Origin of the sequence: Paraburkholderia gardini, assembly GCF_907164575.1 — a bacterium.
GTDB classification, from domain to species: domain Bacteria; phylum Pseudomonadota; class Gammaproteobacteria; order Burkholderiales; family Burkholderiaceae; genus Paraburkholderia; species Paraburkholderia gardini.
Genome location: NZ_CAJQYY010000008.1, coordinates 1 through 56062, shown reverse-complemented (window position 1 = coordinate 56062; position 56062 = coordinate 1). Strand labels below are relative to the sequence as shown.

Genomic DNA, 56062 nt, shown 5'->3' with positions numbered 1-56062 from the left:
TTCATGCAGACGCTCGACGCGACGATCGTCAACACCGCGCTCCCCGCGATGGCGACGAGCCTCGGCGAACTGCCGCTGCGCATGCAGTCGGTGGTGATCGCCTATTCGCTGACGATGGCGGTCATGATTCCAGTGTCGGGCTGGCTCGCCGACAAGCTCGGCACCCGCCACGTGTTCATGAGCGCGATCTTCGTGTTCACCGTCGGCTCACTCCTTTGCGCGAACGCGCACACGCTGAACCAGCTGGTGATATTCCGTGTCGTGCAGGGCGTCGGTGGCGCGATGCTGCTGCCCGTCGGGCGGCTCGCGGTGTTGCGCACGTTTCCCGCTGAACGCTATCTGCCGGCGCTTTCTTTCGTCGCGATTCCGGGGTTGATCGGACCGCTGATTGGCCCGACGCTCGGCGGCTGGCTCGTGAAAATCGCCTCGTGGCACTGGATCTTTCTGATCAACGTGCCGGTGGGCATCGCGGGCTGTATCGCGACGGCCATCTTCATGCCGGACAGCCGCAACCCGGATACCGCGAAATTCGACCTGAAGGGTTATCTGCTGCTGATCGGCGGCATGCTCGCGATTTCGTTCGCGCTCGACGGGCGCACGGAGTTCGGCATCCAGCACGCCACCGTGCTCGTGCTGCTGATTCTGAGCCTCGCGTGTTTTGTCGCTTACGGGCTGCATGCGGTGCGTGAGCCGCAACCGATCTTCTCGCTCGATCTGTTCAGGATCCACACGTTCAGCGTCGGCCTGCTCGGCAACCTGTTCGCGCGGATCGGCAGCGGCGCGATGCCGTATCTGATTCCGCTGCTGTTGCAGGTGAGCCTCGGCTACAGCGCGTTCGAGGCCGGCTTGATGATGCTGCCGGTCGCGGCGGCGGGCATGTCGTCGAAGCAGCTCGCGACGCGGCTCATCACGAAGTACGGCTACCGCCGTGTACTGGTGACGAACACCGTGCTCGTCGGTCTTGCGATGGCGAGCTTCTCGCTGACGAGCGTCAACCAGCCGCTGTGGTTGCGGCTCGTGCAGCTCGCGTTCTTCGGCGGCGTGAACTCCATGCAGTTCACCGCGATGAACACGCTGACGCTGAAGGACCTCGGCACGGGCGGCGCAAGCAGCGGCAACAGCCTGTTTTCGCTCGTGCAGATGCTGTCGATGAGTCTTGGCGTCACCGTCGCCGGCGCGCTGCTCGCGACCTTCACCGGCCTGCTGCCGCGCGTGACGCAAGCCAGCTCGCTGCCGGCGTTTCACGCGACGTTCCTGTGCGTCGGCATTATCACGGCGGGATCGGCGTGGATCTTCGCGCAACTCGCACCGGAAATCCGCGCGTCGGCGAAGAAAGCCGATCCGTCCGAACGCACCTGACGCCGTGGTTTCGCCCCTGTGCGCAACGCTGAAAACCGCGCGGCGCGATGATGCCCGCTGGTGCCCAATGGTGCTTCCCGGCGCGACGTTAGCCGCCGCAGGGCGTCGGGCGCACCATCGCCGTGCGTGAGGCGGCTCCGAAGTGCGGATCGGGCCGTAACCGCCATGCGCCAGCGACGATTTCGCCATGCGCATGCTTCTTGCTGTCCTATCCTGTAAACTTGTACTTTCGGCAGCTACGCGCAGCGGCTGATCACAACACGACCGATATGATGAGCATGATCGACCTCGATCCTCCCGGCTTCCAGCCGCCGCGTCCGATGGCAGGCGACGAAGGTGCACGTCGAACCGTCCTGTACGGCGGCTATACCGTCTTCAGCGTGTTCCAGCCGGTGTTTTCGGTGTCGCACCGTCGCGCGATCGGTTATCACGCGTCGCTGCGCGCGCGCGACGAACAGGCGCGCCACGTGCCCTCGCACGAAGTCTTCACGCAGGCGGCGCGGCGCGGCGATCTGCTGGAGCTTGGCCGGCTCGCGGAATCGCTGCATCTCGGCAACTTCAACGCATTCGACAGCCACGACGAGTGGCTCTTCCTGAGCCTGCATCCCGCGGCGCTGATGGACACGAGCTACGGCGACGCCCTGCTCGCAGGGCTGAAGGCGCTCGGCCTGCCGCCGCAGCGCGTGGTGCTCGAAGTGTCGGAACAGGCTGGCGGCGAGACGACGCGCTTCGCCGAAATCATCGACGCGCTGCGCAAGTCCGGTTTCCTGATCGCGCTCGACGGCTTCGGCGCGAAGCATTCGAACATCGATCGCGTGTGGCAGCTGCGCCCCGACATCGTCACGCTCGACCGCTGCATTCTTGCGCAGGCGAGCGAGCATTCGCATATCGAACGCGTGTTGCCGGGCCTCGTTTCGATGCTGCACGAGTCCGGGCAGCTGGTGCTGATGGGCGGCCTTTCCACTGAACGCGATGCGCTGATCGCGCTCGAGTGCAACGTCGATTTCGTGCAGGGCGCGTATTTCGCGGGCCCGAGCGTCGATCCGGTGAAGCCGCAAACCGCGGCCGGTCTGATGGATGCGCTCTCGGCCGCGTTGCGTGAGCGTGTTTCGGCGCGCAAGCATGCTCAGGTCGCGCGCCTCGCGCCGTACGTCGAGGCGCTCGAAACGGCCAGCGCCCAGCTTTGCGCGGGCGAAACGGTCACCCACGCGACGGCGTCGCTGCTCGCGCTCGGCGAAACCGCGCGCTGCTTCCTGCTCGATGCGTCGGGCCGCCAGATCGGCGATAACGTCCTGCCGCCGGGACGCGCCTCACAGCGCGCAAAGCGCTTCCGTCCGCTGCTGCACTCAGAGGGCGCGAGCTGGGAGCGCCGGCCCTATTTCATCGCGGCCGTCCGCGAGCCGGGTCAGGTCCAGCTAACGCCGCCGTATCTGTCGATCAACGAGGCGCACCTGTGCGTCACGGCTTCGATTGCCGCGGAAACAGCACGCGGGTTGCAGGTGCTGTGCGTCGACATCAACTGGGAAGTCGCCGCGCACCGCAATTAAGCGATGCGGCGCAGCACGGCGGCGACATACGGTCCGTCGATCGATCAGCACATCACCGGTTCAGCGCGGCCGATGCGCTTTAGCAGACGCATCACCGCGCGCGCGCCCCACGTCGCATTCACCTCACGAAGATTCCCCGCCGACGACACGACGCAGAGCCACACGATGCGTCCGTCGCTCACACCCGCGACGTCCACAAGCCCGGTAATCGCCCCATTCGCGGACAGCAGCGCGACGCCTGACATGCCGTTGATCGTCACCGCCCCGGCTGCATGCACGGACGACGACACCTGATCCACCCAGCGCGCCGACGCGATTGCCGCGCCCGCATCGACCTCTTCCGCGTCGCCCAGCACGACTGCGTCTTCCGTGAAGAGGCGCAGCAACTGCGCGCGATCCTGTGCCTCGATCGCCGCACGCAACCGCTCGACCACCTGCGCATGCGCGGACGGATCGACGACTGGTTCTGGCTTGCGGTCTGCACGACGCCCGTCGCCTTCGCGCTGCAACCGCAGTTTCGCGCGATGGACGATCTGCCGGCAGTTCGCCACCGACTTGCCGATCATCCGCGCGATATCCGCGTAGTCGCAATCGAACGCTTCGTGCAGCACGAAGGCCGCGCGCTCGTCGGGCGTGAGCCGTTCGAGCAGCAACAGCAACCCGTACGACATCGCCGACGATCGCAGCGCCTCGTCTTCCGCCGAAGGCGCGATGCCGTCGAGCCACGGCTCCGGCAGCCAGCCCGTCGCCCGCGACTGGCGCTCCATGCGCAGATGCCGCAGGCGATCGATCGCAAGACGCACGGTGATCGTCGTAAGCCAGGCTGCGGGCGTGCGAACGGTGCCGGCGTCGGCGAGATGCCATTTGAGCCACGCGTCCTGCACGACGTCCTCGGCTTCGGCACGACTGCCGAGCATCCGGTACGCGAGCGACATCAATTTTCCACGAGATGCCGCGAACGTCGCGACCTTGTCCATTTCGTCTTTCGTCATGCGTGATGCTCCGTCATCGTGGAGAAAACACTTCGGCACCTGAAATGCGCCCCGTCCTGCTGGACGAACCAGCAGGCGAGGGTGTGACAGCGCCTCGCAAAAATAAATTCTGTCACGCGCCACGCGGCGCCTGCGTCATCGAGACAGTCTTCGGCGCAACGCCAGTCTTGCGCCGTTTTCGTCCACCACCGCAAGAGGAACGCATGTCATACCTGCCTCCCCCATCGTTTTCCGGTCTGGGCCTCGTGCCGACCGTCATCGAACAGTCCGGCCGCGGCGAACGCGCCTACGACATCTATTCCCGGCTTCTGCGCGAGCGGATCGTATTTCTGGTCGGGCCGGTGAACGACCAGTCGGCGAGCCTGATCGTCGCGCAGTTGCTGTTTCTCGAATCCGAGAACCCTGACAAGGATATTTCGTTTTACATCAACTCGCCGGGCGGCTCGGTGTACGACGGTCTGGCGATCTACGACACGATGCAGTTCATCAAGCCCGACGTGTCGACGTTGTGTACCGGTTTCGCGGCCAGCATGGGGACGTTTCTGCTCGCCGCGGGGGCGCGCGGCAAGCGCTACGCGCTGCCGAACGCGCGCATCATGATTCACCAGCCGTCGGGCGGCAGCCAGGGCACGGCGGCCGACGTCGAGATTCAGGCAAGGGAAGTGGTGTATCTGCGCGAACGTCTTAACGCGCTACTGGCGGAGCGCACCGGCCAGAGCATCGAGCAGATCGAAAAGGACACCGACCGCGACAACTTCATGTCCACCGAAGACGCGCAACGCTACGGCCTGATCGACGACGTACTGACAACGCGAACCGCGCTGCCCATCGAGGCGAAGCGCAACGACATGTGACGGGTGAAGCGATCGGGCGCGGATGGTTTGACGACCTTGAAGGTCTGCGCCAGCCGCGCGCCGGGGATGCTCACGCGCGCGATGAAAACACCTTGTCGACGAACGTCAGTACTGCGTCGTTGAACAGGTCCGGTCTTTGCAGCGGCGCGAAATGGCTTACGCCTGGCAGCATCACGAGTGCCGCGCCGGGGATGCTGCGCGCGAGATATTCGGCATGTTCCTGCTTGATGAACTCATCGTTTTCGCTTTGCACGATCGTGACCGGAACACGGATTTTTGCGAGATCGTCCGCGGAGTAGTCCGGTTGCGTGCGCATCATTTCGCTCACCGCGCCGACAAACGCGTCGAACGCATCGGGCGTCGGCGAAAGGTGTTCATAGTCCTGGCGATGCCGGCTGAAACATCGGTCGATCACAGGCGTGGGCACGAATTCCTTCGTGCCGCCGGGGTCCATGTTGCAGCCGAAGAAAAACACACCCGCCACCCGTTCGGGCGCCTGCATGCCGAGAATCAACGCCGTGCACGCGCCGTCGCTCCATCCGGTCAGAGCGGCTTTGTCGAGTTGCAATGCGTCCATGACGGCGAGCACGTCGGTGGCCATCCGTTCGTACAGGTAGGGCTTCGCATCGCGCGTGCTGCGTCCGTGGCCACGGCTGTCGATCAGCACCACACGGTGACCGGCACTCACCAGCGCCGGCACCTGATAGCCCCAGTTGCCGCTATGACCGAGGCCGCCGTGCAGCAGGATCACCGGTGCGCCGGCGCCATATGTCGCGTACCAGATGCGGGCGCCGTCATTGTCCACGCTGCCTTGATCGCCCGCGACGGATAGCGGCGCCGCGCCGTGCGCTTCGAAGTGCTTGAGGTCGTCGTCAGCTTCCATGTTGGTCGGGCTCGATGTACGGTGGACGTTTCAGGAGGATGCCACCGGTTCGGCGAACATGCTCGCCGCTCAAAAAACAGAAAGCCCTCGCATTGGAGGGCTTTCATGTTCAATACCGTCTGGCATCTGGCCGTGACGCCAGGACCTGGGCGCCACGCGCTGGACGATATCGTCGGCTACATCGTGCGCTTACGCGAAATTCTTCGAGGCGAATTCCCAGTTCACGATGTTCCAGTACGCTTCGACAAACTTCGGACGCGCATTGCGATAGTCGATGTAGTACGCGTGTTCCCACACGTCGATCGTCAGGAGCGGCTTTGCGTCCGTGGTGAGCGGCGTTGCGGCGTTGCTGGTCGACACCAGATCGAGCGAGCCGTCGGCTTTCTTCACGAGCCATGCCCAGCCCGAACCGAACGTGCCGACTGCCACCTTCGTGAATTCTTCCTTGAACTTGTCGTAGGAACCCCACTTCGCGTTGATCGCGTCAGCGAGCTTGCCGGTCGGCGCGCCGCCACCTTGCGGCGACAGGCTGTTCCAGAAGAACGTGTGATTCCAGATTTGCGCTGCGTTGTTGAACACGCCACCCGACGACTTCTTGACGATCTCTTCAAGCGGCAGATTCTCGAACTCGGTGCCAGGGATCAGCTTGTTCAGGTTGGTCACATAGGTCTGATGATGCTTGCCGTAGTGAAATTCGAGCGTCTCTTCCGACATGTTCGGAGCGAGCGCGTTCTTTGCGAACGGCAGCGGCGGGAGCGTATGTTCCATGATTGCGTTCCTTGTATCGTGTTATGGGGAGTCTGCGGATAACGCTGTAGAGCACTCGATTGTAGGCGACCAGGAATAACCGTGCAAACCGCCGGTCTTTATGGCGGGAATCGCGCGAACACGCAGCAGATGTAGCGTAAAACATGCTCGTGCAACGCGTGTGACGAGGTCAAAAGTACGGATATCAAAAGCCTTCAGTAAGGCGCGGCTGCACGTCGGAAAGCGCGATGTCGGCGGAGCCTTCGGCGAGATGCACGGTGAGCCGCCGCCCCGGTTTCAGCGCCGACGGCGCGCGCAGCGCACGACCGTTCTGCGCATCGAGCAATGCCGCATAGCCCCGCTCGAGTGTGCGTTGCGGGCTCAACACCTCGAGCCGCGCACCGAGCGTCGCGACGCGCGCCGACTGCCGTTCGTACAGACGCTGCTGCGCGCGTTCGAGGCGTTCAGCGAGCCCGGTCACTTTCGCATGATGTGCGGCGAGATCGGGACGCCAGCGCTGCCAGCGCATCTGCAGGAGCGAGAAGCGCCCGCGTGCGTCACGCACCGGCCGCGCGCCCGCCGAGGCCAGTCTGACCGAAAGCTGATGCAGATGCATGCGTTGCCGCGCGAGCCTTTCGGCTGGCGAGACGAGACGGCGCGCCAGCCAGTCGAGTTGCTGCGCGCGGCGCTCCATCATGCGGCCGAAGCCGCGTGCGAGCGTGGCGTGACGGTGATCGAGATCGCGCAGCAGCAACGCGCGCTGCGGGCTGACGAGTTCGGCCGCGCCCGTCGGCGTGGGCGCACGGACGTCGGCCGCGAAATCGGCGATCGTGAAGTCGGTTTCATGGCCCACGCCGCTCACCACCGGCATCGCGCTTTCAGCAATCGCGCGCGCGAGCACTTCTTCGTTGAACGCCCACAGGTCTTCGATCGAACCGCCGCCGCGACACACGATCAGCACATCGACTTCGCGCCGTGCGTTCGCGGCCTCGACCATCGCCGCAAGTTTCGCGCTCACGCCCGCGCCCTGCACGGGCGCCGGATAGACGATCACCGGAATATGCGGCGCGCGGCGCTGAAGCGTCGTCAGCACGTCGCGCAACGCGGCAGCCTGCAATGATGTGACGATGCCGATCGCGCGCGGATGCGGCGGCAGCGCGCGCTTGCGTTCGGGCGCGAAAAGACCTTCGGCTTCGAGTTGCGCCTTCAGCTTCAGGAACGCTTCGTACAGACGGCCCTGACCGGTACGCCGCACCGCTTCGACGTTCAGTTGCAGCTCGCCGCGCGGCTCGTACATCGTCACCAGCGCGCGCACTTCAATGCGGTCGCCCTCGCGCGGCGTGAATTCGGCATGCTGCGCGCGGCCGCGGAACATCACGCAGCGCATCTGCGCCTGCGCATCCTTGATCGAAAAGTACCAGTGCCCGCTGGCGGCGCGCGTGAAATTGGACACTTCGCCAGCCACCCAGACGAGCGGAAACGAACGTTCGAGCATCGTGCCGATCGCGCGGTTCAGCGCCGATACCGGCACGACGACCTCGCCGCCAGGCGGCGACGATGATGCAAATGGGCTTTCGGGATTCATACCAGGAATGAGTGTTGGCAGGCCGGACAGACGATAGACCGACTGGCTATTCGCGTCCAGCGCACTGTGCAGATTGTGGGAAGTGTCCACATTGGCGCACTCTCGTGCGTCCGCGTTGGCCAGCCTCGCCGGGAAGGCCGTGAATTCGTAGCATGCGTTTGATTATTATGGGTTTTATATCTCCAAAAGAGTAAGCCTTGCCGATGCGTGGCGAGCCTGGCGGCCCTTTGCAGGAGATGGCAGGCGGGTTCTCCACAAAGTTATCCACAGGTGTGCATGCGCCGTTTTGACGATTGCCGTGGACACGTTCCGCGCTGGCTGACTTGCGGCGTACGCCGCTCGCACGCTAGAGTGCCGGCTTCCCGAAGCATCTCGTTGCCGGCCGGCGTCGAACGGTTCCTGCTCCTCCCGTTCCTCTCGCTGCATGTCGCCGCCGCGCGCGGTGCCTGGCTCGACCGGCTGGTCGCCGTCTATCCCGTTCACCGCCCGGAGAACCTGCGTTGCTGCCTGTCCCGTCCTTCCCGCGTACCTCGCCCGCCATGCGTTCCGTTACGGCGGTCCGTTCATGAGCGGACTGAAATCCCGGATCGAAGCGCGTCTGGCGCTGGAATGGCAACGCCGCGGCCCACTCGCCTGGGCGTTGACGCCGCTTGCCTGCCTGTTCGGCGCCATTGCCGCGTCGCGTCGTGCCGCGTTTGCGCTCGGCTGGATGAAAAGCGTGCGCATCGCGGTGCCAGTCGTGGTGGTGGGCAACGTGACGGTCGGCGGAACCGGCAAGACGCCGACGGTGATTGCGCTCGTCGATGCGCTGCGTTCCGCTGGCTTCACACCGGGCATCGTCTCACGCGGCTACGGCGCGAAGATCACGCGTGCCACGCCAGTCACGCCGGCTTCGCCGGCACAGCTTGCGGGCGACGAGCCGCTCCTCATCGCGCGCCGCACGGGCGCGCCCGTCTGGGTATGTCCCGATCGCGTGGCCGCAGCCGAAGCGTTGTGCTCGGCGCACACCGATGTCGACATCATCGTGAGCGACGACGGCCTGCAGCACTACCGGCTCGCGCGCGACGTCGAGCTTGTCGTGTTCGATCACCGGCTGGGCGGCAACGGCTTCCTGCTGCCGGCGGGGCCGTTGCGCGAGCCGCTGTCGCGTCAGCGGGACGCCACGCTCATCAACAATCCCTATGACCGCACGTTGCCTGCGTGGCCTGACACGTTCGCGCTCGAGCTCACGCCTGGCGACGCATGGCATCTCGAGCGCCCTGCGCTGCGCCGGCCGCTTGCGCAGTTCGCCGGCGACCGTGTGCTGGCCGCCGCCGGCATCGGCGCACCGGAGCGCTTTTTCGCGACGCTGCGCGCCGCCGGCCTGTCGCCCGTCACGCGCGCGTTGCCCGATCATTACGCGTACGCCACGAATCCTTTCGCCGACGTCGATGCCGACGCCATCCTGATCACGGAAAAGGATGCGGTAAAATTGGGGTCCTGGCATGATGCGCGGATCTGGGTTGTCCCGGTCGAAGCCGCGCTGGATCACCGCCTTATCGCTTTAGTCGTGGAGAAAGTCCGTGGACGCTCGCCTGCTTGAAATTCTCGTCTGTCCGATCTGCAAGGGCCCGCTCAGCTACGATCGCGCCGCGCAGGAACTGATCTGCAACGCCGACAAGCTGGCCTATCCGATCCGTGACGGCATTCCCGTGATGCTGGTCGACGAAGCACGTCAAACCGTCGAAGGCACGCTGGTCGACCCGGCCGGTCCCGCATCGGACTCGTAACGCCCGGCTCACGCCTGGGTGATCGCGGCGCTTTCGGGCGCCTTGCACGCTGTCCCCGCTCGCCCCTCCTTCACGCCCGTATCCTTGCGCTTCCGGCTTGCCGCTTCGAGAGTATCGAACGCCGGGTGCGCAGCGGGCTCTCACGAGCCGTCAAATCCGTCCCATGACTGAATCTCCCCGTCCCGCTGCCCCGCCGTTCATCGCCGTTGTGCCGGCGCGGCTCGCGTCCACGCGTCTGCCGAACAAGCCGCTCGCCGATATCGGCGGCAAGCCGATGGTCGTGCGCGTCGCCGAACGCGCGCTCGAATCGGGCGCGCAGCAGGTGCTGATCGCGTCGGACGCGCAAGCGGTGCTCGACGTCGCCCGCGAACATGGGATCGAAGCGATGCTGACGCGCGCCGATCATCCGTCGGGCACGGACCGGCTCGCCGAAGTCGCCGCGCATTTCGGCTGGAGCGACGACACGATCGTCGTCAACGTACAGGGCGACGAGCCGTTGATCGACCCGGCACTCGTGCGCGGCGTTGCGTCGCATCTGGCCGCGAACAGCGGCTGCGCGATCGCCACCGCGGCGCACCCGATTATCGATCCCGCCGAAGTCTTCAATCCGAACGTCGTGAAGGTCGTGCTCGACGCGCGAAGCGTCGCGCTCTACTTCTCGCGCGCGCCGATTCCATGGGCGCGCGACGCGTATCAGCCACACTGGCCCGATGTCGCCACGATGCCCGCACCGCCCGCGCTCGCGCACGTCTACCGGCACATCGGCCTCTATGCGTATCGCGCGAAATTCCTGCGTACGTACCCGACGCTCACGCTTTCGCCGATCGAACAGGCCGAGGCGCTCGAACAGTTGCGCGCGATGTGGCATGGCGAGCGCATTGCCGTGCTCGTCACGCAGGACGCGCCGTTGCCCGGCGTCGATACACCGGCCGATCTCGCGCGCGTACAGGCGTTATTCGGGTCGCGAGCATAAAAACCCATGGCATAATCAAACGGTTGCGCGAGCCGCCCGGAGCCATTCTTCGTCAGGGTTTCCCCCGTTTCTGCCGCTGGCAGTCTTGCAGCGCCGTCGTTCACGACGTGCTGCGCGAGACAGGCCGCCGCATTGCGCGCGGGTTTCAGAAACCGGCTGAGCGAAGTTTTGTCGACCTTCCGTCTGCCTCGCGCCACCACAGAATTCACATAGATCTGGAGATATCACCATGCGTTTGATCCTGTTGGGCGCCCCCGGCGCGGGAAAGGGCACCCAGGCAAACTTCATCAAGGAAAAGTTCGGCATCCCGCAGATTTCCACGGGTGACATGCTGCGTGCGGCCGTCAAGGCCGGCACGCCGCTCGGTCTCGAAGCAAAGCGCTTCATGGATGCAGGCGAACTCGTCACCGATGAACTCATCATCAACCTCGTGAAGGAACGTCTGCGCCAGCCCGACTGCGCGAACGGCTATCTGTTCGATGGTTTTCCGCGCACGCTGCCGCAGGCCGAAGCCATGAAGCAGGCCGGCGTCGCGATCGACTACGTGCTGGAAATCGATGTCCCGTTCGACGAGATCATCGTGCGCATGAGCGGTCGCCGCATGCATCCTGCGTCGGGCCGCACGTATCACGTGAAGTTCAATCCGCCGAAAGTCGGGAACACGGATGACGTCACCGGCGAACCGCTGATCCAGCGCGACGACGACAAGGAAGAAACCGTCAGAAAGCGCCTCGACGTGTACGTCGCGCAGACGAAGCCGCTGATCCAGTACTACAACGACTGGGCGAGCCGCGGTACCGAAAACGGTCTGAAGGCGCCGGCTTACCGTCGCATTTCAGGCCTCGGCGCCGTGGACGAAATCCGCGCGCGCGTGTTCGACGCGCTGAAGTAAGCACGTTCGAACGTCGCTGGAAAACCCGCTGCCATGGCGGGTTTTTTATTGCCCACGCGGCTGCGTTCAGCCGTGCAGCCACCCACCCGGCTCGGGGAGTGGCAACGGAATTTTCAGCGGCTACAATCGCCCGTCAACCCCATCCCAATTCGAGCGGTCAACGACCGGAGTAACAGGAGCTGTCATGGACATTCGCGACAACGTATTTCTCATCACCGGTGGTGCATCGGGCCTCGGCGCGGCTACCGCGCGCCTCATCGTTGAAAACGGCGGCAAGGTCGTGCTGGCCGACCTGAACGTGGACGCCGGCAACGCGCTTGCGAGGGAACTGGACGGCGTGTTCGTGAAGTGCGACGTCAGCCGCGAAGACGACGCGACCCAGGCGGTCGGTGCCGCCACGCAGGCCGGCACGCTGCGCGGCCTGATCAACTGCGCGGGCGTCGCGCCCGCCATCAAGACAGTGGGCAAGGACGGACCGCATCCGCTCGATTCCTTCGTCAAAACCATCTCGATCAATCTGATCGGCACGTTCAACATGATCCGCCTCGCGGCTGCGGCGATGTCGAAGAACGAGACGAACGCAAACGGCGAACGCGGTGTGATCGTCAACACGGCGTCGGTGGCCGCGTTCGACGGACAGATCGGTCAGGCGGCGTACGCGGCTTCGAAGAGCGGCGTCGTCGGCATGACGTTGCCGATCGCGCGCGACCTGTCGCGTAATGCGATCCGTGTGATGACGATCGCGCCGGGCATCTTCGAAACGCCGATGCTGCTCGGCATGCCGCAGGACGTGCAGGACGCACTCGGCGCCATGGTGCCGTTCCCGCCGCGCCTTGGCAAACCGGTGGAATACGCGATGCTCGTCAAACAGATTCTCGAGAATCCGATGCTCAACGGCGAAGTGATCCGGCTGGATGGCGCGATCCGGATGCAGCCGAAGTAATCTTCCTCTCGCGGCGCGGCGCCCTGTTTTACGCCGCCATGCCAGCTACAACGAAAAACGCCTGCAATTTTCATCGCAGGCGTTTTTTTGTGCCATTGCAAAACGCAGCTCGCCGCGTTCAATCCCGGTCGTTATGCTGCGTGCGCTGACGCAGCTCGTGCAATTGCGACTCGACGACGGTCGCGTCTTCCGCATCCGGACGATCGCCGAGATAGCGTTCGAGATCTTCCAGCGCCGGGCGCAGGTAATCGAGCCGCGCATACGCGAAGCCGCGATCGCGCACTTCCTCGATGTTTTCCGGCAGCAGGATCACGAGACGCTGCTGCACCGCGAGCAGCCGCTGCCAGCGTTCGGTCTGCAGATAGGTGCTCTTCAGATTGCGCAGCATGCGCGCGATGATCTCGCGGCGCGTGGCCGGTTGCAGCAACATGCGCAGCGCGCGTCCGACCGATTCCCCGGCTTTCGCGACATACGGTTCGAGCATCTCGACCATCTCCGATTCGGACAGCGAATGCCCGGTTGTCGGATCGAGCATCACGTCGCCGTCGGGCGTCGTCACGCGCAGCAGGAAGTGGCCGGGAAACGATACGCCGCGCACGGGCACGTCGATCTGGCTCGCCATCTCCAGATACAGCACGGCGAGCGAAATCGGAATGCCGCGACGCCGCCGCAGCACCATGTTCAGATGGCTGTTGTCGGGGTCGTAATAGTCGTTGAGATTGCTGGCGAAACCCAGCTCGCGGAAGAAAAAGCGGTTCAGCACGCCGACTTTCTGCCTGAGATCGGCATCTTCCGGCATACGGCGCCGCAGACGCAGCACCAGTTCGTCGATCTCGGCGAGAATGCCGGTCAGGTCGAGATCAGGGTACGCATCCTGCGCGAGCGACAGAGCCGCTTCGGTGAGCGGCAGGCTGTCGTCTTCGGCTACGAGCGTGCTGAAATAGTCGAGAACCCGCGTCGTCGTGATCACTTCACCCGCCTTCTGAAATACGCGTACTTGAAGCCCATCAACCAGAGCATACCGAAATATAGCGCGGCGAACAGAACGAGGCACGCACCCAGCAACGCGATGCGGCGCAGCGGCTCGGCGTGCATGCCGATCCAGTCGAAATTGATCGCGAACCAGTGCATGACGCCGGCCATCACGAGACACGCGCCAAGCAGTTGCACGAAGAAGCGCGCCCAGCCGCTCGACGGCATGTAAATGCCGCGGCGGCGCAGCATCACGAAGAGCGCCGCCGCATTCACGCACGAGCCGAGGCCGATGCTGAGCGTAAGCCCGGCGTGCGCGAAAATCGGCACGAACACGTAGTTACAAAGCTGCGTGACGATCAGCACGCCCACCGCGATTTTCACGGGCGTCTTGATGTCCTGCTTCGCGTAGAAACCGGGCGCGAGAATCTTGATGAGAATCAGGCCGATCAGGCCCACGCCATACGCCGATAGCGCGCGGCCAACCATCACGACCGAGTGGCCGTCGAACTTGCCGTAGTGAAAGAGCGTGGCCGTCAGCGGCTCGGCGAAGAAAAAGAGCGCGATGGCGCTTGGCGCGGCAAGCAGGAACGTGACGCGCAAACCCCAGTCGAGCAGCGACGAATACTCGTGTGGATCGGCGTCGACGTGCGCCCTCGACAGACTCGGCAGCAGGATCGTGCCGAGCGCGACGCCGAGCAGCGCGGTCGGAAACTCCATCAGCCGGTCGGCGTAGTTGATCCACGAGACGGCGCCCGGCCCGATATGCGACGCGATGTTCGTATTGATGATGAGACTGATCTGCGACGCCGACACCGCGAACATCGCCGGGACCATCTTCGCGAGCACGCGCTTCACGCCGCGATGCGCGAGCGCGCGCACGGGGTTTAGTCCGATGCGCGGCATCATGTCAATCTTTTTCAGGCCGGGCAACTGCACGAGGAACTGCAGCACGCCGCCCGCGATCACGGCCCACGCGAGCGCGTACACCGGCGTCTTCATGTGCGGCGCGAAGAACACCGCCGCGACGATGAACGCCACGTTCAGCAGCACCGGCGCGAACGCGGGCAGCGAAAAGTTCTTGTACGTGTTGAGCACCGCCGACGCCAGCGACGTCAGCGAAATGAAGACGATGTACGGGAACATGATCCGCGTCATCGCGACGGCGAGCGGATACGCCTGCCCGTCGGCCCTGAGGCCCGACGCGACGACGTACACGACAAACGACGCACCCGCGATCCCCAGTGCCGACAGCACGACCAGCGCCCAGGCAAGCACAGTCGACGTTGCGTCGACGAGCGCCTTGGTGGCGTCGTGACCCTGCTGGTTCTTGAACTCGGCGAGGATCGGGACGAAGGCCTGCGAAAACGCGCCTTCGGCGGAAATACGACGCAGCAGGTTCGGGATGCGGAAGGCGACGTAGAACGCATCGGTGTACTGGCTGGCGCCGAACGCTCGGGCGATCAGCGTCTCGCGGGCCAGGCCGGTCACGCGCGACAGCAGCGTGAATCCGCTGACCGTCAGCAGGGCTCGGAATAGATTCATGGGGCGCTTATTATACGGGTGCCGCTCACATGAGCGGACGACGGGACGAGCCGGAACGCGAGTCGGACCGTTTCCAGCTAGCGACGTTCGCGAAATATTCGTCTGGTGCGGGGTTTGCCCGAGGTTTGTGCGCGGTTTGTCCGGCATTCCGGAGCACAGCGGAGCGAAGACTACACCCGCCGCCGGGCATCCGTGCAACAACCGCAGGCGCCTGCGGGCGGTGCTTGTCCGCAAGCCAGTAGCGACGCGCCACGAGGGACGGCGGCCTATTTCCGTTGCCACATGCCTGATTTTGTTGCTATAATCGCCGGTTTCGAGGCTCGCTCGGCCGTCGGATCACGTCTTCGTATGCATGGAGTCATGTTGCCAGGATGATGTGACGGACGTGAGGCGACCGGGGTGCGAACCGAAACAGGTGCGCTTTCTGTCACTTTCGCGTATCTGCCGGTCTTGGGTTTCGTTCTCGAAATCAGACCGGATCGGACTCAATCGAACTCTTTTGCGCCTCTGGGCAATCGCTTCCAGAGGTTCGGATCAAAGCAGCGCCAACCCACTTGAAGGCTGGCACTGGAAACAGGAACAGGATAAGGAACCGTCATGGCAAATACCGCACAAGCACGCAAGCGCGCCCGCCAGGCCGCCAAGGCCAATTCGCACAACTCGGCACTGCGCTCGAAGTTCCGCACCGCGATCAAGGCAGTCCGCAAGGCGATCGACGCCGGCGACCAGGCCAAGGCCGCTGAACTCTTCAAGGCATCGTCGAAGACCATCGACATCATCGCCGACAAGAGAATCGTTCACAAGAACAAGGCAGCTCGCCATAAGAGCCGCCTCGCTGCAGCCATCAAGGGTCTGCAAGCGCCCGCAGCGCAGTAAATCCGGTCGGCTCGCTTCGGCGGGCTACCTCCTGTTTCCGCTGCATCATGAAAGCCCGCTCTGGCGGGCTTTTTTGTATTCGCGCGCAAACAATGCCCGCCGCGCGGCGATGTTCCGGCCCCCTGCTCGCCCTCGACTGAGTGCGCGACGGACGTAAAAAAACCCGCTTCGGCGGGTTTTTGTTCGCTCGGGCCCTGGCGCCCCTGCCTCCTGTCGCGCTTCGTCGCGCCAGCGAGGTCTTGTCCTGCAAATGCCGCTACGCCTGTTGCGCGATCTTCTGCTGGGTACCGTGATGCGCCGGCAACTCACACGCCTCGGTCACGACCAGATCATTGTCTTTTGCAAAATTCATCACGAAATCGAAAGCCATCGGCTCGATGTCGCGCAGACGCGAATCGAGAATGACGACCTTGAGATCACCAAGCAAGGTCGGACGAACGTAGAGCGAGTACTGAAGACGGGCATTCGGCCCCTTCGCGCCGGGACCGAAACACGACATGACGCCGGCGAGCCGTTCCGACCAGTCGCTCGGACGGAACTTCCTTCCTTTCGACGTGATGCCCTGAATGAAATACTCGGTTGGAGGTACTTCGGCCATGTAGGGATTCCTGTATGACTGCCCTGGGAAGTGCGTGCCTGTGGACCCTTGCGGCTACCTGAAGATCCGGGACGACGCGTGCAAACCGCGCCGTGACGCCCTGAAACACGCCGCCAGGCGGAGAGCACACCACGCGAAAGGGATTGCGTGGACCCCACGCGCGAGCCGTGTCCCGAAAGCTCGGCGCCTGCCTGCCGGGCTTGGGAAAACCCTGAGATTATAGCGCAGCGGATGTTGTTCCGCACTGCACACAAGCCTCCTGACACATGCATACGGAATGCCCCGCACGCCCTCGCAGGCTCTCATATGGCCGTCTGGCCGACTCGTCAAACCAGGCAAAATCCTTTATGCTGCATTGAGTTACCACAAAACGACGGCGGCGCCGTCCGGCAATTCTGCCGGGTGAAACCGCCGTATTTGTTTCATGACCGCCAAGAAAATTCGTCACTATCTGCAGTTCAAGGATTTCTCGCTGGAAGACTACGAGTACGTGCTCGAGCGCGCCCGCATTCTGAAACGCAAGTTCAAGAACTACGAGACTTACCATCCGCTGCACGACCGCACGCTCGCGATGATCTTCGAGAAAAACTCGACGCGCACGCGCCTGTCGTTCGAGGCAGGCATCTTCCAGCTCGGCGGCCACGCCGTGTTCATGAGCACGCGCGACACGCAACTCGGCCGCGGCGAACCGATCGAAGACGCGGCGCAGGTCATCTCGCGCATGGTCGACATCATCATGATCCGCACGTTCGGCCAGGACATCATCCAGCGCTTTGCCGACAATTCGCGCGTGCCGGTCATCAACGGTCTCACGAACGAGTTTCACCCGTGCCAGGTGCTGGCGGACATCTTCACGTACTTCGAGCATCGCGGCCCGATTCGCGGCAAGTCGGTTGCGTGGGTCGGCGACGCGAACAACATGCTCTACACGTGGATCGAAGCCGCGCACATTCTCGGGTTCAACCTGCGCATCTCCACGCCGCCGGGTTACAAGCTCGATCGCGCGCTCGTCGCGGCGGAGAGCGCGCCGAGCTGGCAGGAATTCGACGATCCGAACAAAGCCTGCGCGGGCGCCGATCTCGTCACCACCGATGTCTGGACCAGCATGGGTTTCGAAGCTGAAAACGAAGCCCGCAAGCAGGCGTTCGCCGACTGGTGCGTCGACGCCGACATGATGGCGCGCGCGAATGCCGACGCGCTTTTCATGCACTGCCTGCCGGCGCATCGCGGCGAGGAAGTCAGCGCCGACGTGATCGACGGGCCGCAGAGCGTCGTGTGGGACGAAGCGGAAAACCGTCTGCATGTGCAAAAGGCGCTGATGGAATTCCTGCTGCTCGGCAAGCTCAATCACTGAGCGTGCCGGCCCAAAACCGCGGGTGCGCCCGCGGTTTAGTGTCAAAATAGCGTTTTTACGTGCCCGGATCAGCCGGCGCGCGCCGTTTTCCCGCATTTTTCCAGCTACGAGTTCACCATGAGCGATATCAAGAAAGTCGTGCTCGCCTATTCGGGCGGCCTCGACACCTCCGTCATCCTGAAGTGGTTGCAGGACAACTACGACGCCGAAGTCGTCACGTTCACGGCCGACATCGGCCAGGGCGAAGAGCTGGAACCGGCGCGCAAGAAGGCGCTGCAACTGGGCATCAAGCAGGACAACATCTTCATCGAGGATCTGCGCGAGGAGTTCGTGCGCGACTACGTGTTTCCGATGTTCCGCGCCAACACGATCTATGAAGGCGAGTATCTGCTGGGCACGTCGATCGCGCGTCCGCTGATCGCAAAGCGCCAGATCGAGATCGCGCGCGCGACCGGTGCGCAAGCCGTTTCGCACGGCGCGACCGGCAAGGGCAACGATCAGGTCCGCTTCGAACTCGGTTACTACGCACTGGAACCGGGCATCAAGGTCATCGCGCCGTGGCGTGAATGGGATCTGCTGTCGCGCGAAAAACTGCTCGCGTACGCCGAAAAGGCCGGCATTCCGATCGAAATGAAGCACAAGCAGGGCGGCGCGCCGTACTCGATGGACGCGAACCTGCTGCACATCTCGTTCGAAGGCCGCCACCTCGAAGATCCGAAGGCAGAAGCCGAGCCGGATATGTGGCGCTGGACGGTCTCACCGGAAGAGGCGCCGGACCAGGCTGAATACATCGACATCGAATACGAACACGGCGATCCGGTCGCAGTGAACGGCAAGCGCCTGTCGCCGGCCGAGATGCTCACGGAATTGAACCGCCTTGGCGGCAAGCACGGCATCGGCCGTCTGGATCTGGTCGAGAACCGTTATGTCGGCATGAAGTCGCGCGGCTGCTATGAAACGCCGGGCGGCACGATCATGCTGAAGGCGCACCGCGGTATCGAGTCGATCACGCTGGATCGCGAAGTCGCGCATCTGAAGGACGACCTGATGGCGCGCTACGCCTCGCTGATTTACAACGGCTACTGGTGGGCGCCGGAGCGTCGTGCCATCCAGGTGCTGATCGACCATACGCAGGAAAAGGTCAACGGCTGGACGCGCGTGAAGCTCTACAAGGGCAGCGTTTCGGTGGTGGCGCGCGATTCGAAGGAAACGCTGTTCGACAAGAACATCGCGACGTTCGACGACGACGGTGGCGCCTACAACCAGGCCGATGCCGGTGGCTTCATCAAGCTGAACGCGCTGCGCATGCGGATCGCCGAGAACGCGCGCCGCAAACGCGGTTAAAAAGGCCAGCGCCCCGCGGTGGTAAGGCTGAGCGCAAAGCGCAAGTGCCAATGACTGCCGCAAGCTGAACCGAAGCCATCGCGGCGAGGTTCAGGCAGATCGAGCAACAATGCGTCGCTGATCGCGCATCATCGAAAAAGGGCACCATGAGGTGCCCTTTTTCATATCCTTTGCGTGACCCGAGCAGCGCGCCCATCACGTGTACAACGCACGCGCTACAAACAAACCGGCTCCGGCTCCAGTCCCACGCCGAACCGCGCAAGCACATCCGCCTGGATGGCCCGCGCGAGCGCCAGAACGTCCGCGCCCGTCGCGCCGCCGCGATTCACCAGCACCAGTGCCTGCCGGTCATGCACGGCCGCCGCGCCGATCGCCCGTCCTTTCCAGCCGCACCGGTCGATCAGCCAGCCCGCCGCCAGCTTCACGCTGCCATCCGGCTGCCGGTACGACACGACATCCGGCTCACGCTGCTGCAAGGCGTCGAACTGCGCGCTGTCGATCACCGGGTTCTTGAAGAAGCTCCCCGCATTGCCCAGTTCGAGCGGATCGGGCAGCTTGGCCCGCCGCACGGCGACTACCGCATCGAAGATCGCCTGTGCATCCGGCGCGGCATGGCCCAACCCGCGTGCCGACAGTTCGCGTGCGATATCCGCATATCCAGCCCGCGGCGCCCACGCTTTCGGCAGACGGAACGTCACCGACGTAATCACGAAGCGATCCCGCCCTTCACGCTTGAAGAAACTGTCGCGGTAACCGAAACGGCACGCATCGGCGTCGAACTCGACGGCTTCGCCCGTCGCCAGCTCCACCGCACGCAGCGACGCGAAGCGCTCGCACATTTCAAGGCCGTACGCGCCGATGTTCTGGATCGGCGCCGCGCCGACCGTCCCCGGAATCAACGCGAGGTTCTCGAGCCCCGGCAAGCCCCGCGCGAGCGTCCACGCGACGAACGCGTGCCAGTTCTCGCCCGCCGCCGCCTCGACGTACCAGGCGGCGTCGTCTTCGCGGACAACACGACGCCCGTGCAGCGCGATCAGCAGCACCAGTCCGTCGAAGTCGCCCGTCAGCACGACGTTGCTGCCGCCGCCCAGCACCAGTCGCGGCAACGCGGCCACGCGCGAATCGTTCACCGCGGCCGCGAGTTGCGTCTCGTGCTCAATGCTGCACGCATAGCGCGCCGCCACGTCGAAGCCAAACGTGTTGTGCGCCTTGAGCGGAAAATGCGAAACAAATAAGGCGGAAGCGGCTTGAGGCATCGGGATTGCTGGGTGAACGTGTTAAACGTACGTGTTGAGCGGGGTTTCGGCATCGGCTCGCCGTGCAGGCCCGCGGCACGCACGGAAATCAGGCGGAAGCCGGTGAAGCTGCGCCGCGCACTATTGCGCGACGACCTTGGGCAAATGGGAGCGGCGTCGGTAAAATGACGTCCGGTTCGTGATTATAGCGAGTGCGTCACGCGCGGCCTGCCGGCCGCGTCCGCCTCGCGGCACTATTGGGAGAATGCAATGCCATCGTTTGACGTTGTCAGCGAAGCCAACATGATCGAAGTCAAGAACGCGATCGAGCAGTCCAACAAGGAAATTTCCACCCGTTTCGACTTCAAGGGCTCGGATGCCCGCGTCGAGCAGAAGGAGCGCGAACTCATCGCCTACGCCGACGACGACTTCAAGCTCACGCAGGTCAAGGACGTCCTCGTGTCGAAGATGGCAAAGCGCAACGTCGACGTGCGCTTTCTCGATTACGGCAAGATCGAGAAGATCGGCGGCGACAAGGTCAAGCAGGTCATCACGGTGAAGAAAGGCGTCTCGGGCGACCTCGCCAAAAAGATCGTCAAGCTCGTGAAGGACAGCAAGATCAAGGTCCAGGCGAGCATTCAGGGCGACGCGGTGCGCGTGACGGGCACCAAGCGCGACGACCTGCAAGGCACGATCGCGATGCTGCGCAAGGACGTCACCGATACGCCGCTCGACTTCAACAACTTCCGCGACTAGCCGGCGCGAGGCGCCACGGCATCGTCAGAAGAGGCCACGGCGGCACATCGGGCTCGACGCCGCCGGAAAACTCAATGCGCCTTGCCCGCGGGCGGCGGCGCATTGCGCTTTTTCCTGTCGCCGATGCGGCTTTCCTTGCCGGCGAGCAGCTTCGCGATATTCGAGCGATGACGCCAGACCAGCAGCGCGCTCATTGCCAGTACGGCCAGCGCGATGATGTTCGCGCCGAACAGGAACACGTCGAAGAGCGGCGCGAACACAGCGGCCACCAGCGCCGCCAGCGACGAATAGCGAAAAAAGAACGCGATGATCAACCACGTCAGCATGGTCGCGATGCCGAGCACCGGGTTGATCGCGAGCAGCACGCCGGCCGCCGTCGCCACGCCCTTGCCGCCCTTGAAGCGGAAAAATACCGGATACAGATGGCCAAGGAACACGGCGATGGCGGCGAGCGCGATCGCCGGATCGTCGAGGCCGTAGTGCGGGCCGAAGTGGCTGGTGAGCCACACGGCAAGCCAGCCCTTGAACGCGTCGCCGAGCAACGTCAGGATCGCCGCGAGCTTGTTGCCGCTGCGCAGCACGTTGGTCGCGCCCGGGTTCTTCGAGCCATACGAGCGCGGGTCGGCGAGCCCCATCGCGGCGCTCACGATCACGGCGAACGACACCGAGCCGATCAGATAAGCCAGGACGGCGGCGATCAGGTTTTCCATGCTGGGAACTCTTTTTGTAGTGCGCCGGAAAGGCGAAGGGGTTACGAAAGCGAAACTGTCCGTGCAGCGCGAACACGAAGGTGCATATTCTACCGAACGCAGCCGGCGAAACCCGTGCGGACGTCACGCGCCGGCGTCGATGTGGTCACTCGTCGATCGCGCATTGCACCGGCTTTGCCTGCAGCAGATCCGTCACGACCTTCGGCGCGATGCTGACCAGAAACCCGCGACGCCCGCCGTTGAGCCAGATCCGCTCGAGTTCGAGAATCGTCGATTCGACGTACACCGGCAGCGCCTTTTTCGTGCCGAACGGCGAGGTGCCGCCAATCAGATACCCTGAATGCCTGCTCGCGACATCCGGCTTGCAGGGCTCGACGCGCTTCGCACCGATCTGCCGCGCGAGATTCTTCGTCGATACGGTGCGATCGCCGTGCATCAGTACGATCAGCGGTTTCGCGTGTTCGTCTTCCATCACGAGCGTCTTGACCACGTGATGTTCGTCGACGCCCAGCTGGCGCGCGGATTCCGCCGTGCCGCCGTGGTCCACATATTCGTAAGGATGCTCGCCGAACGCGACGCCGTGACGTCGCAGAAACTGCGTCGCGGGCGTTTCGGAGACGCGTCTGGATTTGCTCATCGGCGCATTGTAATGGCGTCGCTCTGCGACAGCCATTTGCTCAAACCTGAATTGTGCGCGCCACGCGAATGTGGCACGATCGTTCGAAAATATTCCGCCGCCGCGCGCTGCGGCGCGACGAGGAGACAGCCGTGACGGCCAGCACCACCCCACATTCCCCCGCATTCGACATTCCCGCGCTGCTCGCCGCCCTGCCCGCGCGCATCGCCGATATTCCGGCGCTGGCTGCGGCGCGCGACCCGCATCGTGTCTCGCTGGTCGAGGACGCACGCCAGCTCACGCGCCAGCAACTCGCCGACGCGGTCATTGAAACCGCCGCGCGGTTACGCGAGCTGGGGGTGCGCGCGGGCGACCGCGTGATGATCGTCGCGGAGAACAGCATCGTTCAGGTGGTGCTGTTGTTCGCCACCGCGAAACTCGACGCCTGGGCGCTCATGTCGAACGCGCGGCTTTCGGCGGCCGAGCTTGACGCGATCCGCACGCATGCAGCGCCGCGCGTGATCGCGTACGCGGTCGATGCGTCGTCCGATGCGCGCGATCACGCACAACGCCATGGCGCCAAAGCCACACCGGCAACCGCGACGCCAATCGACATCGGCACATGGTCGTTCGTCGCCGATGCGCACGTGCATGCGGAACCCGTCGAAGCCGCCAGCGAAAAGCAGTGCGCCGCGCTCATCTACACGACGGGCACGACCGGCACGCCGAAAGGCGTGATGCTCTCGCACCGGAACCTGATGTTCATCGCGACGATGTCGAGCACGCTGCGCCGTGTCGGCCCGGACGACGTCGTGTACGCGGTGCTGCCGATTTCGCACGTATACGGGCTTGCATCGGTGTGTCTCGGCAGCCTGCACGCGGGCGCCACGGTGCGGCTTGCGTCGCGGTTTACACCTGAAGCCGTGCGGCGCGCGCTCGCATACGAGAACGTGTCGATTTTTCAGGGCGTGCCGGCGATGCACGCGAAGCTGCTCGAGCATCTGCAGATGCACGGCTACGCGTGGTCGGCGCCGCGTCTGCGGTTTGCGTATTCGGGCGGCTCGCCGCTCGACGCCGCGCTGAAGGCGCGCGTCGAAAGCGTGTACGGCGTGCCGCTGCACAACGGCTACGGCATGACCGAAAGCAGTCCGACCGTATCGCAGACGATGCTCGACGCGCCCCGCGCGGACGTATCGGTCGGACAGGTGATTCCCGGCGTGGAAGTGCGGTTCGTGATGCTCGACGGCGTCGAGGCGGCGGACGGCGAAATCGGTGAGCTGTGGGTGCGCGGGCCGAACGTGATGCTCGGCTATTACCGCAACCCGGAGCAGACCCGCGCCACCGTCACCGAAGACGGCTGGCTCAAGACTGGCGATCTCGCACGCGAGGAAGCGGACGGCACGCTCTCCATCGTCGGGCGCAGCAAGGAGCTGATCATCCGCTCGGGTTTCAACGTCTATCCGGCCGAAGTCGAGCACGTGCTGAACGCGCATCCCGATGTCGTGCAGTCGGCGGTGATCGGACGCGCCGTCGAGGGCAATGAGGAAGTGGTCGCGTTCGTCGAACTCGTGGCCGGCGCGAAGGTCACGCCGGCTGAGCTGATCGAATGGTGCGGCGCGCGGCTCGCGCCTTACAAGCGGCCCGCCGAAGTGCGCGTGCTCGCGGCATTACCCGCTGCATCGACGGGCAAGATTCTCAAGCACCGCCTTCGTGAGCTGGCTTGAGCCTGAAACCAGGGCGTTATCCGCGCGGATGATGCATCGCGTGCAGCGACTTCAGCCGCTCGCGTGCGACGTGCGTATAAATCTGCGTCGTTGAAATATCGGTGTGGCCGAGCAGCAGTTGCACGACGCGCAGGTCGGCGCCATGGTTCAGCAGATGCGTCGCGAACGCGTGACGCAGCGTGTGCGGCGACAGCGGCGCGCGCACATCCGCAGCCGCCGCGTGACGCTTGATGATGTTCCAGAACTGCTGACGCGTCATGCCTTCCGCGCGCGACGTCACGAACAGCGCGTCGGTTGCGCGCGCGCCGAGCAGCGCGGGCCGCGCCTCACGCAGATAGCGTTCGATCCAGCCGTGCGCTTCTTCGCCGAATGGAATCAGGCGCTCCTTCGAGCCCTTCCCCATCACGCGCACGACACCTTCGTTCAGCCCCACCTCCACGGTTTTCAGCGTGACGAGTTCCGTCACGCGCAGTCCGCTCGCGTACATCAGTTCGAGCATCGTGCGATCGCGCAGGCCAAGCGGCGTGTCGATATCGGGCGCGCCGAGGAGCGCCTCGACCTGCGCTTCGGTGAGCGTCGAAGGAAAGCGCGGCGGCTGTTTCGCGGAACGGATGCGCAGCGTCGGATCGGCGCTCGCGCGATGCTCGCGCACGGCCCACGCGTAATAGCGGCGAAACACGGAGAGACGCCGGTTCGCTGAAGTGGACTTGTCTTTCTGACGCGCCGCGCTGTACGCGTTCAGATCGGCTTCGCCCGCGGCATCCAGCGAGCCATTGCGCGTGCCGGCCAGCCATCCGGCGAAGAGCTTCAGATCGCGGCGATACGCATCGAGCGTGTTGCGCGAAAGACCGTGTTCGAGCCAGAGGGCGTCGCAGAACGCGTCGATGGATGCGCTGCTCGCGACGAAGAGCGGCGATTCGACGGGTGGGTCTTCGAGAATGGTTTCGCTCATGCCTTTCGTGCTGCCCGTGCTGATCATGCCGGTCATGTGTAAGGGACACCTTCGTGGGCGAGCAGCCAGCGTTTGACCTTGCGGAAATAGCCGTCGTCGGCGTGATTCGCAAATCCGCCGATACCGCCCGACGCAACCACACGATGACATGGAATCACCAGCGGAAAATAATTCGCGCCACACGCCTGCCCGACCGCGCGCGGCGCGCTGCCGACCTGTCTCGCGACCTGTCCATACGTGCGCACGATGCCCGGTGGAATATCGTTGATCGCCTGCCACACGCGACGCTGAAACGCGCTGCCGACATCGGCGAGCGGCAGATCGAACGTCGCCGACGCGCGCGCGAAATAACGCTCGATCTGCGCGACCGCTTCTTTCGCGAGCGGCGAATCCGGCTCGACGTTGCGCATCGAGTCGGGTAGATAGACGATCTCGCGCACGGCATTGCCTTCGATGCGGATGCCGACCTTGCCGAACGGCGCATCCATGACTGCATTGAACATGACGGCCTCCTTGCCGGTACAGGTGCGGTGCGCGTCCGGGTCCACAAAGGTTGATCGCAATGCCGGCGCCCCGCCGGGTTGCCGCTACTTTACGCTGCTTCGAGCGCCCATTCCACGTGCTCGCGGACGATGGCCGATGCGTCGCCCGCGCGCTCGCGCAACGCGTCGACGATCGCCACGCGTGCATCGGCGGAAAGGCTCGCGCGATCCGCACGCAGCGCGTTGCCCATGCCGACCGCGAGATTGCGCAGCCACGATTCGTAGCCGATGCGACGGATCGCGCTGCCCTGCATGCGCGTGTCGAAATCGTCGGCGCTCCACGCGAACAGATCGACGAGCGTCGCGCGGTCGAGGCCGTGCCGCACGTCGAAATCCGCGACGGGCGCGGCCTGCGCGAACTTGTTCCACGGGCACACCGTCTGGCAGTCGTCGCAACCATACACACGATTGCCGATCAGCGGCCGCAAGTCCTGGGGAATACTGCCTTTCAGTTCGATCGTCAGATAGGAAATGCAGCGACGCGCATCGACTCTGTAAGGTTCGACGATCGCGCCCGTCGGGCAGGCCTCGATGCAGCGGGTGCAGCTGCCGCAATGCGCACCCGGTGTTTCGGGCGCGCGTTCGGGCGCGGTTTGTGCATCGGTCGGCAAGGGCACATCGACATAGATCTCGCCGAGAAAAAACAGCGAGCCGGCGTCGCGCTGAAGCAGCAACGTGTGCTTGCCGCGCCAGCCAATGCCTGCCTTCTGCGCCAACTCGACTTCGAGCACCGGCGCGGAATCGGTGAAGACGCGAAAGCCGAACGCGCCGATCTGCGCTTCGATTTTTTCAGCGAGCTGTTGCAAACGGTTACGCATCACCTTGTGATAGTCGCGACCGCGCGCATAGATCGAGACGACCGCCGCTGACGGGTCCGCGAGGCGCTGGTTTTCCTGCGCCCGCCAGTCGTAAGGGCCCGTCTGCACGGCGCTTCCGGCGAGATTCGATGTAGTGGCCGTGTGGCTTTCAACGCGCTTTCCCGTCAGCGTTTCAGCGGGTAAATAGGCGATTCGCACGGTAATCACGCGTAGCGTTCCGGCCACAAGCTCGGCCGGTCTCGCGCGTTTCATGCCGTGTTTCGCCATATAATCCATCTCGCCGTGGCAGCCCGCTTCGAGCCATGCGGCGAGCCCCGCCTCGGCAGCCGTGAGGTCGGTATCGCTGATACCGACTGCACTGAAACCGAGTTCGCGGCCCCACGTTTTGATGCGTTGCGCGAGTGCTTCCAGCGCCGCTTCATCGAAATGACGCACGGCACGCACATCGTCATCAGACGCAGGCGTGCAGGATTCTGGGGGTTCCGGACTTCGGTTCATCACGCCATTTTACGAGAATGCCCGACCAGCCCGATCAAGCCATCACGCCCGCCGCTCCGGTCCTGCTCGAACGCCACCTCGCGCTCGCGGACGAAGCCGCCACCAGCGCTTTCGGCGCGCGCTTCGCTCACGCTATCGAAAGCGTACGCAAGGCCGCCGGCGAACACGGCGGCGCACGTGCATTTCACGGCTTGCAGGTGCAGTTGACGGGCGATCTCGGCGCGGGCAAAACCACGCTCGTTCGCGCGACACTCCGCGCGCTCGGTCACAGCGGACGCGTGCGCAGTCCGACCTATACGCTCGTCGAACCGTACGCGGTCGAGAGGCCCGATGGGGAACTTGAGCTGTATCACTTCGATCTCTATCGTTTTACCGATCCGGCCGAATGGGCCGACGCGGGCTTTCGCGAATATTTCGACAGCGGCGCGATCTGCCTCGTCGAATGGCCGCAACGCGCGGGCACCCTGCTGGGCGTGCCGGATCTCGTCTTCTCGCTCGATGTGGAGGGCGAAGGGCGCCTTCTCGTCGCGCGCGCATTCAGCGAATCAGGAAAGGCATGTCTCCAAAGATGTTGATCAAACCGTTCCGCTCGATCGAATCGGCCGCTACCGCCACGCATAACTGGCGACGCCGGCAGATTCTGCGTGCAGGCGCGTCGACGCTCGTGCTCGGACTCGTCGCGCCGCGTCTTGCGTGGGCCAGTTCGGTGCTCGGCGTGCGCGTCTGGCCCGCTCGCGACTACACACGTGTCACGATCGAATCAGACCAGCCGCTGCAGAACGCGCAGCAGTTGCTGCAGGATCCCGACCGGCTCGTCGTCGATCTGAATGGGCTCGATCTCGACCAGGCGCTGCGCGATCTCGTCTCGAAGATCACGCCGAACGATCCGCAGATCCAGTCGGTGCGCGTCGGGCAATACCAGCCGCACGTGGTGCGCATGGTGTTCGACCTGAAGGGCTCGGTGAAGCCGCAGGTGTTCACGTTGCCGCCGGTCGGCACGTATAAATACCGGCTCGTGTTCGACCTGTATCCGGCGATCCCGCCGGACCCGCTGATGGATCTCCTCGCGCAGACCGAGCGCAAGGAACAGCGGCTCAACGAAAACAACGCGCCGCCCGCCACGCTCAGCGGGCCAGCCACGCCGCCGCTCAGCGACAGCGACGCGTTCTTCCAGCGTTACGCGCAGGAGGGCGGGCCTTCGACGTCGTCGCCAGATGTGCCGCGTCCGCCCGCGCATCTCTCGCCGGCACCAGGGCCGCATCCGGCCGTTCCGAAGCCGACACAGCCGCCAGTTGCGATCGCACGCGACAACGACAGCGGCGATGGCGGCGACGACACGTACAGTTTCACCACGCCGAAGTCCGGCAGGGGCAACACGGTACGTCTCCTGACGGTCGCGATCGATCCGGGCCACGGCGGCGAGGATCCCGGCGCGATCGGCAGCGCGGGTACCTACGAAAAGCACATCGCGCTCGACGTCGCGAAGAAACTGCGCGCGAAAATCGACGCGCAGCCGAACATGCGCGCGATGATGACGCGCGATGCCGACTTCTTCGTGCCGCTCAACGTGCGCGTGCAGAAGGCGCGACGCGTCGGTGCGGATCTCTTCGTGTCGATTCACGCCGATGCGTTCACCGATCCTTCCGCGCGCGGCTCTTCGGTGTTCGCGCTCTCCGAGCACGGCGCATCGAGCGCGGCCGCACGATGGATGGCGAACAAGGAAAACGCATCGGACCAGATCGGCGGCATCAACATCAAGTCGAACGATGCCACCGTGAACCGCGCGCTCTTCGACATGTCGACCACGGCACAGATCCGCGATTCGATGCGCTACGGCAACTTCGTGCTGAAGGAAATCGGCGACATCAACAGGTTGCACAAGGGATTGGTCGAGCAGGCCGGCTTTGCCGTGCTGAAGGCACCGGATATTCCGTCGATTCTCGTCGAGACCGCGTTCATCAGCAACCCGGACGAAGAGAAGCGCCTGAACGACAACGCCTATCGCGACCGCATGGCCGACGCGATCCTGACCGGCATCAAACGTTATTTCGCGGCGAATCCGCCGCTCGCGAAAAACCGAATGACGTAACGCTTCTTTCTGCTGGCGTCACGCTGCAACGCATAACGGCCGCTTCGTGCGGCCGTTATGCGTTGCGTTGCCTTTAGTCGCTCGCTGCACGCGGGCCTGCCAATCCGGCGCTCAGCGCGCCGCCGCGAACCTTTGCACGACCCATCCGCCGAACACATTCACGGCGAGGCCGGCCATCACGAGCGCGGCGCCGGCAATCTGTGCCTGCGACAGATGCTCGTCGAGAAAGAGCGACGCCGACGCCAGCCCGACAATCGGCACGAGCAGCGAGAACGGCGCGACCTGACTGGCCGGATAGCGCGACAGCAGGCGGCTCCACAGTCCATAGCCGAGCAGCGTCGCGATGAACGCAAGGTAGACGATCGCAAAAATCGACTGCGCGCCGATACCCGTGAGCGCGGCCCCGATCCGTTGCGGTCCTTCAAGGCAATACGACAGCACGAAAAACGGCACGGGCGGGATCAGGCTCGCCCACACCACGAGCCCGACCAGATCGACCTTCCCTGCTTTCTTCGTGACGATATTGCCGAGCGCCCACGAAACCGCCGCGCATAGCGTCAGCACAAAACCCGCGAGGGTCATCGAATGGCCGCCCTGCATGCCGATCACCGCAAGGCCGACAGCCGCGATCAGCAGGCCGGCAAGATTCTGCACCCGCAGACGCTCGTTCAGGAACATCACCGCGAACAGCAGCGTGAAGAACGCCTGGGCCTGCAGCACGAGTGAAGCCAGCCCGGCCGGCATGCCGACGTACATCGCGGTGAACAGAAACGCGAACTGTCCAAAGGAGATCGTCGCGCCGTAAGCGAACAGCCAGCGCAACGGGATCCGCGGACGTTTGACGAAGAAGACAGCCGGTACGGCGGCGAGCAGGAAGCGCAACGCGCCGAGCAGCATCGGCGGCACGCCATGCAGGCCCACCTTGATCACCACGAAGTTGACACCCCATGCAACCACGACGACCAGCGCCAGTAAAAGGTCCTTCGGCGACATTCCAGCTTCCTCCCGTTCCGGGTTTCGCTCTGTGAGCTTCGAAGTGTAACGGAGCACACCGCGCAAAGCGCAGGGCGATGCGCGCCCCACATGTCCAGTCCTGCGCTTTTTCTGGCTGCGCTTTCTGACCGCATCAGGGCGCGCCGCTACCGGCGCGGGTTTCAGTCGAGCCGCCACCGGTCGCGTGCGGGCGTTAGAATCACCTGTCCCCTCAAACGCACACGCCTGGAACCCACGCCATGTCTTCCCCGATCAAAGCGGTTCTCAAGCCCCATCTGCGCGACGTCGGCAGTCTCACCGTGCGGCGCGTGCTGCCCGCGATGGCCGCGCGGCTCATCGGGCCGTTCATCTTCTTCGATCATATGGGCCCGGCGACGCTCGCGCCCGGCGTCGGACTCGACGTGCGGCCGCATCCGCATATCGGCCTCGCTACCGTCACCTATCTGTTCGAAGGTGCGATCATGCATCGCGACAGCCTCGGCTCGGAGCAGAAGATCGTCCCCGGCGACGTGAACTGGATGACATCCGGCCGCGGCATCGTGCATTCGGAGCGCACGCCCGCCGAAGACCGCGGCCGCGGCCTGACGATGCACGGCATCCAGACGTGGGTCGCGCTGCCGCTCGCGCACGAGGACGACGAGCCGTCGTTCGAGCATCACGCCGCCGCGACGCTGCCGCAGATCGAACGCAACGGCGTCACGCTGCGTGTGATCGCCGGCACCGCGTTTGGTCACACGTCGCCCGCGACGACGTTTTCTGGCACGCTCTACGTCGCCGCAACGTTCAACGCGGGCAGCGCGTTCGCACTCGAGCCGGAACACGACGAGCGTGGCGTCTATCTGGTCGAAGGCGATCTGCAAATCGACGGCGAGTCGCTCGAAGCGGGCCAGATGGCCGTGCTGACGCCGGGCGAGACGGTCACGCTCGCGAGCGCGAACGGCGCGACCGTGATGCTGCTGGGCGGCGAGAAACTCGAAGGCGAGCGCTTCATCGAATGGAATTTCGTCGCGAGTTCGCGTGAGAAGATCGAGCGTGCCAAAACCGCGTGGACGAACCAGGAAATGGGTAATGTGCCGGGCGAGACGGAATGGATTCCGCTACCCGAACGCAAGGCGCAGTAACTCTGCATTGAATTCGGGATAAACGTCCCCATTTTCCCCCGAGACAGTTTTTCCGACGAGGATGCAATGGATACCACGCTAGCCACCTTTGAAAAAGACGTGATCGCAGGCTCGACGCTGGCACCGGTGCTGGTCGATTTCTGGGCGCCGTGGTGCGGCCCGTGCAAGACGCTCGGGCCGATGCTCGAAAAGCTCGAAGCCGAATACGCGGGCAAATGGACGCTCGTGAAGGTGAACGTCGATGAAAATCAGGAACTCGCCGCGCACTTTCAGGTGCGCAGCATTCCGCACGTCATCGCGTTCGCCGATGGCCGCCCGGTCGACCAGTTCGTCGGCGTGCTGGCGGAAGGCCAGCTGCGCGAATTTCTCGACCGCCTGGTGCCGGATTCCGCGGATGCCGAACGCAATCACGCACAGATCGCCATCGCTGAGGGGCGTCTCGAAGAGGCGCACGATCACCTGAAAGCGGCGCTCGCATTCGATCCGGGTTACGACGATGCACGCCTCGACCTGATCGAACTGCTGCTCTCGCAGAATCGCTTCGACGAGGCGCGCAACGAAGTCGATCTGCTGTCGCCGAAAACAACGCAGGGCATCGACGCCCGCTTCAACGCGATCAAGACGCGACTCGACGCAGTGGACGCCGCCGCCGACCTGCCGCCCACCGACGCGCTCGAAACACGTGTCGCCGCACAACCGGACGATCTGGAAGCGCGCTTCGATCTGGCGAGCGCCTTCATCGCGCGACGCAAGTACGCCGAGGCGCTCGAGCAACTGCTCGTGATCGTGCAGCGCGACCGCACGTTCCGCGAGGACATCGGCCGCAAGACGATGCTGTCCGTGTTCGATCTCGCGGCGCATCAGCATGAACTCGTCGCACAGTGGCGACGCAAGCTGAGCGCGGCGCTGAACTGATCGTCCGCGCCTGCGCTTGCGTTCAGCCGGCACGATGAAAAAACGCGACCCACGGGTCGCGTTTTTTGTGCGTGCGGTGCGCGCGGGCGCTTCGCGCCGCGGGCTATTTCCCGTTTGCCTGCTGGGCGAGCGCGCGCAGCACATGCGCGACCGCGGCGAATCCGAAACTCGCCGTCACGCACACGCTCGATCCGAAACCCGCGCAATTGAGACCCACCGGCCCGGTGTGTCCCGGCGACGTCGTGACGTGCTCCGCTTCCTCGTCGATATCGCAGACGGCGGCTTCCGGATAGATCAGCGGCTCGTCCGAATACACGGCACTCACCTTGAACTTCGCCTTCGGGCCGCGCGGAAAACCGTGCTGCTTGCGCAGTTGCGCGCGCACTTTCGAGAGCAGCGGGTCCTGGATCGTCAGCGCAAGATCGTCGATACGGATGCGTGTCGGATCGAGCTGGCCGCCCGCGCCGCCGACGGTGACAAGCGGCAGCTTCTGCTCGACGCACCAGGCGATCAGCGCGGTCTTCGTGCGCACGCTGTCGATCGCATCGACGACAAAGTCGAAACCGCCGCCGCCCAGCACCGGCGCGAAATTGTCCGGCTCGATAAAGTCCTCGACGAGACGCACGTCGCACCGCGGATTGATTGACCTGATGCGCTCCGCCATCGCTTCGACTTTCGGCTTGCCATAGTTGCCGTCGAGCGCGTGGATCTGCCGGTTCGTGTTGCTTTCCGCGACGTTGTCGAGATCGATCAGCGTGAGCGTCCCGATGGCGCTGCGTGCCAGCGCCTCGGCAGCCCACGACCCGACGCCGCCGATGCCGATCACCGCCACATGCGCCCGTTCGAACGCCGCCAGCGCCGGCGTGCCGTACAGCCGCGCGATGCCGCCGAAACGCCTGGCGTGACCGGCGGATTCACTGCCGTCGATGCCGGTAGTAACATCGGATAATGCGTCGGAAGGAGCGGTGGCGTGCGGCGTGGACATGATCGGGGACCTGACGGATACGGGCTTCTACCTGCTTGCACGGCTTGAAGCTGGCTTGATATGACTGATGCGCGGCCATGCCTCGGCTGGACAGTGCAGCCCGTATTCTGCCTGAACATCTGCTTTCAGGTCGGCGGCCGGAGGCACGCCTGCCTGTGGATGCGGCGTCGCCGCGTTGGCGGCAACCATCTGCATGGGACCGGAGTAAGCGCTCAAGCGCCAGCTCCGGCCGACACGCGAACTCTGATCGACAGCTAAAGCGCTATCTCTGGTCGACAGGACGCAGCGCAGATTTTTCGTTCCTTCGCTATACTGACCCCACTGTAGCGCTCGCATAAGAACATGACGACCCTCGCCGAACTCCGGAAGAATTACTCACTCGGTTCGCTGGACGAAGCCGATGTCGACCGCGACCCGATCCGCCAGTTCGACAGGTGGTTCGCGCAGGCACTCGACGCAAAGCTCCCCGAGCCGAACACGATGACACTCGCGACCGTCGACGGTCACGGCCGCCCTTCGGCGCGCATCGTGCTCATCAAGGGCGTGGACGAGCGCGGCTTTACCTTCTTCACGAATTACGAAAGCCGCAAGGGCCGCGCGCTTGCGGAGAACCCGCGCGCCAGCCTGCTCTTTTACTGGATCGAACTCGAGCGCCAGGTGCGTATCGAGGGCACCGTCGTCAAGACGAGCGAAGCCGAAAGCGATGCGTACTTCGCGTCCCGTCCGGCCAGTTCGCGCATCGGTGCCTGGGCATCCGAACAGAGTCAGGTAATTGAAAGCCGAACCGTGCTCGAAGCACGCGAGCGCGACTTCAGCGAACGCTTTGGCGATGATCCGCCGCGTCCGCCGCACTGGGGCGGTTACCGGCTCATACCGGACGCTATCGAATTCTGGCAGGGACGGCCGTCACGTATGCACGACCGTCTGCTATTTACGCGCACCACCGCTGGCGACTGGCAAATCGCGCGGTTGTCGCCTTGACGTCATAACGAATGCCGGTGCGTGGAACGCCCTCGCCGGGCGGCCGCGTCGACAGGCCGGATCGCGTGGTCATGCGGCATCGGAGGCACGCCGCGACATGCAGCGATCCACAGGCTTTGCTTTGATTTCATTGGACACGGGAGACATCACATGTTCTGGGAGAAGAAGCTGGCGCAGTGGGCAGAAGATGTAAGAAGCACGGCCAACCTGCCGGCACGTCTCGTGCTGTGGGACGGCCAGCAGCACGACTTTGGACAGTTCGCCGCGCCCCGGGTCACGCTGCACGTGAAAAGCGCGACGGCGTTGCCCTATCTGCTCGAACCGAGCCTCGACAATCTCGGCGAGGCGTACGTGAAGGGCAAGATCGACATCGAAGGCAAGCTGTCGGACATCATCAACATCGGCTATTCGCTCGCACGCAGCACGGTGACCAGCGCCGGCAAGCTCGCGCGCGTGCGACGCTACTTCAGTCACTCGAAAACGTCCGACAAGAAAGCGATCCAGTATCACTACGATGTCTCGAACGAGTTCTATCAGCTCTGGCTCGACGAGAACATGGTGTACTCATGCGCGTACTTCGAGAACGGCAATGAGGACCTGGCCACCGCGCAAATCAAGAAGATCGATCACATCCTGACGAAAATCCAGTTGCAGCCGGGCCAGCGTCTGCTCGACATCGGCTGCGGCTGGGGTGCGCTCGTGCTGCGCGCCGCGCAGAAGTTCGGCGCGAAGTGCACCGGCGTGACGCTGTCGCAGAACCAGTTCGATCTCGCGACGGCGCGCGTGAAAGCCGCCGGGCTCGAAGACCAGATCGAAATCCGCCTGCAGGATTACCGTGACATCGAAGGCCAGTTCGACCGGATCACGAGCGTCGGCATGTTCGAGCACGTCGGGCGCAAGAATCTGCCGGGCTATTTCCAGAGGATCCACGATCTGCTCGTCGACGACGGCATCGCGATGAATCACGGCATCACGTCGACCGACTATGACAGCGGCGAAACGGCGCTCGGTGGCGGCGAGTTCATCGACCGCTATGTGTTTCCGGACGGCGAGTTGCCGCACATCAGTCTCGCGCTCGAAGCGATGCAGCGTGGCGGGCTGGAGGCGGTCGACGTCGAAAGCCTGCGCCGGCACTATGCGCGCACACTCGATATCTGGGCCGAGAATTTCGAAACGCATGCGGACGCCGCGCGCAGTCTCGTCGACGACGAGAAATTCCGCATCTGGCGCGTATACCTGGCGGGTTGCGCATACGCGTTCGAAAACGACGACGTCTCGATCTTTCAGGTGGTCTGCCGCAAGGCCGGTCGCAGCGCGAAAACGCTGCAGTGGTCGCGGCGATACATGTACGACAGGCCGCAGTGATGCGCTGACGCGGGCGCCGTGACAGGTCTGGGCCTGTCACGGGCAACCGTGCCGGAGATTAGCTCGCCTTGATGCGGTGCGCGAACTTCTGGCGGAATTTCGCGACCTTCGGCGCGACAACGAACGCGCAATAGCCCTGGTCCGGATGCTGCGCGAAGTAGTTCTGGTGATACGCCTCGGCCGGCCAGTAATTGCCGTCGAGCGGCAGTACCTGTGTGACGATCTTGCCGTCGTAAATGCCTTCGGCGGCGATCTCGCGGATCGCCTGTTCCGCCACCTCACGCTGTGCATCCGCGTGAGTGAAGATCACCGACCGGTATTGCGTGCCGACATCGTTGCCCTGGCGATTCAACTGTGTCGGATCGTGGATCGCGAAGAAAATATCGAGAATCTCGCGATAGCTGATCTTCGACGGATCGAAGTCGACCTTCACCACTTCCGCATGGCCGGTGTCGCCGTCGCAGACCTGCTCGTAGGTCGGCTGGTCGACCTGACCGCCCGCGTAGCCCGATTCCACGGCGTTCACGCCGTCGACACCCAGGTAGACCGCTTCGAGGCACCAGAAACATCCGCCGCCGAGGATGGCGGTTTCGCTTGCCTGACTCATGCTGACCACTCCTTACTCAATGCCGCGCCGTACGTGCCGCCCGCGCAGCGATTCCGGCGGAATCTGTCCAGCCTGGCGGCTTTTGCGTATGCCGGCAGAGGTGCGCGGCTGGCCTGCCCGCGATTCCGATAGAATTGGGGCAATTCGCCAATTTTCTACATGACTTTCGAATCAATTTTTCCTGCCCGGCGCGCTGTACCGTCCACACCGCTCGCACTGCCCGCATCCGGAGCCCTCGTCCGATGAAACCCGCGAGCCCGCCCAATTTCGACCAGGATGCGTTCAGGCGCGCACTCAGCCAGTTCGCCACCGGCGTCACGGTGATCACCACGCGCGCGCCGTCCGGCCAACTCATCGGCATCACCGCCAGTTCGTTCAACTCGGTTTCGATGACGCCGCCGCTAGTGCTCTGGAGCCTCGCGACCCGCTCGGCTTCGATGCCGGTGTTTCGCGAGAACAGTCATTATGTCGTGAACGTGCTGGCGGCGTCACAGCTCGACCTGTGCAAGCGCTTCGCCACCGTCAAGGGCGACCGCTTCGAAGGTGTCTCGCACGCGGCCGGCGACTCCGGCATGCCGGTGCTCGACGGCGCGATCGCATGGTTCGAGTGCCACAACCGCAGCCGCTACGAAGAAGGCGATCACGTGATTTTCGTCGGCGAAGTGGAGCGTTGCGGTTTCACCGACCAGACGGGCGAAACCCAGCCGCTCGTGTTCCAGAACGGCAGCTTCCACTCTCTCGGACCGCTCTGAGCGCCGTGGGCGCCGGGCCTGCCAGCCTGGTCGCTGCAAACGCAGGACCCAGACGAACGACCGCCCGCCCGCCGGCACGAGGATGCCGCTCCTGCCATCGCGGCGGTTACTTCGCCGTTGCCACGCCGGCGCTTGCGCCTGATACCAGTTCGACCGGCACGCCCGAATCTTCCTTGAGCGTCTGCAGCACGATGTTCGAACGGATATCCATCACGCCGGGCGCCTTGTACAACCGGCTCAGCACGAAGTCCGAATAGTGCTTGAGGTTGTGCGCCAGCACGCGCAGCACATAGTGGCTCTCCCCCGTCACGACGAACGCGCCGACCACCTCCGGCCAGTCCCGCACCGCCTCCGCGAAACGCTCGTGCCAGTTCTCCTGGTCGTTGCGCATCGATACCTGCACGAACGCTTCCAGCTCGAAGCCCAGCACCTCGCGGTTCAGGCACGCCCGATAACGTTCGATGACGCCCTGCTCTTCCAGCAGACGCAACCGCCTGAGACAGGCGGAAGGGGACAGCGAAATCCGTTCTGCCAGATCGAGGTTGCTGATCCGTCCTTCATGCTGCAGCACCGCCAGGATACGGCAATCGGTGGCGTCGAGCGAGATCGCGTTCATATTCGGTCTCCCTTTCCCATTTATCTCAAATTATGTTCCAGGACAGGCCAAAGAAGGTGATTTTTTCGCAATCACATTTCGCGGGGTCGCGCCTATCATTTCAGGATTGGATCGATATGACGATGGAGACATGAACAGACTCTGGGATATCACCCCGCCGGTCGACCCCGCCACGCCCGTCTGGCCGGGCGATACGCCGGTCGGCATCGAGCGTGTCTGGCGCATGGAAGCCGGCTCGCCGGTGAATGTTGCGCGGATGACACTGTCGCCGCATACCGGCGCCCATACCGACGCGCCGCTGCACTACGACGCCGAAGGCGTCGCGATCGGCGCCGTGCCGCTGGATGCGTATATCGGCCGGTGTCGCGTGATTCATTGCATCGGCGCCGCGCCGCGGGTCACGCCCGCGCACATCGCCGCCGCACTGGACCAGGGTGAAACGCTGCCGCCGCGCGTGCTGCTGCGCACCTACGAGCGCGCGCCGGTCACCGCATGGGACAGCGCGTTCTGCGCGGTGGCCCCGGAGACGATCGACCTGCTGGCTTCGCGCGGCGTCCAGCTGATCGGCATCGACACGCCTTCGCTCGATCCGCAGGAATCGAAGACGATGGACGCCCATCACCGCGTCCGCGCGCACCGGATGGCGATTCTCGAAGGCATCGTGCTGGATGCCGTCGAAGAAGGCGACTACGAACTCATCGCGCTGCCGCTCAAATTCACGACACTCGATGCGAGCCCGGTACGCGCCGTGCTACGTGCTCTTTGAACGCTTGAATCCGATGGATCGCGTTTGGGCGCACCGCGCGCTAACTCATCCAAATACCCTTTGACTGGATCATCATGAATACCCGTGAAGAAGCCGTGGCGCTGGACAGCGCCGACCCGCTCGCCGCATTGCGCGACGAATTCGCCTTGCCCACCGCGACGATCTACCTCGACGGCAACTCGCTCGGCGTCGCGCCGGCCGCCGCGGCACAGCGCGCGCAGACCGTCATCGCCGCCGAATGGGGCGAAGGCCTGATCCGCAGCTGGAACAGCGCCGGCTGGTTCGCGTTGCCGCGACGGCTCGGCGACAAGCTCGCGCCGCTGATCGGCGCGGGGGAAAACGAAGTGGTCGTCACCGATACGATTTCGATCAACCTGTTCAAGCTGCTGTCCGCGGCGCTGCGCCTGCAGCACAGTCGCGATCCGAAGCGTCGCGTGATCGTATCGGAGCGCTCGAATTTCCCGACCGATCTGTATATCGCGCAAGGTCTGATCGAACAGCTCGACCGCGGCTACGAACTCCGTCTGATCGACGATCCGTCGGAGCTGCCCGCCGCGCTCGGCGACGACACGGCCATCGCGATGATCACGCACGTGAACTACCGCACGGGCTACATGCACGACATGCCCGCGTTGACGAAGATGATCCACGACGCGGGTGCGCTTGCGCTCTGGGATCTCGCCCATTCGGCCGGCGCGGTGCCGGTCGATCTGAACGGCGCGAACGCGGACTATGCCGTCGGTTGTACGTACAAGTATCTGAACGGCGGGCCCGGCTCGCCCGCGTTCGTGTGGGTCGCGGAGCAGCATCAGAACGCGTTTTCGCAACCGCTTTCGGGCTGGTGGGGACATCGCGCGCCGTTCGAAATGAACCCCACGTACCGTCCGGACGACGGCATCGGCCGCTTTCTGTGCGGCACGCAGCCGATGGTTTCGATGGCGCTCGTCGAATGCGGTCTCGACGTGTTCCTGCAGACCGACATGCAGGCGATCCGCAAAAAGTCGCTGGCGCTGACGGATCTCTTCATCGCACTCGTCGAGTCACGCTGCGGTGAATTTCCGCTGACGCTCGTCACGCCGCGCGAGCACGCGCAGCGCGGCTCGCATGCGAGCTTCGAGCATCCGAACGGCTACGAAGTGATGCAGGCGCTGATCGCACGCGGCGTGATCGGCGATTATCGCGAACCGCACGTGCTGCGGTTCGGCTTCACGCCGCTCTATACGCGCTACGTCGACGTATGGGACGCGGTCGAAACGCTGCGCGACGTGCTCGCGAACGAAACCTGGCGCGCGCCCGAATTCGCGACGCGCGGCGCGGTGACCTGAGGAGCACGCAATGACCGATCACATGCAGTTGCCCGGCGACGAACCCTCGCAAGGCTGTCCGTTCGGACATGGCGCGACCACGAGCGCCCATGCACCCCACGTTCCACCATCCAGCGCCGAAGGCTGGCACGACGCGCAACTCGATTTCTCGAAGTCGATGAGTTACGGCGACTATCTGTCGCTCGGATCGATCCTGTCGGCGCAGCATCCGCTTTCGCCGGATCACAACGAGATGCTGTTCATCATCCAGCATCAGACAAGCGAGCTGTGGATGAAGCTCGCGCTCTACGAACTGCGCGGCGCGCTCGCCTCCGTGCATGGCGACAGACTGCCGCCGGCGTTCAAGATGCTCGCACGCGTATCGCGCATCCTCGAACAGCTCGTGCAGGCGTGGAGCGTACTCGCGACGATGACGCCCTCTGAATACACCGCGATGCGGCCTTACCTGGGCGCGTCGTCCGGTTTTCAGTCGTATCAGTACCGGCAGCTGGAATTCCTGCTCGGCAACAAGAACGTGCAGATGCTGAAGCCTCACGTGCATCGCCCCGATGTGCTCGCCGAAGTGCAGGCCACGCTCGAAGCGCCGTCGTTCTATGACGAAGTGATCCGCCTGCTCGCGCGCCGCGGTTTCGCGATCGATCCGGAGCGGCTCGAACGGGACTGGACGCAACCCACCACGCACGACGCATCCGTCGAAGCGGCATGGCTCGAGGTGTATCGCAATCCATCGCAGCACTGGGAACTGTACGAGATGGCCGAAGAGCTGGTCGATCTGGAAGACGCGTTTCGCCAGTGGCGTTTCCGGCACGTGACGACCGTCGAGCGGATCATCGGTTTCAAGCAGGGCACGGGCGGCACGAGCGGCGCGCCGTATCTGCGCAAGATGCTCGACGTCGTACTGTTTCCGGAACTGTGGCACGTGCGCACGGTGCTTTGAAGCGGCGCAGTAACGCTTCAGCGTTCGCAGCGCGCGCCGGCCGGTGTCTGCGGGAGCGTCGCCGGATCGTGTGAGGTGAGCACGGTCACCCGGCGGCAAACGACGCCACTGTTTCAGCGGGCCTCGCCGGCGGTGCTTCCGGCCCCACGGCGCTTGCGGCATTGAGCTGCTGGTACGCGCGGAACTTCGACGGCGGCATCCCTTTCAGCAGCAGGAACTGGCGGTTGAAATTCGACAGGTTGTTAAAGCCGACCTGATAGCAGATATCGGTGATGCTCAATTCGTCCGACATCAGCAGCTGGCACGCCATGTTGATGCGCAGACGGTTGACGTACTGCACGAACGGCAGGCCGGTATGGCGGCGAAAGTAACGCGAGAACGCGCTGACGCTTTGTCCGGCAAGCTGCGCGAGATCGGCTTCGCGCATCGGCTGCGCGAGGTTCTTGCCGATATACGCCAGCGCGTGATTGATGCGCGTCGATGCATAGCCCGACGGATCGGTTTGCCAGGCCGCGCTCGCAAGCGTCCTGCGCCCGGTGCATTGCGCGAGCAGTTCGAGCAGTTGCAGGAACAGCGTGATGCGCCGGAAGCCATGCGCGTGGAGCAGTTCCGTCAACACGGGCTTCGCGGCCTCACCGGCGGCTTCGTCGAACAGCAGGCCCGAGCGCGAATCCTCGAGCATCGTTTCGATGTGCCTCAACTCGGGAAACGTATCGATGCACTTCGCGATGAAATCGGCGCCGAACTGCAGCACGAGACAGCGCTGCTCGACGGTCTCGCCGCGCGGCACTTCGCTGACCCAGTTGTGCGGGAGATTCGGGCCCGTCATCACCAGATTGCCCGGCGCAAAACTGCCGATGTAATCGCCGACGAACACCTTGCCCGTCGTCGCGGTGATCAGGTGAATCTCGTATTCAGGGTGAAAGTGCCAGCGCACGGTGCGATATGGATAACCGTGCGACCACACCTTGAACGATTCGTCGCGGCGTACGGCTACCAGTTCGAGATCGGGTTGCACGGAGCCCTCCTGATGACGTCGCGTGCGCTTCATGCGGCAGCAGCCGCATGCAAACACCGTTGCAGGCGGGGGACGGCCTTCGATGCCGGTGCGATCGCGATCATCCCGTGTCTTCCTCCATTGGACGTTGGGCGCCCGCGACCTGTGCGGGTGCCTCCTGCACAGTGCGCCGCGACACTTCATCTTGTATAGCGAAAAGTAGACGTCAACCGCGTTTCTATCCACTCAAAATGAAACCGTGTACCGATACTTTTTTGCATCGGGGTAAGCACTGACCCGCAAAAGGTCAAATTTGATGCACCGCAGCAGCCAGAGTCTGGCGGCTGCGTTGGCGCACTGCACACCGCTACCGGCAACGCGCGAAAAGCCTTTCACGCCGCGCTGCGCCACAGAAAGCGCCTCGCATTGCCTTGACTTTCGATTCGCCGGATACGATCATTCGTTCACACACAGAGCAAATGATCTCTCATCGAGAAAAGCGCACGCTCAAAGACGTGCGCGCCAGTACAGCAACCATCTTGCATGGGACCGGAGTAAGCGCTTTGCACCAACTCTGGTCGACCGCAATAACTTGCATGGGACCAGAGTAAGGCGCTAAAGCGCCAACTCTGGTCGACAGGAGACGAGTATGAGCAGCGACGCGAACGTCCAGGTGATCCTGCACATCGGCGCGGGATCGTTTCACCGCGCACATCAGGCGTGGTATCTGCACCGGCTCAACGCAGCGCGCGCGGCCGGCGAGCCGCAGTGGTCGCTGACCGTCGGCAATATCCGTGGCGACATGAACGCCGTGCTGGAGGCGCTTGCCTCGCAGGACGGCGTCTACACGCTCGAAACCGTCACGCCGCACGGCGAGCGTGCGTACGAAACCATCCGCTCGATCGAACGCGTGCTGCCGTGGTCGGCCGATCTCACCGGGCTCGTCGAAGCCGGTTCCGATCCGGCCTGCAGGATCATCGCGTTCACGGTCACCGAAGGCGGCTATTACCTCGACGAACACGACCACCTCGACACCGCCAACGCCGATCTCGCCGCCGACCTCAAAGGCGGCCGCACGACCATCTATGGCGCACTCTCAGCGATCCTCGAAGCGCGCATGAAACGCAATGCAGGCCCCGTCACGCTGCAGTCGTGCGACAACCTGCGCAGCAACGGCGAGCGTTTTCACGCGGGCATGAGCGAGTTTCTCGACCGGCGCGGCGACGCGACGCTCAAAACCTGGTTCGACGCGAACACGAGCTCGCCGAATTCGATGGTCGACCGCATCACGCCGCGCCCCACGGACGACGTCCGTGAACGCGTGCTCGCCGCAACCGGCTTCAACGACGCCTGCCCGGTGATGGGCGAAGCGTTCATCCAGTGGGTGATCGAAAACAACTTTCGTGCGGGGCGTCCCGCGTGGGAAAAGGTCGGCGCGGAACTGGTCGAATCGGTGCTGCCCTACGAGGAAGCGAAGATCCGCATCCTGAACGCGACGCACAGCTGCATCGCGTGGGCGGGGACGCTCGTCGGGCTGCGCTATATCCACGAAGGCACGATCGACACCGATATCCAGAAGTTCGCGTACGACTACGTCACGCAGGACGTGATCCCGTGTCTCACGCCGAGCCCGCTCGACCTCGAACGCTATCGCGATGTCGTGCTGGAACGCTTCAGCAATCCGTTCATCCAGGACACGAACCAGCGCGTGGCCGCCGACGGCTTTTCCAAGATCCCCGGCTTCATCGCGCCGACGCTTGCGGAATGCTTCGCGCGCGGCGTCGAACCGGCGGCCACCGCGATGCTGCCCGCGCTGTTCTTCCGCTTCCTCGACCGCTGGCAGGCTGGCAAGCTGCCGTACGCATATCAGGACGGCGTGATGGACGAGAGCGTCGCGCGCGGTTTCTTCGCCGCGCCGGACCCGCTACAGGCGTTCTGCGCCGACCGTCTCCTGTGGGGCAGCATGGCGCAGACACCGAAGCTCGAAAACGCGCTGCGGGCTGCCGTGGGCCGCGTCGATGCGTGGCTCGCAAAGCGGGGCTGACGACGCGCGATCGACGGATCGACACAACAGCACGTGGTGAAACACGGTCTCGAGGTGCATGCACGCGAGCCAGGTCTAATGCGCATGGCGACGGCCGCCGTGTGCGGATAAAGTAGCGCATCCCAATGACGAAGGTTCCGCGCCCATGTATCTCGGCATCGACCTCGGCACGTCCGAAGTAAAAGTCCTGCTGCTCGCACCCACCGGGCGCGTGATCGGCACCGCGGGCTCACCGTTCACCGTTTCGCGTCCGCATCAGCGTTGGGCCGAGCAGAATCCGGCCGACTGGTGGGACGGCACACGCGCCGCGCTCGCCGCGCTGCGTGCACGTCATCCCGACGAATTCGCGCAGATTCGCGGCATCGGCCTGTCGGGCCAGATGCACGGCGCCGTGCTGCTCGATGCTGAAGATCGCGTACTGCGCCCGGCGATCCTGTGGAACGACATGCGCAGCGTCGACGAATGCGGCGAGCTGACCGCACGCGCGCCCGAGCTGCATCGCATCGCGGGCAATCTCGCGATGCCCGGCTTCACCGCGCCGAAGCTGCTGTGGGTACAGCGGCACGAACCTGAACGCTTCCGCAAGACGGCCTGCGTGCTGCTGCCGAAGGATTACCTGCGTCTGATGCTCACCGGCGAGAAAGTGTCCGATCCGTCGGATGCGGCCGGCACGCTGTGGCTCGACGTCGCGAAGCGCGACTGGTCGGACGCGTTGCTCGCCGCGTGCGACATGCGTCGCGCGCAGATGCCGCGGCTTGCCGAAGGCAGCGCGCCGTCGGGCACGTTACGGCCGCAGGTGGCACGCGAATTCGGCCTGAAGGACGGCGTCGTGGTGGCGGCCGGCGGAGGCGACAACGCGACCAGCGCGATCGGCATCGGCGCGATCCAGCCGGGCGACGGCTTCGTGTCGCTCGGGACGTCAGGCGTGCTGTGCGTGGTCGGCGACCGGTTCCGGCCGAACCCTTCATCGGCGGTACACGCGTTCTGTCATGCGATTCCTGATCGCTGGCATCAGATGAGCGTGGTGCTCTCGGCGGCAAGCTGTCTGCGCTGGGTCTGCAAGCTCACATCGACCGACGAGCCGACGCTGCTCGCCGAAGTCGCCGCCCTTCCGCACGACGCGCTCGCTACCGCGCCGCTCTTTCTGCCCTATCTCTCGGGCGAACGCACGCCGCACAACGACCCGTACGCACAGGGCGTGTTCTTCGGCATGACGCACGCGACCGATCGCGCGCTGCTTGGCTACGCCGTGCTCGAAGGCGTGACGCTCGCGCTCACCGATGGCCTCGACGCGCTGCGTGCCGCCGGCACCGAAGCGCGCGCGCTGTCGCTGATCGGCGGCGGCGCGCGCAGCAACTACTGGGCGCAACTGCTCGCCGACGCGCTCGACACACCGACGCGCAAGCACGGCGGCGGTGAAACCGGCGCGGCACTCGGCGCGGCCCGGCTCGGCTGGCTCGCAGCCGGCGGCGATCCAGCGACCGTGCTGACGAAGCCGCCCGTCGAAATCGAATTCACACCGGACCCCGCACGGCATGCCGCGTTGCGCGCACGGCTCGACGCGTACCGCGCGCTCTACCGGCATGTGCGGCCGCTCTTCGATCCGGCGCGCGCGCCACTGGCGTGAGCCATTGATGTGCGCGCGTCCGGCGTCTGGACGCGCAACTGGTTTTAGAAAGACGACTGCTATCATCGGCGCGCGACCGATTTCCGTTCGTCGCCGCACCGAACCCTGTCACGCGGCGCAAGCCGCTCACGTCAAAGATCCATCGTGTCCAGGTCTACCGAAAAACTCGATCTCGCCACCCGCGCCGCGTGGCTCTATTACGTCGCGGGCAACACCCAGAACGAGATCGCGGAAAAGCTCCAGGTGTCGCGCCCGGTCGCGCAGCGGCTCGTCGCGTTCGCGGTCGAAAAGAACCTGATTCGCGTGCGCGTCGATCATCAGCTGGCCGACTGCCTCGCGCTTGCCGACCAGCTGTCGAAGCGCTACGGGTTGTCGTTCTGCGAAATCGTCCCGGTCGACGACGACACGCCCGAAGAGATCGACCGCAAGCTGGCCGTCGCCGGCGCGCAGGTGATGGAGCGCTATCTGCTCGAGGAAAAGCCGATGATCGTCGCGGTGAGCAGCGGGCGTACGCTGAAGGCCGCCGTCGACCAGATCGCGCAGCTCGACCGGCCGCAGCACCGGCTGGTGTCGATGGTGGGCGCGATCGCGCAGGACGGCTCGTCGAACCGCTACGACGTCGCGCTGCATATCTCCGAGAAAACCGGCGGCAAGCACTTTTTGCTGCCCGCGCCGCTCATCGCCGATAACGAAGCCGAGCGCGCGCAGTGGGTCAATCACCGGCTGTATCGCATCGTCGAATCGCTGTCGGGGTCGGCGGATGTCGCGTTTGTCGGAATCGGCAATATCGGGCCGGACTGTCCGCTGCATGAGGACGGGTTCATCACGTCGGCCGAAGTGAAGGATCTGGTTCAGCGCGGCGCGGTGGCGGAAATGCTGGGGCTGCCGATCAGCGCATCGGGCGCGCGGGTCGTCTCGCCGACCGGCAATCGCGTCACGAGCCTCTATCTGGATTCGCCGCCGAAACGGCCGACGATCGGCTTCGCCGGCGGCGAGCGCAAACGCGATGCGGTAATCGCGGCGTTGAAGGGCGGCTGGCTGTCGGGTCTGGTGACCGACGAACGCTGCGCGCGCGCGGCGCTGGAAGAGGGAACACAAGAGGCGGCCAAAACCGGCCGCAAGCGCTAACGCAAAAAAAGCCGCGCCGCCGGGGAGACAGCAGACGGCGCAGCAGTCAGTTGCCCGTTCAGGTCTTGCAGCGCGGCTGGAGTGAACACCGCGCTGCAGGCACCCCGAAGCGTCAGGCCGCCAGCACTTCGATGATCTTGCGCTCGAACGCCTGACCGTCAGCATCGAACAGATGGCAGTGATCCGGCGTGGCGCCCAGCTTCAACGTCTCGCCACGTTCATGGCGCTCCAGCGGCGGAATACGCGCGATGACGCCATCTGGTGCCACGCTCGATTCGGCATACAGATACGCCGCATCGCCGAGCGATTCGATCGCCATCGTCTTCACCGAAACACCGTATTCGCCCGAATTCACGTGCGTGTGTTCAGGCCGGATACCGACCGTCACCTTGTCGCCCTCCTTCACCTTCGAAGGCTCCACGGCCACGCGCTGCATTTCGCCCGTGTCGTAGCGCACCGTCACGCCCTCGGCTGTCACCGACTGCACCGTGCCTTCGAAGAAGTTCATCTTCGGCGAACCGATAAAGCCCGCGACAAAACGGTTCGCCGGCGCGTGATACAGGCGGTTCGGGCTGCCGACCTGCTCGATGTTCCCCGCCGACAGCACGACGATCTTGTCGGCGAGCGTCATGGCTTCGACCTGATCGTGCGTCACGTAGATCATCGTGGTCTTCAGTTCGTCGTGCAGGCGTGCGAATTCGAGGCGCATCTTCACGCGCAATGCCGCATCGAGATTCGACAACGGTTCGTCGAACAGGAACACTTTCGGCTTGCGCGTGATCGCGCGGCCAATCGCGACGCGTTGACGCTGGCCGCCCGACAGCTGCTTCGGCTTGCGGTCGAGCAGATGGTCGATGTGCAGGATCTTCGCTGCGTTGCGTACGGCTGCGTCGATTTCCGGCTTTTTCGTGCCGGCGAGTTTCAGGCCGAAGGCCATGTTGTCGTACAGCGTCATGTGCGGATAAAGCGCGTACGACTGGAACACCATCGCGATGCCGCGTTTGGCCGGCGGAATGTCGTTCACGCGCACGCCGTCGATGTTCAGGTCGCCGCTGCTGATGTCCTCGAGGCCGGCGATCATGCGCATCAGCGTCGATTTTCCGCAGCCGCTCGGGCCGACGAATACGACGAACTCGCCGTCCGCGATGTCGAGGTTGATGTTGCGCATCACTTCGGTTTCGTCGTAGCGCTTCGCGATGTCGCGCAGGGTCAGGCTTGCCATGATGTGTCTCCCGATGGTGCTGCTGGTGCTTCCACTTTCACGTTAATCGTGCGCGCCGCTTCGCATCAATGCGAGCCGATGGCGACGCGCTCCATCCATTGTGTGACGAATACCGGCAGTTGTCGCATGTCGTCGAACACATGTACCGCACCGGCTGCGCGCAGCGCCTCGATTTGCACCTCGCTCGCGTGGCCGCCGCCGATAAAGCCGATCACCGTCATGCCGGCCGCGTTCGCCGCGCTCACGCCAGTCACGCTGTCTTCGACGACGAGACATGCGTCCGGCGTCAGATTCAAACCGCGCGCGGCCGCCAGATAGACGTCAGGCGCGGGCTTCGGGTGCGCCACGCTGTCGGCGCAAAACACGCGCTCGCCGAAAAATTCGACGAGCCCGGTACGCGCCAGCACCGCCTGCACGTAGGCCGTGTTGCTGTTGCTCGCACAGGCCTTGCGCAGCGCAATCTGCCCAAGCGCCGCGACGATGCCCTCGACGAGCGGCGCTTCCATCGCGCCGGCGCTCACCGCTTCGCGGATCGCTTCGATATCGGCGGCGCTCAGCGTGCGCTCGAGACGCGCGGCCGTCGCATCGAGCACGTGCTCGGTGCGCATGCCGAGCAGCGGCATCACCACAGGCGCGACATCCGCGTCGGGCCAGCGCGATTCCAGCTCGTGCACGAGCATCCGGGCGGCGATCGCTTCACTGTCGATCAGCACACCGTCGCAATCGCAGATCAGCGCGTGAGTCGACACGGTCATTTGACCGCCCCGAACGTCAGGCCGCGCACCAGCTGCTTCTGCGACAGCCAGCCGACGATCAGGATCGGCGCGACCGCCAGCAGCGAAGCCGCCGAGAGCTTGGCCCAGAAGAGGCCTTCAGGACTCGAATACGAAGCGATGAAAACCGTCAGCGGCGCGGCGTTCGAACTCGACAGGTTGATGCTCCAGAACGCTTCGTTCCACGACAGGATCACGAGCAGCAGCGACGTCGACGCAAGACCTGGCAATGACATCGGCATCAGCAGATAGACGATTTCCTGCCACGTCGCCGCGCCGTCGATCCGTCCTGCTTCGAGAATGTCGCGCGGTATTTCAGCGAAGTACGTGAACGACATCCAGACCGCGATCGGCAGGTTGATGAGCGTATAGACGATCACAAGGCCGGACACCGTGTCGAGCAGTCCGGTGTCTTTCCACAGCAGATAGATCGGCACCAGCACGCCGACGGACGGCATCATCTTCGTCGACAGCATCCACAGCAGCACTTTCTGCGTGCGGCGCGTCGGGAAGAACGCCATCGCGTACGCGGCCGGCACGGCGAGGATCAGGCACAGCACCGTCACGCCCACGGAAATCAGGATCGAATTCCATGCGAACGCAAAGTAATTGCTGCGCGCGAACACCTCGCGAAAGCTGTCGAGCGTCGGCGTGAAAAAGAGCGACGACGAATACGCCTGCTGCTCCGTCTTGAACGCGGTGATCGTCATCCAGAAGATCGGGAAGAACAGCAGCAACGCTATGAACCATGCGAGGATGCCGGGGATGCTGCGTCGAAGCTTCGCCATCGGCGAATTGATCGACGAAGCAGGTGCAGCGGAAGTGGCAGCAAGCTGGCTCATTTTTCGTACTCCCCTTTCAGGTTCTTCGCGAGCATACGCACGAGGAAGATCGACACGATATTCGCCAGCACCACCGCGAGAATCCCGCCAGCGGAAGCCAGCCCGACGTCGAACTGCTGAAGCCCGAGCGAGTAGATCAGGTACGACAGATTGGTTGTCGCCGTGCCCGGACCGCCACCCGTCGTCGTATAGATTTCAGCAAAGATCGACAGCAGGAAAATCGTTTCCATCATCACCACCACCGCGATCGCGCGTCGCAGATGAGGCAGCGTGATGTAGAAGAACATCGAGATCGGGCCGGCGCCGTCGATACGCGCCGCTTCCTTCTGTTCCTGATCGAGCGACTGGATCGCCGTGAAGAGAATCAGGAACGCGAACGGCAGCCACTGCCACGCGACGATCATCACGATGGCGGTCAGCGGATAGTTGGCGAACCAGTCGACCGGCGTGAGACCGATCGCGCGCATGCCTTGCGCGACGAGACCGTACACCGGATGCAGGATCATGTTCTTCCAGATCAGCGCGCTGACCGTCGGCATCACGAAGAACGGCGCGATGGCGAGCAGACGCGCCACGCCCATGCCGTAGAACTTGCGGTCGAACAGCACCGACATCAGGATTCCGCCGACCACGGTAATGATCAGCACCGAGCCGATCAGCTCCAGCGTGATCAGGATCGACGGTCCAAAGGCCGGATCGGTGGCGAGATACTTGTAGTTGTCCAGACCCGCGAAACCCTTCAGATCGGGATTGAGCAGGTTGTAGCGCGAGAACGAAAACCAGATCGTCATCGCGAGCGGAATCACCATCCACAACACCAGAACGGCAACCGATGGCGAAACCAGCCAGCGTGCGGACGCCGCCTTGCGGGTCTCGCGTTCCTTTTCGGTCTGGGGATGAACTTGCATGAGAGGAAGGCGCAGATGACGCATGATCGGACCACCTGTCTGGTAGTACGCGGGCTGCAGGACACCGGCAGCCCGCTGAGCTGCTGCGTTCCGGCTGACGCGTGAACGTCAGCCGGCGCTTTGACCGCGGGTTACTTCTACTTCTGGTAACCCGCCTGACGCACGGCGCGATCGGCGGTTGCCTGACCGGCTGCGAGCGCCTGATCGACCGTCATCTGGCCTGCTATGGCACCCGAGATGCTCTGGCCGACCACCGTACCGAACGACTGGAACTCCGGGATGCCGACGAACTGCACACCGGTGTACGGCACGGGCTTCGCGGTCGGATGATTCGGGTCCGCCGTTTCAATTGCCTTCAGCACGAAGCTCGCGAACGGCGCGGCCTTCTGGTACTCGGGACGCGCATACGTCGACTGACGCGTGCCCGGCGGCACCGATGCCCAGCCTTCATCCTTCGCGACGAGCTCGATGTACTGCTTCGAGGTCGCCCACGAGATGAACTTCTTCGCGGCTTCCTGCTGCTTCGACGACTTCGGAATCGCCAGCGCCCACGACCACAGCCAGTGCGACCCGTTCGGCGTGACTTCCGTCGGCGCCGCGGCGAAACCGATCTTGTCGGCGACCTGCGACTGCGACTTGTTGTAGAGCATGCCGGCCGCGACCGTCGCGTCGATCCACATCGCGCACTTGCCCGAGGACATCAGCGTCAGGTTTTCGTTGAAGCCATTCGAGCTGGCTCCCGGAGGGCCGTCTTTCTTCAGCAGGTCGACGTAGAAGTTCACCGCCTTCTTCCATTCCGGCGACGTCAGCTGCGCGTGCCACTTTTCGTCGAACCAGCGGCCGCCGAACGTGTTGACGAGCGTTGTCACGTACGCCATGTTTTCGCCCCAGCCCGCCTTGCCGCGCAGACAGATGCCGTATGTGCCGCTGGCCTTGTCGGTGAGCTTGTCGGCGAACTCCTTGATCTGGTCGTAGGTCGGCTGGTCGGGCATCTTCAGGCCCTTCGCCGCGAACAGGTCCTTGCGGTAGAACGTCATCGAGCTTTCGACGTAGAACGGCAGCGCGTACAACTGGTTGTTGTACGACAGGCCGTCGCGCGCGCTCTTCACGACGTCGTTGAGATCGTAGTCGGCGGAGAGGCCCGAGATCGGCGCGAGCCAGCCGCGCTTGCCCCACTGCGGTGCTTCATACGTGCCGATCATCATCACGTCGAACTGGCCGCTGTTGGTCGTGATATCGGTCGTGGCGCGCTGGCGCAGCACGTTTTCCTCGAGAATCACCCAGTTCAGCTTGACGTCCGGATTGGCCTGCTCGAAGTTCGACGAGAGCTTCTTCAGTTCGATCATGTCCGGGTTGTTGAGGGCTGCGATCGTGACGGTCGCGGCCGATGCGTTCAACGCGGCACACGCGGCCGCACTGGCGCCGAATAGCTTGAGCGCGGTCTGCAAGGCGGGTTTCATGGTTGTCTCCTTCTGGATTAGTCGTTCTTCGTGTGATGCTTCTGGCGGATGGGTACAGCGTGCTGGTTCAGCTCATCCAGTTGCCGCCGTCGACGTTGAGCGTCTGGGCGGTGATGTAATCGGCGTCGGCGGAGGCCAGGAACAGCGCCGCGCCGGTCAGGTCGTCCGGCACGCCCATGCGGCCGAGCGGCACCGCTTCGCCGACAAGACGCTTCTTCTCGCCGGGCGGACGGTTTTCATAGCGTGCGAAGAGGGCATCGACCTCCGTCCACATCGGCGTATCCACGACGCCCGGTGCAATGCCGTTCACATTGATCTTGTGCGGCGCGAGTGCGAGCGCGGCGGATTGCGTATAGCTCAGCACGGCGGCCTTGGTCGCGCAGTAATGCGACACGAGCGCCTCGCCGCGGCGGCCTGCCTGCGACGACATGTTGATGATCTTGCCGCCCTGCCCCTGCTCGACCATCTGCTGCGCGACCCGCTGCATCAGAAAGAACATGCCCTTCACGTTGACTGCGAAGAGACGGTCGAACACATCCCAGGATTCGTCGAGGATCGGGCGCATGTCGAAAAGCGCCGCGTTGTTGAAGAGAATGTCGATGCGGCCAAAGCGCCCGAGCGTAGCCGACACGATGCGCTCGATGTCGTCGCGCCGCGTGACGTCGGCGGAAACCGTCAGCACGCGCTCGCCGTGGCTTTGCGTCAGCGCCTGCGCGAACCCGCTCGCGGGCTTCACGTCGACGAGCACGCAGCGCGCGCCTTCGTCGAGATAGCGCCGGGCCACTGCTTCGCCGATTCCGCTGCCTGCACCAGTCAGGATCGCCACTTTGTCCTGCAATCGCGCGTTCAATGCTGTCTCCAGTTCCTTCGATATTCCGCGCAGTGAGCGAACGCCCATTACGCGAACAATTGCTCTGTTGGTGATCGAATGATCGGATACGCAATGGGTCATGTCAAGGCGCAATGCAGGATTTCGATGCTGCAACGCGGCAGTGTTTACCCGCCTCCAGCCTGGCTCTCCCCGCACTGAACAGCTCGCAAGCAAACGCGCTATACCAAAAAATTCGCGATATGTTATATCATTCTCGACTCGCGACAGGATGAGGTCGGCTTCGAATCTGTCTGTCCGCCTGCACGCGCCCTCGCCCATCTTTCAAGGACCCGACGACTATGATGAGAACACCTGGCTCGCTGTGGAATCGCGTGCGGCACGCGCGCGTCGTATCGACGTGTCTGGCAGCGGGCGCGCTCATGCTGGCGGCCGGCCATCCCGCCTTTGCCGCCGACGTGAAGATTCCAGTGGTGGCCGCGGAGAATTTCTACGGCGATGTCGTGCGTCAACTGGGCGGCGATCATGTGAGCGTGGTGAGCATCCTCAGCAATCCGGATCAGGATCCGCACCTGTTCGAGGCCAGCCCGAAGACGGCACGCGCGTTGCAGAACGCGAGCCTTGTCGTGTACAACGGCGCCGACTACGATCCGTGGATGACGAAGCTGCTCGGCGCATCGAAGAACACGAAGCGCACGACGATCGTCGCGGCGGACCTCACCGACCACAAGAGCGGCGACAATCCGCATCTCTGGTACGCGCCCGGCACGATGCCGGCGGTGGCGCGCGCGGTAAGCGCGGCGCTCGTCGCCGCCGATCCTTCGAACAAAACGGCGTACGATGCGAACCTCGCGACGTTTCTGGATTCGCTGAAGCCGGTCGATGCGAAGATCGCCGCGTTGCGCGCCAGCTATGCGCACGCGCCCGTCACAGCGACGGAGCCGGTTTTTGGCTACATGTCGGACGCAATCGGTCTGGACATGCGGAACATGCGTTTCCAGCTCGCCGCGATGAATGACACGGAAGCGAGCGCATCGGATATCGCCGCGTTCGAGCGCGATCTGCGTGGCAAACGCGTGCGCGTACTGATCTACAACAGCCAGGCAACCGAGGCGCTCACGAAACGCATGTTGAAGCTCGCGCAGCAGTCGAACGTGCCGACGGTCAGCGTCACCGAGACGCAGCCGGCCGGCAAGACGTTCCAGCAATGGATGCTGTCGCAACTCGACGACCTCGGCATGGCGCTAGCAAAGGGCGATGCTACTGGCAACGCAAAGGGACAATCGCAATGACACCGACTGGCGCCGCGCCGCGCGGCTCCGCACCTGTGCTCGAACTCGATCGCGTCACGCTCGAGATGGGCGGCCGCGCGATCCTGAGCGACGCGAGCCTCGTCGTGAACCAGAACGAGTTCATCGGCGTGCTCGGGCCGAACGGCGCGGGCAAGACCACCCTGATGCGCGCGGTGCTCGGTCTCGTGCCGGCCGCGAACGGCGCGATCCGCGTGCTGGGCGAGACGGTCGAACGGGGCAATCCGTCGATCGGCTATATGCCGCAGACGCGCAGCGCGCTCGCCGGCCGCCGCGTGCGGGGCCGCGATTTCGTCGCGATGGCCGCCGATGGACATCGCTGGGGCCTGCCGCATCACAACGCGAAGGCACGCAAGGAAGTCGATCGCGTGCTCGAACTGGTCGGCGCGCGCGAACTCGCGATGCGGCCATTGTCGGAGCTGTCGGGCGGCGAGCGTCAGCGGCTGCTGCTTGCGCAATGTCTGCTCGGCAATCCGCGTCTGCTGCTGCTCGACGAACCGCTCATCAGCCTCGATCCGCATCATCAGAAAAACGTCGTCGAACTTGTGCGGCGGGTGCAGCAGGAACTCGGCATCACCGTGCTCTTCTCCGCGCACGAACTGAATCCGCTGCTGCACGCGCTCGACCGCGTGCTGTATCTCGGCAGCGGCGTGGCGGCGCTCGGCACCGTCGATGAAGTGATCACGAAGCCCGTGCTGTCGCGGCTCTATGGCTCGGCGATCGACGTGATGCGCGTGAACGGCCGCATCTTCGTGATGTCCGGCGACGTCGAAGTCGAAAAGCACGATCACGAACACGAAGACGATCATGGCCACGACCACGGCAGCGGCCACGCGCACGGTCATGACCACGGACATGCGCATTCACACGCAAAGACGCACGGACACACGCACGATGTTTGAATACGATTTCATGGTGAACGCATTCGCCGCGTCGGGGATCGTCGCGGTGCTGGCGGGCATCGTCGGCTATTTTCTGGTGATGCGCGGGCAGACGTTCGCCGGCCATGCGCTCTCGCACGTCGGTTTTACCGGCGCGACCGGCGCCGTGCTGATCGGCGTCTCGCCGATCTGGGGGATGATCGGCTTCACGCTCGCCGCGGGTGTCGGCATGGGCGCGCTCGGTGAGCGGCTGGCCGGACGCGACGTCGCGATTGGCGTGATTCTCTCGCTCGCGCTCGGCTTCGGCCTGCTGTTCCTGCACTTCTTCACCGCGTACGCGACGCAGGTCACCGCGCTGCTGTTCGGCAACGTGCTCGGCGTGAATACGTCGACGCTCGCGGTGCTCACCGGCCTCGGCATCGTCAGTCTGCTGGCGCTCGCGGCGATCATGCGGCCGCTGCTGTTCGCGTCGTTGCAGCCGGAACTCGCCGAAGCGAAAGGCGTATCGCTGCGGCTCGTCTCGGTGCTGTTTCTTGCGATCGCGGCGCTCGCCGTCGCGGCGTGTACGCAGATCGTCGGCGTGCTGCTGGTGTTCACGCTGATGGTGGGCCCGGCGGCGGCCGCGCAGAATTTCACGACGCGGCTTTCCAGCGGCCTCGTTCTCGCCGCGCTGCTCGCGCTCGCGCAGGCGTGGCTTGGCGTCACGCTCGCCTTCTACACCGACTGGCCGACGAGCTTCTGGATCACCGCGTTGGCTGCGCTGGTATACGGGGCGAGTTTGTTGCGCCAGCGCTAGCCTTCGGTTTCGCCCGCAACAAAGGGACGCCGCAGATGATCCGGCGTCCCTTTGTCACGTCTGGCTGAACGCGGCGCCTACCCGAACAGCACCTTCGCGTGATGCGCGAGATGATCCTCGATGAAACTCTGGATGAAGTAGTAACCGTGATCGTAGCCTTCATGCCGACGCAGCGTCAGCGGTTGTCCCGCGGCGCGGCACGCCGCTTCGAACACATCCGGATTGAGCTGTTCGGCGAGAAACTGGTCCGACAAACCCTGGTCGATCAGGATGCCTTCGGCGAACCGGTGCGAAGCGCGCGCCACCAGTTCGCTCGAATCGTACTGCTGCCACGCGCCGCGATCTTCGCCGAGATAGCCCGTGAACGCCTTCACGCCCCAAGGACACCGCGACGGCGCCGCGATCGGCGCGAACGCCGACACCGAGCGGAAGATCTCCGGATTACGCAGCGCGATCATCAACGCGCCGTGCCCACCCATCGAGTGACCGAAAATGCCAAGTCGTTCGCCATCGATCGCGAGATTCGTCAGCACGGTTTCGCGCAGCTCGTCGCGCACGTACGAGTACATGCGGAAATGCTTCGACCACGGTTCCTGCGTCGCGTCGACGTAGAAACCCGCGCCGACGCCGAAGTCCCACGCCGCGCTTTCGTTCGGGATGCCGGCGCCGCGCGGGCTCGTATCCGGCGCGATCAATGCGATGCCATGTT

Annotated in this window: 54 protein-coding genes (1 of these 54 cut by a window edge); 29 read left to right on the top strand and 25 right to left on the bottom strand. The window is 64.1% G+C overall.

What is annotated here, in order from left to right; genetic code table 11:
* Both mdtD and LPA34_RS08365 read left to right on the top strand, forming a co-directional pair.
* A protein-coding gene (gene mdtD / locus LPA34_RS08370) for a multidrug transporter subunit MdtD (RefSeq protein ID WP_228976907.1) crosses the window boundary here: on the top strand, positions 1-1359 show its 3' portion. It extends 78 nt beyond the left edge of the window; 1359 of the gene's 1437 nt are visible here — the last part of the coding sequence; its start codon lies beyond the left edge, outside the window; the stop codon is at positions 1357-1359.
* 272 nt (positions 1360-1631) lie between these two features.
* Positions 1632-2906: an EAL domain-containing protein gene (locus tag LPA34_RS08365; RefSeq protein WP_228977162.1), complete on the top strand. Its 1275-nt coding sequence runs from the start codon at positions 1632-1634 to the stop codon at positions 2904-2906.
* 44 nt (positions 2907-2950) lie between these two features.
* On the opposite strand, the gene LPA34_RS08360 is transcribed toward LPA34_RS08365, so the two are convergent.
* Complete coding sequence (locus LPA34_RS08360) at positions 2951-3898, bottom strand: sigma-70 family RNA polymerase sigma factor (RefSeq protein ID WP_228976906.1); 948 nt, start codon at positions 3896-3898, stop codon at positions 2951-2953.
* Positions 3899-4101: 203 nt separating this feature from the next.
* Between LPA34_RS08360 and clpP the strand changes: the two genes are divergently transcribed.
* A complete protein-coding gene (gene clpP, locus LPA34_RS08355; RefSeq protein WP_228976904.1) occupies positions 4102-4752 on the top strand; it encodes an ATP-dependent Clp endopeptidase proteolytic subunit ClpP in 651 nt (216 codons plus the stop codon).
* Between the two features lie 70 nt (positions 4753-4822).
* Here clpP and LPA34_RS08350 read toward each other — a convergent pair whose 3' ends face one another.
* The 3 genes from LPA34_RS08350 to xseA all read right to left on the bottom strand — a co-directional run bounded on the left by LPA34_RS08350 (position 4823) and on the right by xseA (position 7967).
* The gene (locus tag LPA34_RS08350; RefSeq protein ID WP_228976903.1) at positions 4823-5635 is read right to left on the bottom strand and encodes an alpha/beta fold hydrolase; all 813 of its coding nucleotides are present in this window, start codon (positions 5633-5635) and stop codon (positions 4823-4825) included.
* A gap of 189 nt (positions 5636-5824) precedes the next feature.
* Positions 5825-6403, bottom strand: a complete 579-nt coding sequence (sodB, locus tag LPA34_RS08345; RefSeq protein ID WP_228976902.1) for a superoxide dismutase — start codon at positions 6401-6403, stop codon at positions 5825-5827.
* A 184-nt stretch (positions 6404-6587) separates the two neighbouring features.
* Complete coding sequence (gene xseA, locus LPA34_RS08340; RefSeq protein ID WP_228977157.1) at positions 6588-7967, bottom strand: exodeoxyribonuclease VII large subunit; 1380 nt, start codon at positions 7965-7967, stop codon at positions 6588-6590.
* A 565-nt stretch (positions 7968-8532) separates the two neighbouring features.
* Between xseA and lpxK the strand changes: the two genes are divergently transcribed.
* The 5 genes from lpxK (at position 8533) to LPA34_RS08315 (ending at position 12544) form a co-directional block, all read left to right on the top strand.
* The gene (gene lpxK / locus LPA34_RS08335) at positions 8533-9549 is read left to right on the top strand and encodes a tetraacyldisaccharide 4'-kinase (RefSeq protein ID WP_228976901.1); all 1017 of its coding nucleotides are present in this window, start codon (positions 8533-8535) and stop codon (positions 9547-9549) included.
* Positions 9530-9736 carry a Trm112 family protein gene (locus tag LPA34_RS08330; protein WP_228976900.1) on the top strand — a complete coding sequence of 69 codons (207 nt, stop codon included), beginning with the start codon at positions 9530-9532 and terminating at the stop codon, positions 9734-9736. Before lpxK ends, LPA34_RS08330 begins: the two co-directional genes overlap by 20 nt.
* 163 nt (positions 9737-9899) lie before the next feature.
* Positions 9900-10709 (top strand): 3-deoxy-manno-octulosonate cytidylyltransferase, encoded by an 810-nt coding sequence (gene kdsB / locus LPA34_RS08325; protein ID WP_228976898.1) that lies wholly within the window; start codon positions 9900-9902, stop codon positions 10707-10709.
* A gap of 229 nt (positions 10710-10938) precedes the next feature.
* The gene (gene adk, locus LPA34_RS08320; RefSeq protein WP_228976896.1) at positions 10939-11601 is read left to right on the top strand and encodes an adenylate kinase; all 663 of its coding nucleotides are present in this window, start codon (positions 10939-10941) and stop codon (positions 11599-11601) included.
* Between the two features lie 184 nt (positions 11602-11785).
* The gene (locus LPA34_RS08315) at positions 11786-12544 is read left to right on the top strand and encodes a 3-hydroxyacyl-CoA dehydrogenase (protein WP_228976895.1); all 759 of its coding nucleotides are present in this window, start codon (positions 11786-11788) and stop codon (positions 12542-12544) included.
* 118 nt (positions 12545-12662) lie between these two features.
* Here LPA34_RS08315 and LPA34_RS08310 read toward each other — a convergent pair whose 3' ends face one another.
* Both LPA34_RS08310 and murJ read right to left on the bottom strand, forming a co-directional pair.
* Complete coding sequence (locus tag LPA34_RS08310) at positions 12663-13514, bottom strand: SirB1 family protein (protein ID WP_228976893.1); 852 nt, start codon at positions 13512-13514, stop codon at positions 12663-12665.
* A complete protein-coding gene (murJ, locus tag LPA34_RS08305; RefSeq protein ID WP_228976890.1) occupies positions 13511-15061 on the bottom strand; it encodes a murein biosynthesis integral membrane protein MurJ in 1551 nt (516 codons plus the stop codon). The genes LPA34_RS08310 and murJ overlap by 4 nt, the downstream gene beginning before the upstream one ends.
* Positions 15062-15658: 597 nt before the next feature.
* On the opposite strand from murJ, the gene rpsT reads away from it, so the two are divergent.
* Positions 15659-15937, top strand: a complete 279-nt coding sequence (gene rpsT, locus LPA34_RS08300; RefSeq protein ID WP_228976889.1) for a 30S ribosomal protein S20 — start codon at positions 15659-15661, stop codon at positions 15935-15937.
* Between the two features lie 256 nt (positions 15938-16193).
* Here rpsT and LPA34_RS08295 read toward each other — a convergent pair whose 3' ends face one another.
* Complete coding sequence (locus LPA34_RS08295; protein WP_228976887.1) at positions 16194-16535, bottom strand: DUF3579 domain-containing protein; 342 nt, start codon at positions 16533-16535, stop codon at positions 16194-16196.
* 424 nt (positions 16536-16959) lie between these two features.
* Between LPA34_RS08295 and argF the strand changes: the two genes are divergently transcribed.
* Together argF and LPA34_RS08285 are read left to right on the top strand one after the other, a co-directional pair.
* Positions 16960-17889 carry an ornithine carbamoyltransferase gene (gene argF, locus LPA34_RS08290; RefSeq protein ID WP_228976885.1) on the top strand — a complete coding sequence of 310 codons (930 nt, stop codon included), beginning with the start codon at positions 16960-16962 and terminating at the stop codon, positions 17887-17889.
* 117 nt (positions 17890-18006) lie between these two features.
* Positions 18007-19233, top strand: a complete 1227-nt coding sequence (locus LPA34_RS08285; protein ID WP_228976882.1) for an argininosuccinate synthase — start codon at positions 18007-18009, stop codon at positions 19231-19233.
* Between the two features lie 215 nt (positions 19234-19448).
* Here LPA34_RS08285 and murB read toward each other — a convergent pair whose 3' ends face one another.
* Positions 19449-20489, bottom strand: a complete 1041-nt coding sequence (gene murB, locus LPA34_RS08280; RefSeq protein ID WP_228976880.1) for a UDP-N-acetylmuramate dehydrogenase — start codon at positions 20487-20489, stop codon at positions 19449-19451.
* 249 nt (positions 20490-20738) lie between these two features.
* Here murB and LPA34_RS08275 point away from each other — a divergent pair, with 249 nt between their 5' ends.
* Positions 20739-21224, top strand: coding sequence for a YajQ family cyclic di-GMP-binding protein (locus LPA34_RS08275; protein ID WP_228976878.1), 486 nt, complete (start codon positions 20739-20741; stop codon positions 21222-21224).
* Positions 21225-21295: 71 nt separating this feature from the next.
* Here the strand turns inward: LPA34_RS08275 and plsY are convergent, their stop codons facing one another.
* Both plsY and ybaK read right to left on the bottom strand, forming a co-directional pair.
* Positions 21296-21934 carry a glycerol-3-phosphate 1-O-acyltransferase PlsY gene (plsY, locus tag LPA34_RS08270; protein WP_228976877.1) on the bottom strand — a complete coding sequence of 213 codons (639 nt, stop codon included), beginning with the start codon at positions 21932-21934 and terminating at the stop codon, positions 21296-21298.
* Between the two features lie 145 nt (positions 21935-22079).
* Entirely contained in the window at positions 22080-22571 is a 492-nt protein-coding gene (gene ybaK / locus LPA34_RS08265) for a Cys-tRNA(Pro) deacylase (RefSeq protein ID WP_228976875.1), read from the bottom strand.
* 68 nt (positions 22572-22639) lie between these two features.
* Here ybaK and LPA34_RS08260 point away from each other — a divergent pair, with 68 nt between their 5' ends.
* The gene (locus tag LPA34_RS08260; protein WP_228976873.1) at positions 22640-24274 is read left to right on the top strand and encodes a class I adenylate-forming enzyme family protein; all 1635 of its coding nucleotides are present in this window, start codon (positions 22640-22642) and stop codon (positions 24272-24274) included.
* A 16-nt stretch (positions 24275-24290) separates the two neighbouring features.
* Here LPA34_RS08260 and xerD read toward each other — a convergent pair whose 3' ends face one another.
* From xerD to queG, 3 genes are all read right to left on the bottom strand, one after another.
* Positions 24291-25226 carry a site-specific tyrosine recombinase XerD gene (gene xerD, locus LPA34_RS08255; RefSeq protein WP_228977155.1) on the bottom strand — a complete coding sequence of 312 codons (936 nt, stop codon included), beginning with the start codon at positions 25224-25226 and terminating at the stop codon, positions 24291-24293.
* Between the two features lie 32 nt (positions 25227-25258).
* Entirely contained in the window at positions 25259-25729 is a 471-nt protein-coding gene (locus tag LPA34_RS08250) for a methylated-DNA--[protein]-cysteine S-methyltransferase (protein ID WP_228976872.1), read from the bottom strand.
* A gap of 89 nt (positions 25730-25818) precedes the next feature.
* Positions 25819-27084: a tRNA epoxyqueuosine(34) reductase QueG gene (queG, locus tag LPA34_RS08245; RefSeq protein WP_228976871.1), complete on the bottom strand. Its 1266-nt coding sequence runs from the start codon at positions 27082-27084 to the stop codon at positions 25819-25821.
* A 17-nt stretch (positions 27085-27101) separates the two neighbouring features.
* Between queG and tsaE the strand changes: the two genes are divergently transcribed.
* Positions 27102-27659, top strand: coding sequence for a tRNA (adenosine(37)-N6)-threonylcarbamoyltransferase complex ATPase subunit type 1 TsaE (gene tsaE / locus LPA34_RS08240; RefSeq protein WP_228976870.1), 558 nt, complete (start codon positions 27102-27104; stop codon positions 27657-27659).
* The gene (locus LPA34_RS08235; protein ID WP_228976869.1) at positions 27641-29173 is read left to right on the top strand and encodes an N-acetylmuramoyl-L-alanine amidase; all 1533 of its coding nucleotides are present in this window, start codon (positions 27641-27643) and stop codon (positions 29171-29173) included. Before tsaE ends, LPA34_RS08235 begins: the two co-directional genes overlap by 19 nt.
* A gap of 111 nt (positions 29174-29284) precedes the next feature.
* On the opposite strand, the gene LPA34_RS08230 is transcribed toward LPA34_RS08235, so the two are convergent.
* On the bottom strand, positions 29285-30166 hold the full coding sequence (locus tag LPA34_RS08230; protein ID WP_228976868.1) for an EamA family transporter: 882 nt from the start codon (positions 30164-30166) through the stop codon (positions 29285-29287).
* Between the two features lie 239 nt (positions 30167-30405).
* Here LPA34_RS08230 and LPA34_RS08225 point away from each other — a divergent pair, with 239 nt between their 5' ends.
* Both LPA34_RS08225 and trxA read left to right on the top strand, forming a co-directional pair.
* Positions 30406-31287, top strand: a complete 882-nt coding sequence (locus LPA34_RS08225; protein ID WP_228976865.1) for a pirin family protein — start codon at positions 30406-30408, stop codon at positions 31285-31287.
* Positions 31288-31353: 66 nt separating this feature from the next.
* Positions 31354-32202, top strand: coding sequence for a thioredoxin (trxA, locus tag LPA34_RS08220; protein WP_228976863.1), 849 nt, complete (start codon positions 31354-31356; stop codon positions 32200-32202).
* A gap of 103 nt (positions 32203-32305) precedes the next feature.
* Here trxA and tcdA read toward each other — a convergent pair whose 3' ends face one another.
* Positions 32306-33187 carry a tRNA cyclic N6-threonylcarbamoyladenosine(37) synthase TcdA gene (gene tcdA, locus LPA34_RS08215; protein ID WP_228976862.1) on the bottom strand — a complete coding sequence of 294 codons (882 nt, stop codon included), beginning with the start codon at positions 33185-33187 and terminating at the stop codon, positions 32306-32308.
* A gap of 342 nt (positions 33188-33529) precedes the next feature.
* Between tcdA and pdxH the strand changes: the two genes are divergently transcribed.
* Both pdxH and LPA34_RS08205 read left to right on the top strand, forming a co-directional pair.
* Entirely contained in the window at positions 33530-34168 is a 639-nt protein-coding gene (pdxH, locus tag LPA34_RS08210; protein ID WP_228976860.1) for a pyridoxamine 5'-phosphate oxidase, read from the top strand.
* Positions 34169-34318: 150 nt separating this feature from the next.
* A complete protein-coding gene (locus LPA34_RS08205) occupies positions 34319-35533 on the top strand; it encodes an SAM-dependent methyltransferase (RefSeq protein WP_228976858.1) in 1215 nt (404 codons plus the stop codon).
* Positions 35534-35591: 58 nt separating this feature from the next.
* Here the strand turns inward: LPA34_RS08205 and msrA are convergent, their stop codons facing one another.
* The gene (gene msrA, locus LPA34_RS08200; RefSeq protein WP_228976856.1) at positions 35592-36140 is read right to left on the bottom strand and encodes a peptide-methionine (S)-S-oxide reductase MsrA; all 549 of its coding nucleotides are present in this window, start codon (positions 36138-36140) and stop codon (positions 35592-35594) included.
* A gap of 242 nt (positions 36141-36382) precedes the next feature.
* Here msrA and LPA34_RS08195 point away from each other — a divergent pair, with 242 nt between their 5' ends.
* A complete protein-coding gene (locus LPA34_RS08195; protein ID WP_228976854.1) occupies positions 36383-36892 on the top strand; it encodes a flavin reductase family protein in 510 nt (169 codons plus the stop codon).
* A 106-nt stretch (positions 36893-36998) separates the two neighbouring features.
* On the opposite strand, the gene LPA34_RS08190 is transcribed toward LPA34_RS08195, so the two are convergent.
* Positions 36999-37508, bottom strand: coding sequence for an Lrp/AsnC family transcriptional regulator (locus tag LPA34_RS08190; RefSeq protein WP_228976853.1), 510 nt, complete (start codon positions 37506-37508; stop codon positions 36999-37001).
* Positions 37509-37638: 130 nt separating this feature from the next.
* Between LPA34_RS08190 and kynB the strand changes: the two genes are divergently transcribed.
* The 3 genes from kynB (at position 37639) to kynA (ending at position 40536) form a co-directional block, all read left to right on the top strand.
* Complete coding sequence (gene kynB, locus LPA34_RS08185; RefSeq protein ID WP_228976851.1) at positions 37639-38274, top strand: arylformamidase; 636 nt, start codon at positions 37639-37641, stop codon at positions 38272-38274.
* A 74-nt stretch (positions 38275-38348) separates the two neighbouring features.
* Entirely contained in the window at positions 38349-39599 is a 1251-nt protein-coding gene (kynU, locus tag LPA34_RS08180; RefSeq protein WP_228976849.1) for a kynureninase, read from the top strand.
* A 10-nt stretch (positions 39600-39609) separates the two neighbouring features.
* Positions 39610-40536, top strand: a complete 927-nt coding sequence (gene kynA / locus LPA34_RS08175) for a tryptophan 2,3-dioxygenase (RefSeq protein WP_228976847.1) — start codon at positions 39610-39612, stop codon at positions 40534-40536.
* An 85-nt stretch (positions 40537-40621) separates the two neighbouring features.
* On the opposite strand, the gene LPA34_RS08170 is transcribed toward kynA, so the two are convergent.
* The gene (locus LPA34_RS08170; protein WP_228976845.1) at positions 40622-41554 is read right to left on the bottom strand and encodes an AraC family transcriptional regulator; all 933 of its coding nucleotides are present in this window, start codon (positions 41552-41554) and stop codon (positions 40622-40624) included.
* A gap of 628 nt (positions 41555-42182) precedes the next feature.
* Here LPA34_RS08170 and dalD point away from each other — a divergent pair.
* The 3 genes from dalD (at position 42183) to LPA34_RS08155 (ending at position 46332) form a co-directional block, all read left to right on the top strand.
* A complete protein-coding gene (dalD, locus tag LPA34_RS08165; protein WP_228976843.1) occupies positions 42183-43577 on the top strand; it encodes a D-arabinitol 4-dehydrogenase in 1395 nt (464 codons plus the stop codon).
* 145 nt (positions 43578-43722) lie between these two features.
* A complete protein-coding gene (gene xylB, locus LPA34_RS08160) occupies positions 43723-45204 on the top strand; it encodes a xylulokinase (protein ID WP_228976840.1) in 1482 nt (493 codons plus the stop codon).
* Between the two features lie 144 nt (positions 45205-45348).
* Positions 45349-46332: a sugar-binding transcriptional regulator gene (locus tag LPA34_RS08155; RefSeq protein WP_228976839.1), complete on the top strand. Its 984-nt coding sequence runs from the start codon at positions 45349-45351 to the stop codon at positions 46330-46332.
* 112 nt (positions 46333-46444) lie between these two features.
* Here the strand turns inward: LPA34_RS08155 and LPA34_RS08150 are convergent, their stop codons facing one another.
* The 6 genes from LPA34_RS08150 to LPA34_RS08125 form a co-directional block, all read right to left on the bottom strand.
* Positions 46445-47554 (bottom strand): ABC transporter ATP-binding protein, encoded by a 1110-nt coding sequence (locus tag LPA34_RS08150; protein ID WP_228976836.1) that lies wholly within the window; start codon positions 47552-47554, stop codon positions 46445-46447.
* Between the two features lie 65 nt (positions 47555-47619).
* Positions 47620-48309: an HAD family hydrolase gene (locus LPA34_RS08145; RefSeq protein WP_228976834.1), complete on the bottom strand. Its 690-nt coding sequence runs from the start codon at positions 48307-48309 to the stop codon at positions 47620-47622.
* On the bottom strand, positions 48306-49169 hold the full coding sequence (locus tag LPA34_RS08140; protein WP_407672546.1) for a carbohydrate ABC transporter permease: 864 nt from the start codon (positions 49167-49169) through the stop codon (positions 48306-48308). Before LPA34_RS08140 ends, LPA34_RS08145 begins: the two co-directional genes overlap by 4 nt.
* Positions 49166-50101 carry a carbohydrate ABC transporter permease gene (locus LPA34_RS08135; RefSeq protein WP_407672545.1) on the bottom strand — a complete coding sequence of 312 codons (936 nt, stop codon included), beginning with the start codon at positions 50099-50101 and terminating at the stop codon, positions 49166-49168. Before LPA34_RS08135 ends, LPA34_RS08140 begins: the two co-directional genes overlap by 4 nt.
* Positions 50102-50214: 113 nt before the next feature.
* The gene (locus LPA34_RS08130) at positions 50215-51537 is read right to left on the bottom strand and encodes an ABC transporter substrate-binding protein (RefSeq protein WP_228976830.1); all 1323 of its coding nucleotides are present in this window, start codon (positions 51535-51537) and stop codon (positions 50215-50217) included.
* 67 nt (positions 51538-51604) lie between these two features.
* Complete coding sequence (locus LPA34_RS08125; RefSeq protein WP_228976828.1) at positions 51605-52435, bottom strand: L-iditol 2-dehydrogenase; 831 nt, start codon at positions 52433-52435, stop codon at positions 51605-51607.
* A gap of 275 nt (positions 52436-52710) precedes the next feature.
* Between LPA34_RS08125 and LPA34_RS08120 the strand changes: the two genes are divergently transcribed.
* Genes LPA34_RS08120 through LPA34_RS08110 form a run of 3 tightly spaced genes read left to right on the top strand, consistent with a single transcriptional unit; the run spans position 52711 to position 55353 of the window.
* Positions 52711-53658, top strand: coding sequence for a metal ABC transporter solute-binding protein (locus tag LPA34_RS08120; protein ID WP_411178880.1), 948 nt, complete (start codon positions 52711-52713; stop codon positions 53656-53658).
* On the top strand, positions 53655-54578 hold the full coding sequence (locus LPA34_RS08115) for an ABC transporter ATP-binding protein (RefSeq protein ID WP_228976826.1): 924 nt from the start codon (positions 53655-53657) through the stop codon (positions 54576-54578). The genes LPA34_RS08120 and LPA34_RS08115 overlap by 4 nt, the downstream gene beginning before the upstream one ends.
* Complete coding sequence (locus tag LPA34_RS08110) at positions 54571-55353, top strand: metal ABC transporter permease (RefSeq protein WP_228976825.1); 783 nt, start codon at positions 54571-54573, stop codon at positions 55351-55353. The genes LPA34_RS08115 and LPA34_RS08110 overlap by 8 nt, the downstream gene beginning before the upstream one ends.
* A 77-nt stretch (positions 55354-55430) precedes the next feature.
* Here LPA34_RS08110 and fghA read toward each other — a convergent pair.
* Positions 55431-56062, bottom strand: a 632-nt coding sequence (gene fghA, locus LPA34_RS08105) for an S-formylglutathione hydrolase (protein WP_228976823.1), incomplete at its 5' end; no start/stop codon positions are given.

What these genes read in the sequence shown, in the direction of transcription:
- LPA34_RS08365 (WP_228977162.1), top strand. Translation starts at nt 1,632, where the DNA reads ATGAGCATGATCGACCTCGATCCTCCCGGCTTCCAGCCGCCGCGTCCG.
- LPA34_RS08360 (WP_228976906.1), bottom strand. Translation starts at nt 3,898, where the DNA reads ATGACGAAAGACGAAATGGACAAGGTCGCGACGTTCGCGGCATCTCGT.
- clpP (WP_228976904.1), top strand. Translation starts at nt 4,102, where the DNA reads ATGTCATACCTGCCTCCCCCATCGTTTTCCGGTCTGGGCCTCGTGCCG.
- LPA34_RS08350 (WP_228976903.1), bottom strand. Translation starts at nt 5,635, where the DNA reads ATGGAAGCTGACGACGACCTCAAGCACTTCGAAGCGCACGGCGCGGCG.
- sodB (WP_228976902.1), bottom strand. Translation starts at nt 6,403, where the DNA reads ATGGAACATACGCTCCCGCCGCTGCCGTTCGCAAAGAACGCGCTCGCT.
- xseA (WP_228977157.1), bottom strand. Translation starts at nt 7,967, where the DNA reads ATGAATCCCGAAAGCCCATTTGCATCATCGTCGCCGCCTGGCGGCGAG.
- lpxK (WP_228976901.1), top strand. Translation starts at nt 8,533, where the DNA reads ATGAGCGGACTGAAATCCCGGATCGAAGCGCGTCTGGCGCTGGAATGG.
- kdsB (WP_228976898.1), top strand. Translation starts at nt 9,900, where the DNA reads ATGACTGAATCTCCCCGTCCCGCTGCCCCGCCGTTCATCGCCGTTGTG.
- adk (WP_228976896.1), top strand. Translation starts at nt 10,939, where the DNA reads ATGCGTTTGATCCTGTTGGGCGCCCCCGGCGCGGGAAAGGGCACCCAG.
- LPA34_RS08315 (WP_228976895.1), top strand. Translation starts at nt 11,786, where the DNA reads ATGGACATTCGCGACAACGTATTTCTCATCACCGGTGGTGCATCGGGC.
- murJ (WP_228976890.1), bottom strand. Translation starts at nt 15,061, where the DNA reads ATGAATCTATTCCGAGCCCTGCTGACGGTCAGCGGATTCACGCTGCTG.
- rpsT (WP_228976889.1), top strand. Translation starts at nt 15,659, where the DNA reads ATGGCAAATACCGCACAAGCACGCAAGCGCGCCCGCCAGGCCGCCAAG.
- LPA34_RS08295 (WP_228976887.1), bottom strand. Translation starts at nt 16,535, where the DNA reads ATGGCCGAAGTACCTCCAACCGAGTATTTCATTCAGGGCATCACGTCG.
- argF (WP_228976885.1), top strand. Translation starts at nt 16,960, where the DNA reads ATGACCGCCAAGAAAATTCGTCACTATCTGCAGTTCAAGGATTTCTCG.
- LPA34_RS08285 (WP_228976882.1), top strand. Translation starts at nt 18,007, where the DNA reads ATGAGCGATATCAAGAAAGTCGTGCTCGCCTATTCGGGCGGCCTCGAC.
- murB (WP_228976880.1), bottom strand. Translation starts at nt 20,489, where the DNA reads ATGCCTCAAGCCGCTTCCGCCTTATTTGTTTCGCATTTTCCGCTCAAG.
- LPA34_RS08275 (WP_228976878.1), top strand. Translation starts at nt 20,739, where the DNA reads ATGCCATCGTTTGACGTTGTCAGCGAAGCCAACATGATCGAAGTCAAG.
- plsY (WP_228976877.1), bottom strand. Translation starts at nt 21,934, where the DNA reads ATGGAAAACCTGATCGCCGCCGTCCTGGCTTATCTGATCGGCTCGGTG.
- ybaK (WP_228976875.1), bottom strand. Translation starts at nt 22,571, where the DNA reads ATGAGCAAATCCAGACGCGTCTCCGAAACGCCCGCGACGCAGTTTCTG.
- LPA34_RS08260 (WP_228976873.1), top strand. Translation starts at nt 22,640, where the DNA reads ATGTGGCACGATCGTTCGAAAATATTCCGCCGCCGCGCGCTGCGGCGC.
- xerD (WP_228977155.1), bottom strand. Translation starts at nt 25,226, where the DNA reads ATGAGCGAAACCATTCTCGAAGACCCACCCGTCGAATCGCCGCTCTTC.
- LPA34_RS08250 (WP_228976872.1), bottom strand. Translation starts at nt 25,729, where the DNA reads ATGTTCAATGCAGTCATGGATGCGCCGTTCGGCAAGGTCGGCATCCGC.
- queG (WP_228976871.1), bottom strand. Translation starts at nt 27,084, where the DNA reads ATGAACCGAAGTCCGGAACCCCCAGAATCCTGCACGCCTGCGTCTGAT.
- tsaE (WP_228976870.1), top strand. Translation starts at nt 27,102, where the DNA reads ATGCCCGACCAGCCCGATCAAGCCATCACGCCCGCCGCTCCGGTCCTG.
- LPA34_RS08235 (WP_228976869.1), top strand. Translation starts at nt 27,641, where the DNA reads ATGTCTCCAAAGATGTTGATCAAACCGTTCCGCTCGATCGAATCGGCC.
- LPA34_RS08230 (WP_228976868.1), bottom strand. Translation starts at nt 30,166, where the DNA reads ATGTCGCCGAAGGACCTTTTACTGGCGCTGGTCGTCGTGGTTGCATGG.
- LPA34_RS08225 (WP_228976865.1), top strand. Translation starts at nt 30,406, where the DNA reads ATGTCTTCCCCGATCAAAGCGGTTCTCAAGCCCCATCTGCGCGACGTC.
- trxA (WP_228976863.1), top strand. Translation starts at nt 31,354, where the DNA reads ATGGATACCACGCTAGCCACCTTTGAAAAAGACGTGATCGCAGGCTCG.
- tcdA (WP_228976862.1), bottom strand. Translation starts at nt 33,187, where the DNA reads ATGTCCACGCCGCACGCCACCGCTCCTTCCGACGCATTATCCGATGTT.
- pdxH (WP_228976860.1), top strand. Translation starts at nt 33,530, where the DNA reads ATGACGACCCTCGCCGAACTCCGGAAGAATTACTCACTCGGTTCGCTG.
- LPA34_RS08205 (WP_228976858.1), top strand. Translation starts at nt 34,319, where the DNA reads ATGTTCTGGGAGAAGAAGCTGGCGCAGTGGGCAGAAGATGTAAGAAGC.
- msrA (WP_228976856.1), bottom strand. Translation starts at nt 36,140, where the DNA reads ATGAGTCAGGCAAGCGAAACCGCCATCCTCGGCGGCGGATGTTTCTGG.
- LPA34_RS08195 (WP_228976854.1), top strand. Translation starts at nt 36,383, where the DNA reads ATGAAACCCGCGAGCCCGCCCAATTTCGACCAGGATGCGTTCAGGCGC.
- LPA34_RS08190 (WP_228976853.1), bottom strand. Translation starts at nt 37,508, where the DNA reads ATGAACGCGATCTCGCTCGACGCCACCGATTGCCGTATCCTGGCGGTG.
- kynB (WP_228976851.1), top strand. Translation starts at nt 37,639, where the DNA reads ATGAACAGACTCTGGGATATCACCCCGCCGGTCGACCCCGCCACGCCC.
- kynU (WP_228976849.1), top strand. Translation starts at nt 38,349, where the DNA reads ATGAATACCCGTGAAGAAGCCGTGGCGCTGGACAGCGCCGACCCGCTC.
- kynA (WP_228976847.1), top strand. Translation starts at nt 39,610, where the DNA reads ATGACCGATCACATGCAGTTGCCCGGCGACGAACCCTCGCAAGGCTGT.
- dalD (WP_228976843.1), top strand. Translation starts at nt 42,183, where the DNA reads ATGAGCAGCGACGCGAACGTCCAGGTGATCCTGCACATCGGCGCGGGA.
- xylB (WP_228976840.1), top strand. Translation starts at nt 43,723, where the DNA reads ATGTATCTCGGCATCGACCTCGGCACGTCCGAAGTAAAAGTCCTGCTG.
- LPA34_RS08150 (WP_228976836.1), bottom strand. Translation starts at nt 47,554, where the DNA reads ATGGCAAGCCTGACCCTGCGCGACATCGCGAAGCGCTACGACGAAACC.
- LPA34_RS08145 (WP_228976834.1), bottom strand. Translation starts at nt 48,309, where the DNA reads ATGACCGTGTCGACTCACGCGCTGATCTGCGATTGCGACGGTGTGCTG.
- LPA34_RS08140 (WP_407672546.1), bottom strand. Translation starts at nt 49,169, where the DNA reads ATGAGCCAGCTTGCTGCCACTTCCGCTGCACCTGCTTCGTCGATCAAT.
- LPA34_RS08135 (WP_407672545.1), bottom strand. Translation starts at nt 50,101, where the DNA reads ATGCGTCATCTGCGCCTTCCTCTCATGCAAGTTCATCCCCAGACCGAA.
- LPA34_RS08130 (WP_228976830.1), bottom strand. Translation starts at nt 51,537, where the DNA reads ATGAAACCCGCCTTGCAGACCGCGCTCAAGCTATTCGGCGCCAGTGCG.
- LPA34_RS08125 (WP_228976828.1), bottom strand. Translation starts at nt 52,435, where the DNA reads ATGGGCGTTCGCTCACTGCGCGGAATATCGAAGGAACTGGAGACAGCA.
- LPA34_RS08120 (WP_411178880.1), top strand. Translation starts at nt 52,711, where the DNA reads ATGAGAACACCTGGCTCGCTGTGGAATCGCGTGCGGCACGCGCGCGTC.
- LPA34_RS08115 (WP_228976826.1), top strand. Translation starts at nt 53,655, where the DNA reads ATGACACCGACTGGCGCCGCGCCGCGCGGCTCCGCACCTGTGCTCGAA.
- LPA34_RS08110 (WP_228976825.1), top strand. Translation starts at nt 54,571, where the DNA reads ATGTTTGAATACGATTTCATGGTGAACGCATTCGCCGCGTCGGGGATC.